Origin of the sequence: Bacteroides sp. 1_1_30 (genome assembly GCF_020982715.1) — a bacterium.
GTDB classification, from domain to species: domain Bacteria; phylum Bacteroidota; class Bacteroidia; order Bacteroidales; family Bacteroidaceae; genus Bacteroides; species Bacteroides xylanisolvens.
Genome location: NZ_JAJKHN010000038.1, coordinates 1 through 57,671 on the forward strand (window position 1 = coordinate 1; position 57,671 = coordinate 57,671).

The window sequence follows — 57,671 nt, forward strand, 5'->3', positions numbered from 1 at the left end:
CTAAATTACTTTACTATAATTCTAAACTTGTTTTTCATTAATCGCAATCTATAATTGCAAGTTGCAATTATATAAATGAAGCTTTTGATTTTATAAATGAAAGCTTTGTTTATAAAAACAAAAGCTTCATTTAGAGATTGCCTTTAATGTTAGTAATCTTTTCTATTAGTGAAAAGGAAGTTTGGCATCAATAGAGAATAAGTTTATATCTAATAGATTGGAATCAGTCTATTAATCAAAATTCGGCAGAAAGATATAGTGAATCGGGTGAAACCTATGTGAAAGCCAGCCCTTCACCCGAAATCCCTTTATTCATCGATGTTTCAGAGTGGTGAAGGAGGTGAATGTCATGTTTAACGAAAGTTGCAGATGTGTGTAAGATAAAACATCTTGCACGCATCTGCAACGGTATCTTGCATAGGTTTATACTGCTATTAATCAAATAGATAAACTCTGGTTAGTGTAAGATGCAAGATAAAATCGAACACTAAAAGGTTCTGTGGAAGTTCCGGAAGTTATCCCAAAAGCTCTTTTACTTTTGCGGAAATGGCACGTCCTTCTGCAAGTCCTGCCAGCTTCTTGGAGGCAACTCCCATGACCTTACCCATGTCTTTACCGCTCGTAGCACCTGTCTCTGCGATGATTTCCTTCAAAGCAGCTTCCAGTTCTTCGGCACTCATCTGTTTCGGCAGGTATTTTTCCATAACGGCTACCTGACTCAATTCTACGTCAGCCAAGTCCTGACGACCCTGTCCGATATAGATTTCAGCAGAATCTTTTCCTTGTTTTACAAGTTTCTGGATAATCTTCAAAGCGGCATCATCTGTCAATATATCGTTAGCTCCCGGAGCTGTCTTAGCTTCGAGGAAGAACTTCTTTATATTTCTCAAAGTTTCGAGGGCTACTTTATCTTTCGCCTTCATTGCGTTTTTAATGTCTTCGCTGACTTGTTCGAATAAATCCATACTATTATAATTATAAATTGAAGATTAAAAATTAGATCTGAAGCCTGATGCTGTGGGACTATAATTTTCGTTCTTAAGCTCTTTGTTTAGAATGTAATTACGCCGTTATCATCCGTAGCTTCTTCTGTTGCCACTTCTTCTTCCAATGCAGCCTTTGTCCGGATTTTAGTAAGAGTCGTCTTATCACGCATGTACGTGGGAGAATCTTCTACCATGGCGATGATATCGTCGTTGTCCAAATCTTCCGTGTTGAAAAGATAGATGTGACGGCGTTTGCGGAAGCTCTTGCTTCCGATATTGCTGGCGCTTTCGCCATATGCCTTGCGGATACGTTCTTTGTTCTTCTCTTTCTCTTCTTCCAGTTGCAGTTGACGTTCTTCCTCTTCCTGGCTGCGTGCAGCATGCAGGCTGTCCATTCCGGGGACGTCTTCTACACCGAATCCGGTTGCCAATACGGTGATCTTTACTTTGGTATCCAGTGAGTTGTCGATGGCAACACCCCAGATCACTTCCACTCCTTCGCGGAATTTGCTCATGAACTCGTGTATCTCGTTCATCTCCTCCATCATCAGTTCGGATGACGGGCAGAAAGAAACGTTCAACATAACCTTCTTGGCATTGAAAATATCGTTGTTGTTGAGCAACGGAGAATGCAGGGCATCGTCGATTGCTTTCGTCACACGATTTTCTCCTTCGCCGAATCCGGTACTCATGATCGCTACTCCGCCATCTTTCAGGATGGTTTTCACATCGGCAAAGTCGAGGTTGACCGTACCACGCATGGTGATAATCTCGGCAATACTCTTGGCAGCGATGGAAAGAGTGTCATCGGCTTTGCCGAAGGCATTCATAAAGGTAAGGTCGGCGTATATTTCGCGCAGGCGTTCGTTGTTGATAACCAATAGGGCATCAACATGCTGGGCGATACGTTCGACGCCGTCCAGTGCCTGGATGATTTTCTTTTCTCCTTCGAAGATAAAGGGGATGGTGACGATACCGACAGTCAGAATATCCATTTCCTTCGCAATGCGGGCGATGACCGGGGCAGCTCCTGTTCCGGTTCCTCCTCCCATTCCGGCGGTGATGAATACCATCTTGGTGCCGTCGTTCAGTTGTGCCTTGATATCTTCTATACTTTCTTCAGCGGCGTCGCGTGCCCGTTCGGGACGGTTGCCGGCTCCAAGCCCTTGCGTGATGCTACGGCCCAGTTGCAGTTTCACCGGGACAGGTGATTCGGCCAATGCCTGGTTGTCCGTGTTGCAAAGAACGAACGTTACATCATGGATGCCTTCCCGGTACATGTGGTTTACAGCATTACCACCACCACCACCTACACCAATCACTTTGATGATCTTCGGTGAATCTGTCGGGAAATCGAATTGTACTATCTCGTCCATAATAATATGATTTCTGATTTATGATTTCTGGTTTCTGAACTCTGATTTTTGAATCTTGATTTATAAGTTATGATTTATGATTTATGATATAGCGCGCAGCCAACTCATAAATCATAATTCATAAATCATAAATCACTTCATATCGTCGTCGGAGAAGATTTCTTTCGTCAACGAGTCGATCTTGCGCTGAATCCAGCTCGGACCGGCTTCTCTTTTCCGTCTTTCCTTCTCTTCCTTTTCCTTTTGCTTGCGAAGTTTTTCCGCTTCTTTAGCAGCTAACTTGGCTTCACGCTCTTCTTCCTCTTTCTTGAGGCGGGCGAGGCGGGCCTGTTCCTTCAGCTCCTGGTCGTCTTCAAATATGTCTGCGGTCCTATGCACTTCCGGCTCCGGTTTGGAGACTGGCGGTACGGGAGCAGCAGCTTGCGGGGCGGTTTCAGTCAGGCAACAGTTTTGGTTCCCTTCAAACAGGAGACCGAACAATGTGTTCTGTGAACCGTCTTTTTTTAGTATATTGTTGGGGGCATGGACCGTATTGCGTGGAAGTTTCGCCATCCGTATCTTTTCTATCTTGCTGCGTTTGCGCAAGGTTTCGTCCAAGTTCTTCAGGTTGGCGGCTCCTCCTGTCAGGATAAGTCCTGCCAGCAGTTTGTCTTCGTAGCCGGATAGCTGAATCTGGTTCCATACGTTGGCAACGATTTCTTCGGCACGGGCTTCGATGATATTATTAAGGTCTGCCACTTTGATGATACGGTTGTCATCCTCCAGTTTGCAGGTAGCTTCTTCCTCTTGTTCGGGATCTTCTTCGTAGAGGGCGTCACCATAGGCTTTTTTCAGGCGTTCGGCTTCTTCCTCCTCCATTTGCAGGGTGGTGATGTCACGCGTGATGCTGTTGCCTCCCAAAGGTAATACGGTGAGGAAGCGGAGAATGTTATTCTTATATACAGAGATGGTAGTCGTATCTGCTCCGAAGTCGATCAGTGCACAACCCGAACGGCGTTCGCTTTCTGTCAGTACGGCATTGGCTGTTACTAGCGGGGCGATCAGTTGGTCGGCAATGTCGATTTTTGCCTGTTGGAAGCAATGCTCCAGATTCTTGCGTACGGAAGCACGGGCAACGATGTTGAGGAAACGTCCTTCGATGTGGCTTCCTACCAGACCTACCGGGTTGGCTTGCAGATTATTGCCCACCTTGTATTCTTGCGGAGCTACGTCCAATATATCCATATCAACCACCGGGATGGCAATGTTCTCATCACCGATAGCGCTTACAAGTTCTTCGGATATGATGGCTTCTTCTTCCAGGTCGCGGCTTACTACATTGCGGACTGTGCGGAGTGATTGTCCGCCGATGCCTACATATACCTTGGCAATTGAGTTTTTCAACTCACCTTCCAGTCTGTTGATGATCGAGGTCAGGCTTTGCGCTGTCTTGTCCAGATTGAAAATAACTCCTTTACGAATAAACGTAGAAGAGTCTTCCTGGGCATACGCTAATACCTGCATACTTCCGTCACTGTTCTTTCTTCCGGCCACACCGGTTATCTTCGATGAACCAAGTTCAATAGCGGCGATAAATTCTGTTGTTGCCATATATATTTATTTACGATTTTACGATTTACAATTTACGATTGAAAAAAGATTGTTCACTCCTCATCTGTCAACTATCAATTATCAACTATCATTTATTATCTATTCTCGTTTGGTGCAGATAATCTGGTTGTTGAATTCGAGATTGATACGCGAATATTTGTTCCAGCCTACCCGGTTGAGTCCTTTCTTGTAGAACTCCTTCAAACGTGCCAGTTTATCTTCAAAGTTTTCCAGTTTTCCGAGATAGACGAGATGGTCTCCCACACGCGGCACCAATTCGATGTTCTGGTCGGGCAACACATGAATCTGTTCTATCTGGGCGTCCCAGAATTTATTATTATGCAAAAATACACCAAACTTATATAAATCCTTCATTGCAAACGACTTTTCTACGTTTCCGGTGACAATTACCCGGTGAGCGACGCATTTTGCATCCGGTGGCATGACGGTTCCTTTGTTGTCAAGGTAGTAATTCTGACCGTTGGAGCTCATCACCCGAAGAATAGGGATACGTTGTGTCACTTCCACGCATACTTTGCCGCTGGGTGTTTTGTAACACTCGGCTTCGTCAATCAACGGATGTTTGCTTAGTTCCCGTTCCAGTGACTTGGTAGAGATGCGCTCCATCTTCTTCCCGATGGGGTAGATCCCTTTGTGCTGAAGGATACCTTTCAGCTCTTCTTTGGTGATGAAGCCGGCGTATGCGGTATCCTTGATAACCAATTCCATGTCACGGCAGGTCTGATCGGCAGGCTTGCGGTTGAATGCGGTGATAGCTACGGCGAGGTAGGCTATAAGCACTAGCATGACGATGGATAGAAGGATTCTCTTTACCATAGTTTTTTTATTAATGAATAATTAAGAATGAAGAATGAAGAATTGCTGCGCATCAATACGCTGGATAGAGATTCTTCATTCTTCATTATTCATTCTTAATTTTTTTGTTTCTAATAGTTCTTTTATTTCAGGGACATAGTTGTCAATGTCTCCAGCCCCCAAAGTGATTAATACTTCAATGTTTTTATCTTTCAGAATGTTCAGTATATCTTCCTTTTTGCACATACTTTTTTCAATGCCCGGACGGAGATTGTCATAAATCAGTTTGCTGGTGACGCCCGGAATTGGTGCTTCACGTGCCGGATAGATGTCTACCAGAATCACTTCGTCGAGTAGCGACAGGCTATCGGCAAAATCTTGATAGAAGTCGCGGGTGCGGGTATAGAGATGCGGTTGGAAGATGGCTGTGATCTTCTTGTCCTTGTAAAGTTCGCGCATAGACAACACGCTCTGTTTGATTTCAGAGGGGTGGTGGGCATAATCACTCAAAAAGACGATACGGTCGTTCTTGATCTTGAAGTCGAACCGGCGGTCTACTCCGCGGAAACTTGCCATGCCTCTTTTTATTTCTTCATCGGTAGCCCCGTTAAGGTGTGCCAATGCCATGGCGGCTACGCCGTTTTCTATGTTGATGCTAACCGGAATTCCCAGTTGAATATCGTTGATACGGGTGTCCGGGGCAACAAAGTCGATGAATATCTCTCCGTTTCCGATGCGGATGTTTTCTGCATGGAAGTCGCCTTCGTCACGTGAGTAAGTATAGACACGAACGCCCGGCTGCACTTTGGGTTGCAGGGAGATGCCTTTGCGGATAATCAGTGCGCCACCCGGTTGGATAAGCGTGGTATAATGCTCGAAACTTTCCAGGTAGGCTTGTTCTGTGCCATAGATGTCCAAGTGGTCGGGGTCGGTAGATGTGATTACGGTCATATAGGGCGACAGCCAGTGGAAAGAACGGTCGAACTCATCTGCTTCAATCACCGTGTAAGGGCTTGTTTGAGAGAGTAGCAGGTTGGTGCCGTAGTTCTTCGAGATTCCTCCGAGAAAAGCGGTACATTCCACGTGCGATTGATGGAGCAAATGGGCTGTCATCGTCGATGTGGTTGTTTTACCGTGAGTGCCTGCGACGCACAGACCTTTGCTCGAATGGGTAATTGTTCCCAATACTTGGGCGCGTTTCTGTATTTCGAATCCGTTGTTGCGGAAATAAACGATTTCTTCATGTTCCTGCGGAACGGCGGGCGTGTATATGACTAACGTGCTTTCCTTGTCTTTGCAGGCTTCGGGAATCAGGTCGACGTTTTCTTCATAATGTATTTGTGCGCCTTCGGCAATCAGGGTTTCAGTCAATGGAGTAGGGGTACGGTCATATCCGGCCACTATCTTTCCTTTGAAGAGGAAGTAGCGTACAAGTGCACTCATACCGATGCCGCCGGCACCTACGAAATAGACTGATTTTATCGTTTCTATATTCATTTCTTCTGTTTTTTATTTTAGTACGGATTACGTCGTTTGATCCCGGAGCTATACCGCTACTTCAACCTGTGTGCAATCCGATAATCTATTTATCTGTTTTTTGCTTCTGTTTATCAGCTCTTTGCTTCCGCCAGTTTGATAACCTCCTGTGCGATGATTCTCGCAGAATCGGGCAAAGCCAGCTTGGCGATATTCTCTGTCAGTTCTTTCAGTTTCTGTTCGTCATTGACGGTGGATAATGCTACATCCATCAAGGTTGTTTCCGCTTCACTGTCTTTGACGTAGATAGCTGCCTGCTTATTCACCAATGCTAAGGCATTCTTAGTCTGATGGTCTTCCGCTACATTGGGAGAAGGCACTAAGATAACAGGTTTATGTAACAGGCAGAACTCTGAAATGGAACCTGCCCCCGCACGGGAAATCACAAGATCGGCTGCTGCGTATGCGGCTGCCATGTCTTTGATGAAATCCGTTACATATAAGTTCGGAAGTGTACCTGCAGCTTTCACGGCTTCTTTCACTTGCGGGTAGTAGTATTTGCCCGTTTGCCAGATGAATTGCACGTCCGTGTTTTCTTTGATGGTTGCCAGTCCGGCTGTCAGCGTATTGTTGATGGTACGTGCACCCAGACTGCCGCCTACAATCAGAATCGTTTTTTTGCCAGGCTGTAAGTTGAAGGAGCGCAATGCTTCTTCTTTAGACGGCATATCCTTTGTCAGGTTTTGGCGGACAGGATTCCCCGTCATAATAATTTTGTCGGCAGGGAAAAACTTTTCCATTCCGTCATAAGCTACACAAATCACTTTTGCTTTCTGTGCCAGGAGCTTATTGGTCACTCCGGCATAAGAGTTTTGTTCCTGGATTAATGTCGGTACTCCCATCATTCCGGCAGTCTTTAGTGTCGGGCCGCTTGCATATCCGCCTACACCTACCGCCACTTGTGGGCGGAAGTCCTTGATAACTTTGCGTGCTTTCCACTGGCTGCGCATCAGTTTAATCAATACAGATACATTTTTCCATAAACGTTTGCGGTCGAATCCGGCAATCGGAAGCCCGATAATACGGTAGCCTGCATCGGGAACCCGTTGCATTTCCATGCGTCCTTCAGCACCTACAAAGAGAATTTCTGCGTCGGGGCGTAGCTCTATTATAGCGTTTGCGATAGAGACGGCAGGAAAGATATGCCCTCCTGTTCCTCCACCACTGATAATAATTCTAAGTTCTTTTTCCATCCTAATTCTTTTTTCTATCCGTTGTTCAACGTTTTTCGTTCACCATTCACCGTTCATCACTTACCGTTTATCAATATCATGCTCATCTTCAAACTTGGCATCGCTGTTCAGAATCTGTGCTGTCGGTTCGGCGGCAGTCTGTGCCTCGGAATTTGCAGCTGCATCTGCCTCTAATTGCAGTTGGATCTGTGCATCGTGCGCTTTTTGTTCTTCCAGATGGGCGGTATATCGGCTTACACTTAATATCATACCGATATAAGCGCAGTTGATTAACGTACTTGTACCTCCTTTGCTGACTAAAGGCAGGGGCTGGCCGGTGACGGGGAATAATCCGACGGCAACCATCATATTCAATATTGCTTGCGATACCAGTAGCAACGCAATGCCCATAACGAGAAAGGCGGGGAAGGTTCGCTCGCATTTCTGGGCGATTCGTCCGGCTCGCATCAGCAGCCATAGATAGAGGAACACCACAAATATTCCTCCGATCAATCCCATTTCTTCAATCACAATCGCAAAGATAAAATCGGAGAATGCTTGACTAAGGAAGTCACGTTGTATCGAGTTTCCCGGACCTTTGCCGACTACGTGGCTGGTAGCAATGGCGATGCGTGCATGCGCTACCTGTGCATCTTTGTCAATATCAAATTTGGCAGCCGGCACTTCCTCCTTCTCAAAGAAGCCGGAAACACGATTCTGCCACGTTTCGAAACGGTGAAGTCCCGGAGTGTTATGCAGCGTTTTAGCGGGAATAGCCATCAGTATACCTACGGCAACACCGCCCACAAGTGCCAATATTCCCAACATTCCGAATAGCTTTTTTGCTGACACCCGGCCGATAAACATCATCATGCATACTACTCCGAAAAGCAGCATTGCTGTCGAAAGGTTTTCCGGTGCGATAAGCAGGAATACCAGTCCGGTGAGGATCATGATATATTTGAAGGCGTTCGGGTTGGCTCCGTATTCGTCTTGCCTTTTGGACAGGATGAATGAGACGGCAATGATAACCGCCATCTTTGCCAATTCCGAAGGCTGGAACTGTAATCCCATAAAGGTCATCCAACGGGCTGCCCCGTTGACACGGTCCCCTGTGATGATACCCATCAGCGTGACAAATGCCAATAGAACCAGGGAAATCGGATACAGAAAGACCGGAAATACCTGGAACCATTTGTAGGGAACATTATGCAGAAACACTACTACCACAGCACCTACCATCAGGATGATGGAGTGTTGTGTAATCGGTCCCCAATGGTCGCCACTTTTGTAAGTCAGTGTCGACGCTGCCGAGAACACCTCGATAATAGAGATGAGGCAGAGACAGAGGAAGATAATCCAGATTACCTTGTCACCTTTGAATATGTTCTTTAATAAATCCAATCTTATAGCAATTAAAAATTAATAATTAGAAATTATAGGGCGCGGACACATTCCTTAAACTGGTCGCCACGGTCTTCATAGCTCTTGAAGAGGTCGAAAGAGGCGCAACAAGGGCTCAATAATACCGTTTCACCTTTCTTTGCCAGTTTGTAGGCTGCTTCTACGGCGTCCTTCATTCCGGTTTGTACGTCTGCTACGGGCAGGCCGAAACGGTCGAAGAATTCGTGAAGTTTTTCGTTATGAAGTCCCAGGTATACCAGTGCCGAACACTTTTCGCGTACCAGGTCTTCAATTTCAGTATAGTCGTTGCCTTTGTCTTTACCACCGAGAATCAATACCGTTTTGGTAGTCATGCTTTGCAGGGCATACCAGCAGGAGTTGACATTCGTTGCTTTAGAGTCGTTGATGAAATCAATTCCGCGGACACGTGCCACCTTTTCCAACCGATGCTCTACTCCCTTGAAGTCGGAGAGGGCTTTACGGATGTTTTCTTTGGCGATGCCGGCAAGGTTTGCCGAGATACCGGCGGCTAAAGAGTTATATAGGTTATGTTGCCCTGTCAGAGCCAGTTCTTCCTGCTCCATGTTGAAGGCAATCGGTTCGGTGATTTTCACTTCGTGGTCTTCTACGTATGCGATCGCTCCGTCTTCTTTTACAGCGGCAAAAGGATACAGGTGAGCTTTCAGACCGTGTTTCGCCAGTTCTTGTCTGATGATCGGGTCGTCATTCCAGAAGATGAAAGCATCGTCCGGGGTTTGGTTTTGGGTGATGCGGAATTTAGCGTCGATGTAATTCTGCATACAGTGGTCGTAGCGATCAAGATGGTCCGGAGTGATGTTCATCAATACGGCGATGTTCGCACGGAAGTTATACATATTATCCAGCTGGAAAGAGCTAAGTTCGATAATATAATAGTCATGGTAATCTTCGGCTACCTGCAAAGCAAGACTTTTGCCGATGTTGCCTGCCAAACCTACGTTCAGACCTGCGCTTTTGAAAATGTGGTAGATCAGGGAAGTCGTTGTAGTCTTTCCGTTAGAACCTGTAATACAGATCATTTTGGCATCAGTATAGCGTCCGGCAAACTCAATCTCGGAGATCACCGGTGTGCCTTGAGCTTTCAGTTTCAGGATGATTGGGGCGTCATTCGGGATACCGGGGCTTTTGATAACCTCGTCGGCATTCAGAATGAGCTCTTCGGTATGGTGTCCTTCTTCCCAGGCAATCTGATGGCTGTCGAGAAGTTCCTTGTATTTGTCCTTGATGGCGGACATGTCCGAAACAAACGTCTCAAATCCTTTTACTTTTGCGAGTACGGCTGCACCTGCGCCGCTTTCGCCAGCTCCTAAAATTACAATTCTTTTCATCTACAATAATGTGCCCTTGTTTTCTAATCGATTGATTTATCTATTAGCTGCGCACATCTTTTAAAAGTTAATAATCGGGTTAATGCTCTCTATATTTTTAATGAAGGCACGGGTGACGCGGATTTCACGGTTTTAAGGGATTATGCAGTTAACACTGCGTTAATCCGTGTAATCCGTGCCTTCATTCTATCTTATTTTTAATGTTATAATTGTTATTGCCGCCAATACAATCGTTACAATCCAGAAACGGACGGTAATCTTTGATTCGTGGAACAGCTGGTCGGGCTTGGTGAATTTCACCGTACATCCCGGCTCGATCAGGCTCATCGAAGTACGGAAATGATCGTGAATCGGTGTGCGCTTGAACAAACGCTGCTTTACCCCTTTCCTCTTTCCTGCCTTATAATAAGCCCGTTGCAGGATTACCGACAGATTTTCTACCAGGAATACACCGCAAAGAATCGGTATCAACAACTCTTTGTGGATGATGATGGCGAACACTGCGATGATACCGCCAATGGTGAGGCTACCTGTATCTCCCATAAATACTTGTGCCGGATAAGCATTGTACCATAAGAAACCGATAAGCGCACCGATGAAAGCACAGATATAGATTACCAGTTCTTCCGAACCCGGAATATACATGATATTCAGATAGCCTGCGAACTCGATATGTGACGATACATACGCCAATATCCCCAGCGTTGCGCCGATAATGGCCGAGTTTCCGGCCGCCATTCCGTCCATACCGTCATTCAGGTTGGCACCGTTTGATACGGCGGTAACCACGATGATTGTGACGATGACGAACAAAATCCATCCGGCTGTTTGCGCATGCTCGCCCATGAAAGCAACCAGATCGGCATAATCAAGGTTATTGCTCTTGAAAAAAGGAATCGTTGTCTGGGTCGATTTCAAATCATTGGTTCCGTGTATCACTTCCATCTCCTGTCCCGGATTATGAACTTCGATATTCTCACGGATCACTACGTCCGGGCTTAGATACAAAGTCATTCCGACAATTAAACCCAAACCGACCTGACCAATAATCTTGAACTTACCATGCAAACCTTCTTTGTCTTTTTTAAAGATCTTGATATAGTCGTCTGCGAAGCCGAGCGATCCCAACCATACGGTGGTTATCAGCATCAGTATCATATATATATTATGCAGTTTACCCAACAACAGACAAGGGATCAGGATGGCTACAATGATGATAACACCTCCCATGCTCGGCACGCCTACTTTGTTGACGCCGAACGGGTCCGTTTTAGCATCACGCTGCGTTTCTGTGATTTGTTTCCTTTTGAGTAGGTTGATGAACTTATCTCCCCAGATACTTGAAATAAGTAACGCGAGGATCACCGCCATCAAAGCACGGAATGAAGTATATCCGAACATTCCCGCTCCTGGAAAATTGAGCTTTTGCAGCCATTCAAATAGATAATATAACATAAATAATTTGCCAATTTATTGATGTGTTGCTATGTCGCTTCTGCCGGATAAATACCGGAGCCAGTCGGCATATTTGCACAATCTATTCATTATTTAAAAATTTCTTTGAGTACTTCTTTATCGTCAAAATGATGTTTTACTCCTTTTATCTCTTGGTAATTCTCGTGTCCTTTTCCGGCAACGAGGATTACATCTCCTTTTTCTGCCAGCATGCAAGCCGTGCGAATCGCTTCTTTACGGTCGGCAATGCTGACCGTTTTCTTCATATCCTCCGCATCCAGTCCGGCAAGCATATCGTTAATGATGTCTTGCGGCTCTTCGAAGCGCGGATTGTCTGAAGTGATGATGACGCGGTCGCTGGCTTTAGCAGCTTCCTTTGCCATGATGGGACGTTTGCCCTTATCACGGTTGCCACCGGCACCCACTACTGTAATCACTTTTCCTTTTCCTTCAAGTACTCCATGTATGGCATTCAATACATTAATAAGAGCATCCGGAGTATGCGCATAATCTACAATCGCTGTAACTCCCTGTGGAGAACGGACCGCATCGAAACGTCCGGCTACCGGATGAAGCGTACTAAGAGCCACAAGCACCTCTTCTTCTTTCTTGCCCAACAGAACGGCTGCCCCGAATACTGCCAGCAAATTGGAAGCATTGAACTTACCGATAAACTGAACTGCCAACTCATGGTTGTTGAAGTCGAGCAACATTCCTTCAAAATGAGACTCCAATACCCGCCCTTTAAAGTCACAAAGGCTTCTTAATGAATAAGTATAGACTTTAGAACGTGTATTCTGTGTCATCACCAGTCCATTCTTATCGTCCAGATTAGTCAGGCTGAATGCGCTTTTCGGCAGATCGTCAAAGAACTTCTTCTTTGCTTTCAGATAATTCTCTACTGTTTTATGATAGTCGAGATGGTCGCGGGTCAGATTGGTAAAGATCCCTCCTGCAAACTTTAATCCACTGATACGTTTCTGTGCAATGGAGTGTGAACTGACTTCCATGAAAACATATTTGCATCCTTCATCCGCCATTCGTCCCAATAGACGGTTCAACGTGATAGGGTCGGGTGTGGTATGTTCTGTTGGAATCGGCTCGTCGTCGATATAATTGCAAACGGTAGAAATCAACCCTACCTTATATCTGAAATAACGGAATGTATTATATAATAAGGTGGCGATTGTTGTTTTTCCGTTCGTTCCGGTAACGCCAACCAGTTCCATCTTGGAAGTGGGGTTGCCGTAGAAAGTAGTAGCAATCTTTCCTACTGCATCTTCACTGTCTTTGACTTGTATATAAGTGATCCCCGCAACAGGTTCTTCCGGCATATCCTCGCAGAGGATAGCAGTCGCTCCTTTCGCTATGGCAGCAGGTATGTAGGCATGGCCGTCCGCTTGCGTGCCGCGCATTGCCATGAACAGTTGGCCGGCTTCCACTAGACGGGAGTCAATATTGACTCCGGTGATTTCTATGTCTGAATCTCCGGCTACCTCTACCGGTTGGATCGCTTTCAGTAACTCCTTTAATAACATCACTCTATTTAATTTTTAATCTTTAATTTTTACTTTAGCGTCAGCGTCACCGTTTGTCCCTTCTTTACGATGGTTCCATTGGCTATCGACTGGCTTTTCACTTTGCCCACTCCGACCAGATTGACTTTCAATCCTTTGCTTTCCAACAAGTATACGGCGTCTTTCGCTCCCATACCTATCACGCTCGGCACAAAGTTCTGCATATTGCTCCGGCTTTCAAGAACCACAGCTTGCGGAGCAACGTGCGTATTCCCCCACACTTCTTTTCCTGAATCGGCAACTTTACCTTGTATATTAATCTCCAGTTCCTCCAATACCCGTTGAGCTTCGCGCATCTCTCCGGCTTTTACATTCGGAATGACTACGGAATTGGTGTCAATCGCATTGGTAAGCGGCAACCGCAAGTCTTTGGCATACACTCTTTCTGCAATCTTGCTGAATACACTACCTGCCATCAAACCTCCCGAAGCCGGCAAGCCCGGTTTCTGGATAGAGACAATCATACTATATTTAGGTGCCTCTGACGGAAAATATCCGCAGAAACTAACCAGGTAATTCGTTCTTCCCGTTTTGTATCCGGCTGCTCCCTGTGAAATCTGCGCCGTTCCCGTTTTGCCTGAAACGTGGAATTGCTTACTCCCTGCAGGCTTAGCAAGTCCTTCACCGACCACTTTCCGAAGTATTTCACGAATCTGTGCCAAAGTCTTATCTGAACAAATCTTAGGATTGATAACCTCTGTCGGATATTCTTTCACGACTTCCCCGTCTTTCACGGCAGCTTTGACAAATTTCGGACGTACACTGACTCCATTGTTGGCTATTCCGTTGTAGAACGTCAGAATATTGATTGGAGGAACCTGTGTCTCGTATCCGATACTCATCCACGGCAAAGTGGTCTTTGCAAAATAACGTTCTTTCGGGCCACGGATATTCGGCTTCCCTTCTCCTGAAATCTGTAGGTGGAGCGGTTGGTCGATGCTCATCCGTTTTAACCCGTCTACGAATTTCTGTGGATTGCTACCATAGAAATGATCTATAATATAAGAGGTACCGACGTTGGACGAAACTCCCAGAATTTCAGTAACAGTCAGCTTCCCATATCCTCCACGGTGCCAGTTGTGGTCTTTCATGACACGTCCGTACATCGGCATCTGTCCGTTGCCGGTGTCTACCACATAGTCCGGAGTGATCTTTCCGTCTTCGAGAGCTACCATAATGGAGGCCGTCTTGAAAGTGGACCCCGGCTCAAGCATATCACTGATGGCATTGTTGCGCATTTCGTAATACTCGCCGTCCTTGCCTTGCATCATGTTGACGATCGCTTTCACTTCTCCGGTAGCTACTTCCATCAATACCACCACGCCTACGCTGGCATTCAGCTCTTTCAGCTTGTCTACCAATGCTTTCTCGCAGATATCCTGCATGCCTACGTCGATGGTACTAATCAAATCGCAACCGTCAACCGGCGGCACATCGACAATGTTCAGATATTTGTTCATCACTTTTTGGCGGTGCGTCAGTCCGTCCCGTCCTTTCAGGATAGTGTCGAAAGCAAGTTCGATACCATTTCTGGCTCCTTTGGCTGTATCTGCATACACATCTCCCAGCGTACGGGCAGCCAGTGAACCGAAAGGTTTCTTGCGCTGATTGTATGCTAATTCTTTAAATCCGCCTTTATACCGGTTCAAACAGAAGACGGGCAGTCTCTTTACCTCTTTATATTGTATATAGGAAATACGTTTCGGATAAATCAGATAATTACGGCTTTTTGCCTGGCGTCCTTTCTTGAGGTGTGCTTTGAATTGGGCTGCACTCTTGTCCGGGAATATCTTGTGAAGTCCGATACAGATGGAATCCATATTGGCATTGAGGATGGAGTCCCGGCGTGCCTGATCTTTCCGTCTGCGTTTTTCGTCCTTCTCACCGGACATAAAGTCCATATAGATTCTGTACTCGGGTAGCGAACTGGCCATCAGTTTACCGTCAGAAGAAATAATGTTTCCACGATTAGGTTTCACCGTCACATTCTCTTTTACGAAACGATCAGCCACATCCTGCCAGTATTGTCGTTCGGCAAACATGGTGATGCCTGCTTTTACAACAATAGCTATTCCTATCAACGCCATCAACAGGATGACGAAGAAGTAACGGGTCATTATGTTCTTTTTATTAACTGCCACAGTATTTGTCTTTTAAAAACTCTCAATTTTCAACTCTCCACTCTCCACTTATTTAATAAGGTAAGGAGGATGGGTTGATGTTTGCAAATCGCTTTCCTTATTTGATATATAATCTTCAATGCGTGACTGGCGGCTCTTCTCCATCAGCTCCGAGCTGCGCGTCAGTGCGTCGTATTTAATGTCTATCAATTCCTTTTTCAGCCGATCTATCTCGATCTGTTGCTGTTGACTGGCATAACGATTGTGAATGTAGAAGATGATGAATACCATGATAAGTACCAGCAACTTCGTTTGACGGCGGAAAAAATCGGTAGCCAGAATGTCTCCACCCAGAATACTCTTCAGCGAGGTGCGGTTTTTCTTCTTGCCCTCTTCTGTTTTCTTATTTACTACTTCTTCTTCCATATCTTTTTATTTCTTTTCTGCAATTCGTAATTTGGCACTTCTCGACCGTGGGTTCCGTTCTATTTCTGCCTCGTCGGGAACGATTACCTTATTATTGACAAGGCGGAAAGGCGTTTGCAGATTTCCGAAGAAGTCGGATTCTGCTTTTCCTTCTACGTTGCCCGTCTTCATGATGTTTTTCACCATGCGGTCTTCCAATGAATGATAAGTGATTACCACCAGTCTGCCGCCCGGCTTTAGTGCTTCCGTGGCTGCCAGCAACATCTCTTTCAGCGCTTCCATCTCTTGGTTTACTTCGATCCGCAGTGCCTGGAACACTTTTGCCAGTTCTTTCTTTTCGCGTTCACGGCCGAAAAGCGGTTTGATGATTTCCAGAAACTCACCGATGGTCCGGATGTACTGCCCGCTTCTGGCTTTAACGATGACAGAAGCCAGTTTGCGGCTATTCTTCAGCTCTCCGTACAGATAGAAGAGGTTTGCAAGACGTTCTTCCTCGTAAGTATTCACGATGTCTGCTGCCGTAATTCCGGCACGCTTGTTCATACGCATATCCAGCGCTCCGTCGAAACGGAAAGAAAAGCCGCGTTCGCTATCATCGAAATGATGGGATGATACGCCGAGGTCGGCCAGGATTGCATCTACCTGCTCGATGTCGTGATAGCGCAGGAAATTTTGCAGGTAACGGAAGTTGCTGCGCACGAAGATGAAGTGAGGATCGTTGACAATGTTCCGTTCAGCGTCCTCGTCCTGGTCGAATCCCAATAAACGCCCGCCTTCTCCGAGTCGTGAAAGTATCTCGCGCGAATGTCCCGCTCCTCCGAATGTAACGTCTACATACGTTCCGTCCGGTTGGATATTCATCCCGTCAACGCTTTCTTTCAGCAATACAGGTACATGGTATGTCAATTCATCTTTCTCCATCTTGTCTATTATCATCGTTCATAATTTCTTCTAATGCTGCACCGAACTCTTCAGGCGACATGAAAGGCTGTTCTGCCCGCTCTTTCGCCCAGATCTCTATCTTATTGTCGATGCCGATAAAACGTATATCTCCATGAATGCTGCAAATCTGCAAATATCGTTTGGGGATTAATATACGTCCGTTGCTGTCAGGTGTCACCACTTCAACGTCGCTCACAAACTGTCTGAAAATGAGTTGGTGTTTGCTGTTCCATTTGTTCAGCCTGCTGCGAAGCTCGTTCAACTCCTCGTTCCACACGCTCTCGGGGTACAGGGTCAAACAGTCCTGAAATACGTCTTTACGCATAATAAGCCTCTCCTCGGAAGCTGCTTGTAGTTGCTTCCTGAAGGTAGCGGGTATGAACACCCTTCCTTTGGCGTCCGCCCTGGCTTCAATATTTCCTAAAAAACGTATCATTACCTTATTATAATAAGCGACCGTAAAAGTATGAAATTCCCCACAATTCCCCACAACTTTCCATAAAAAACTTTCAGAGAAGTTTTCAACAGAATGTTAAATGTCTATTTGCTTGAAAATGATGCGGCTTTGAGAGTAGTCTGCTGGTGGGGGAGTTATGGCAGTAAAACGGGAAAAAATGTCTGTATAGGTGAATTTTAAATAATAGAGTAGTGAAGACTTCTTTTGATGCAATAGGAACTTGTACGACACCCGGGTCTCATCATACCTGACACCCGGGTGTCAGACCCATTGAGACCCGGGTGTTGTAGGTGTTGAGACCCGGGTGTCGTGCAACTAATCTTAGTAATAAAAGAAAAGGCAGAATATACCGGAGTATTTCTGCCTTTTAATCATTATCAAAACTAAAATCTGTATTAAAGAAGTATGTGATCCGAGATCACCAATTTATATAGTTAAGGTCTAGCGGAAGTCTTTCAATTCTTCCTGTAATTTCTGGCGCGTGAAGAAAATACGGCTCTTTACTGTGCCTAGCGGGAGGTTCAGTTTTTCCGCAATCTCACGGTATTTGAATCCTGAAACGTGCATGGCGAACGGAACTCTGTATTCTTTGGGGAGTTTGTTGACTACACGGTGCATCTCTTTCAGGTCGTATGCTCTTTCTGTACTTTCTGAACTTCCGTCCTGTGGTAAATTCAGATGATAAAGATTATCCGTCTGATCGACGAATGTCTGGTCGCGGACTACCTTGCGGTAGTTGTTTATAAATATGTTGCGCATGATGGTATACATCCATCCTTTGAAATTTGTATCAGGGGTATATTTATCTTCATTATCTAATGCTTTTAATGATGTCTCCTGCAACAAATCGTTTGCTTCTTCACGGTCAGTTGTCAGTTTATAAGCGAAGCGTAGTAATTCATCTTGTACTCCTACTAAATCTTTTCTGAAGCTTAAACTTTTCATATGTGTTGCTTTTTAAAGGTGAATATTCGTTTGTTATTTTCGATGTTGCAAGTTTACGTGAATTTCTGAAACCCGATAGGGGGAAATCCGACGTTTTTATGCCCGAAAACTATCCGCGGATAGTTTTTAGGTTGTTTTTGATAGTTTTTGGGTGGTATTTTTTTATCTTCTGAACTTAAATCCTGCATTTTCTACCAAATTATTGCGATTAATAAAAAAGAACCGTTAATTTTGTGCCATCATTTTTATTTGAAAAGAATGACTGATGACTCTTTATTTTTGATTGATGTCGATAAGATACTTCGGACAAAGGCTCCGAAGCATTATAAGTACATCCCTAAATTCGTGGTTTCTTATCTGAAGAAAATTGTTCATCAGGATGAAATTAATGTATTCCTGAATGAGTCGAAGGATAGATTGGGTGTGGACTTTCTGGAGGCATGTATGGGCTTTTTGGATGCGAAAGTGGACGTAAAAGGCATTGAGAATTTGCCTAAGGATGGATTGTATACTTTTGTGTCCAATCATCCGTTAGGCGGACAGGACGGTGTTGCGCTTGGTTATGTGTTGGGAAAGCACTATGACGGGAAAGTGAAATACCTGGTGAATGATTTGTTGATGAATCTACGCGGATTGGCTCCCCTTTGCATACCTATTAATAAAACCGGCAAACAGGCAAAAGACTTCCCGAAAATGGTGGAAGCCGGATTTCAGTCGGATGACCAGCTGATAATGTTCCCTGCCGGACTGTGTTCGCGTCGTCAGAATGGAGTCATTCGTGACCTGGAATGGAAAAAGACATTTGTAGTAAAGAGCATACAAGCAAAACGTGATGTAATACCCGTGCATTTTGGAGGCAGGAATTCTGATTTCTTCTACAACCTGGCAAATATTTGCAAGGCATTGGGTATCAAGTTTAACATCGCTATGTTGTATCTTGCGGATGAAATGTTTAAGAATCGCCACAAAACTTTTACTGTCACTTTTGGCAAACCCATACCCTGGCAGACTTTTGATAAATCGAAAACCCCTGCGCAGTGGGCTGAATATGTAAAGGATATTGTTTATAAACTGTAACTGATAGAACAACTATAACAAGGAATATGGAAGAGATTATTAAACCGGTAAGCAAAGAACTGCTGAAGGCAGAATTGACGGAAGACAAACGCTTACGAATGACGAATAAGAGTAATAATCAGATTTATATTATTACTCATCAGAATGCTCCTAATGTAATGAGAGAGATTGGTCGTTTGCGTGAAATAGCTTTCCGTGCTGCTGGTGGAGGTACAGGCCTGTCAATGGATATTGATGAATACGACACGATGGAACACCCCTACAAGCAGTTGATCGTATGGAATCCGGAAGCGGAAGAAATTCTGGGCGGTTACCGGTATCTGCTTGGTACGGACGTGCGTTTTGATGAAAAAGGCGCGCCAATTCTGGCTACTTCCCACATGTTTCATTTTTCTGATGCTTTTATTAAAGAATACCTGCCGCAGACAATTGAGCTGGGGCGTTCGTTTGTTACGCTTGAATATCAGTCTACCCGTGCCGGAAGCAAAGGATTGTTCGCTTTGGATAATCTGTGGGACGGGTTGGGAGCGTTGACCGTGGTTATGCCGAATGTGAAGTATTTCTTTGGCAAGGTGACCATGTATCCTAGCTACCATCGTCGTGGCCGTGATATGATTCTTCATTTCCTCAAGAAACATTTTTATGATAAAGAGAAACTTGTTACTCCGATTGAGCCTCTGCAACTTGAGACTTCCGAAGAAGAGTTGAACGCATTGTTCTGTAAGAGTACTTTTAAAGAGGACTATAAGATATTGAATTGTGAAATCCGTAAATTGGGCTATAATATTCCTCCGTTGGTAAATGCGTATATGAGCTTAAGCCCTACGATGCGTATGTTCGGAACAGCTGTCAATTACGAGTTCGGTGATGTGGAAGAAACCGGTATTCTGATTGCTGTAGACGAAATTCTTGAAGATAAACGAATTCGACACATCCAGACGTTTATTGAAAGCCATCCGGATGCGTTGAGATTGTCTTCTTGTGAAGGGAAAGAGGTTTTTACTCCTAAAGTGGTTACACCGCAGGCAGACTGTTCCCGTTAATTTTACGATAAAGATCAAGAGCAAAGACATCGGTCATTCCCGATATATAGTCAAGTACCGCCTGTATTCTTTCATAGAGTACAGGCGAATTTATATTGTATTGGCTGGATACCCGGTCGATCAGGAGTTTGGAATAAGCCTTTTCGGGTGAGGTCACGGCGTCTATCATCAATTCGAGTAAGGTACTGATGATGCGGAATCCCGCTAGCTCGATATCCAGTACGTCCCGTGAACGGTAGATTTTATTGATAGATACTTCGACGCTGTGTTTGTAGGCTGCTGCCGGACGTTCGGCTATGCGCTTGATTAGTGGTCCTTCGAACGTGCCGGACAGTATTTCTTGTTCATGATCTAAAAAGACACGGGTACACTCCCGGATCAATAAACCGATGACGGAAGAACGCAGGTAGGCGATTTGCTCGTTGACATCATTGACAATCAGGAATGTTTTCCGGAGATGTTCCTGCCGCTCTTCGCTGAAATAGGTCATTAATAGTTCTTTGGTTTCTTCAGTGGTGAGAATCTTCAGTTTATATGCATCCTCAATATCCATCATCTGGTAGCAAATATCGTCTGCCGCTTCCACTAAATAGACTAGTGGGTGGCGTGCATACTTCAAAGGATGCTCGTTGAGCAAGGTCAGTCCTAATTCAGTTGCTATTTTTTGGAAACTTTCTTCTTCGCTGACGAAGAATCCAAACTTCGATTTGGTTCCTGCAAGGCTCGATGAAAAGGGATATTTTACGATAGAAGCCAGAGTGGTATATGTCAGGACAAATCCGCCTTTGCGACGTCCTTCAAACTGATGTGTCAGTATTCGGAACGCATTTGCATTTCCTTCAAAATGTGTCAAATCTTCCCATTCCATCGGAGAAAGTTGCTCGCCGTTCGGCTGCTTTTCTTTCAGGCGAACTCCTTTCCCTTCAGAGAAAAAAGTAGAAATAGCCTTTTCACCTGAATGACCGAAGGGTGGATTTCCCAAATCGTGTGCCAGGCAAGCGGCCGAGACGATAGAACCGATCTCCGGCAGGAAAGAATCTTGAAGTTCCGGATGACGTTCCAGAAGTGCTTTGGCAACATCGTCCCCGAGTGAACGGCCAACGCTGGCTACTTCGAGACTGTGCGTAAGTCGGTTGTGTACAAAAACGCTGCCCGGAAGAGGGAATACTTGCGTCTTGTTCTGTAATCTGCGGAAAGGAGCCGAAAAAATGAGACGGTCATAATCCCGTTGGAATTCGGATCGGTTTTCCTGTCGTTCTTCATGGAATTCTTCCATCCCGAAACGTTTCGCTGATATTAGTTGTTTCCAATTCATCATTTTATTTACGATTTGACTATTTACTATTTACAATTTAGGGAACGGTACATTATTTAACTGCAAACTTAACTATTTTTCAGTTCAAAATGTGTATTTTCGCCCGTTAAATAGTAAACATGCATTTATGAATATTCAAGTTATCAATAAATCGAAGCATCCGCTTCCGGCTTATGCCACCGAATTGTCCGCAGGAATGGATATCCGTGCTAATCTTTCTGAACCTATCACACTGGAACCGTTACAACGTTGTCTGGTGCCGACAGGATTGTATATCGCTCTGCCGAAGGGATTTGAGGCGCAAGTTCGTCCACGTAGCGGACTGGCGATAAAGAAAGGTATCACAGTACTTAATTCTCCGGGTACGATTGATGCGGATTATCGTGGAGAAGTTTGTGTCATTTTAGTCAATCTCTCGTCCGAGGCTTTTGTTATTGAAGATGGCGAACGTATCGCGCAGATGGTGATAGCAAAGCACGAACAGCCTGTATGGCAGGAAGTGGAGGTGCTGGATGAAACGGAACGCGGAGCCGGTGGCTTCGGACATACCGGAGTATGATGAATGCTTAATCGAAAAAATAGAATGAAGATAAAAATAGGATGGCTGTTCGTGACGGTGTTAGTGCTCACTTCGTGTGGGGGAACCCGCTCTATGCGTACAGCAAAAACAGCAGTGAAGGCAGATGCATCCTTTTCGGTAAAAGAATCATTGCTTCCTGCTGAACAACAGCGTAAATATGACTACTTCTTTTTGGAAGCCATGCGGATGAAAGAAAAGAATGAGTATGATGCGGCATTTGGCTTGTTACAGCATTGCCTGGATATCAATCCGAACGCTTCTTCGGCGCTTTATGAAATATCGCAGTATTATATGTTCCTCCGCCAGGTGCCGCAAGGTCAGGCGGCTTTGGAGCAGGCGGTGGCTTTTGCTCCTGATAATTTCTGGTATAGCCAGGGGCTGGTCAGCCTGTATCAGCAACAGAACGAGTTGGATAAGGCTGTAACGTTGCTTGAGAAAATGGTAACCCGTTTCCCGTCAAAGCAGGAGCCTTTGTTCAGTCTTCTTGATATTTACAGTCGTCAGGAGAAATATAACGATGTCATTTCTACATTGAACCGTTTAGAGAAACGCTTGGGTAAGAATGAGCAGCTTTCTATGGAGAAATTCCGTATTTATCTTCAGATGAAAGATGATAAGAAGGCATTTCAGGAAATAGAAAGTCTGGTACAGGAATATCCGATGGATATGCGTTATCAGGTGATATTGGGAGATGTGTATCTTCAGAATGGAAAAAAGCAGGAAGCATACGATGCATATCAGAAGGTCCTGGCGGTAGAGCCTGACAATCCGATGGCTCTTTTTTCAATGGCTTCTTATTATGAACAGACCGGTCAGAAAGAGTTGTATCAACAGCAGTTGGATACTTTATTGCTGAATAAGAAGGTGACTTCGGATACCAAAATCAGTGTTATGAGACAGGTGATTGTGGAAAACGAACAGTCGTCTGCTAAAGATAGTACTCAAGTGATTGCCTTGTTCGACCGGATGATGAAGCAGGATATAGATGATCCGCAGATTCCGATGCTTTATTCTCAATACCTGTTGTCGAAGAATATGGAACAAGAGGCTGTGCCGGTATTGGAGCAGGTGGTTGATCTGGACCCTACCAATAAGGCTGCCCGTTTGATGCTGGTTAATGCGGCGGTGAAAAAGGAAGACTACAAGCAAATTATCAAAGTCTGTGAACCCGGTATTGAAGCTACTCCGGATGCGTTGGCGCTTTATTATTATCTGGCTATTGCTTATCATCAGGCAGAACAGACGGATAGTGTATTGAGTGTTTGCGGCAGGGCATTGGAACACGTAACTGCTGATACCCAAAAAGAAGTCATTTCGGATTTCTATTCAATTATGGGGGATGTTTATCATACCAAGAAACAGATGGCGGAGGCATACGCTGCTTACGATTCGTCTTTGGTGTACAATCCTTCCAATATTGGCGCATTGAACAATTATGCTTATTATCTGTCTGTGGAACGTCGTGACTTGGACAAGGCGGAGGAGATGAGTTATAAAACGGTGAAAGCCGAACCTAATAATTCGACCTATCTCGATACTTATGCATGGATTCTTTTTGAAAAGGGAAACTATGCCGAAGCCCGTATCTATATTGACAATGCAATGAAGAACGACGGCGAGAAGAGTGATGTGATTGTGGAGCATTGCGGAGATATTTATTTTATGACCGGCGATGTGGAAGGTGCGTTGAAATATTGGAAGAAGGCACTGGAAATGGGTAGCGAGTCGAAAACGTTGAAACAGAAAATAGAGAAGAAGAAATATATTGCGGAATGAAAAGAATCATTTATCTACTGTTGTTGGTGGTAGTGGTGTTGGCCGGCTGTAAGAGTTCGAAGCACTTGGCAACTTCGGAAACTAAGACTTCGACAAAGGCTCCGACATCCAGTTACCTGGCTTCCAAGCTTCAGTTGACTATTCCCGGCAAGAAGGGAAGCATGTCTGTAGGGGGAACCATGAAGATGAAAACTCATGAGCGGGTACAAATCTCCTTATTGATGCCTATTCTGCGTACAGAAGTGGCACGTATAGAAGTTACTCCCGACGAAGTTTTATTGGTAGACAGGATGAATAAACGCTTTGTTCGTGCCACTAAAGCTGAATTGAAAAATGTATTGTCGAAGAATGTGGAGTTTTCCCGTTTGGAAAAGATATTGATGGATGCCTCTCTTCCTGGTGGAAAGACAGAGCTGACAGGAAAAGATATAGGAATTCCTTCATTAGAAAAGGCAAAAGTCCAACTTTATGAGTTCTCCACACAAGAGTTTTCGATAACTCCGACGGAACTGACGTCCAAATACAACCAGATTCCCTTGGAAGAATTAGTAAAAATGCTGGTAGCTTTATTATGATGAAACGTTTCTTTGTTATTCTAATCAGTTGCCTTTGGTTGGCAGTTCCTCTTTTCGCTCAATCGAACAAGTTGATTCGTGAGCTGGAAAGTAAACGCGGTGCGCTGCAAAAACAGATTGCCGAATCGGAATCTATATTGAAGGATACAAAGAAAGATGTGGGAAGCCAGTTGAATAGTCTGGCTGTGTTGACCGGACAGATTGAAGAGCGGAAACGCTATATCATGGCTATCAACAATGATGTGGAGGCTATCCAGCGTGAGTTGGCTTCATTGGAGCGCCAGTTGCACGGGCTGGAGAAGGATTTGAAAGATAAAAAGAAGAAATATGAAGCTTCTGTCCAGTACTTGTATAAGAATAAGTCGATAGAGGAGAAGCTCATGTTTATTTTTTCGGCAAAGAATCTGGGGCAGACTTATCGGCGTATGCGATATGTTCGTGAATATGCCACTTATCAACGTCTGCAAGGGGAAGAAATCCTAAAGAAACAGGAGCAGATACGCAAGAAGAAAGCGGAACGTCAGCAAGTGAAAGCCGCCAAAGAGAACCTGCTGCAAGAACGTGAGAGCGAAAAGGTGAAGTTGGAAGAGCAGGAAAAAGAGAAACGTACGTTAGTGACTAATCTGCAAAAGAAGCAGAAAGGATTGCAGAATGAGATAAATAAAAAACGCAGGGAAGCCAATCTGCTGAATGCCCGCATCGATAAATTAATTGCGGAAGAAATAGAGCGTGCCCGTAAGCGTGCGCAGGAAGAAGCTCGTCGTGAAGCGGCTGCCCGTAAGAAAGAGGAAAGCAAGGAGGGAAAATCTGCTGCAACGGAAACGGCCGCTAAATCGAAACCTCTTGAGGCTTATACCATGAGTAAGGCGGATCGGGAATTATCAGGTAACTTTGCCGCGAATCGCGGGAAATTGCCAATGCCTATATCCGGTGCTTATATTATCACCAGCCGTTACGGACAATATGCCGTAGAGGGGTTGCGCAACGTGAAACTGGATAACAAGGGTATTGATATTCAGGGAAAACCAGGTGCACAGGCGCGTGCCATTTTTGATGGGAAGGTGGCGGCTGTGTTCCAATTGAACGGATTATTTAATGTCCTCATTCGTCATGGCAATTATATTTCTGTTTATTGCAATCTTTCTTCTGCATCCGTCAAAGCCGGTGATACGGTGAAGACGAAGCAATCTATCGGTCAGGTTTTTTCTGACGGCACGGATAATGGACGGACGGTATTGCACTTCCAGTTGCGTAGGGAGAAAGAAAAGTTGAATCCTGAACCTTGGCTGAACCGATAATTGAATAAAAAACACGTAGAATGAAGTTAACTAAAATACTAATATGCTTGCTGATCTTCTGGACCGGAACACTATCCGCGTCTCCTTATTTTTCGTTCAAGAAATATCAGGTAGAAGATGGATTGTCTCATAATACCGTGTGGTGCGCCCTTCAAGATAGTTATGGTTTTATCTGGCTGGGTACGAGTGACGGATTGAACCGTTATGACGGGCGGGGCAATAAAGTGTACCGGAATGTTCTCAACGACAAATTTTCATTAGAAAATAATTTCGTAGAAGCCTTGATAGAGGTGGACAAGAATATTTGGGTTGGAACAAACTCCGGACTTTATATTTATGACCGGGATACCGATCGTTTCTCTTGCTTTGATAAAACGACGCAGTATAATGTGTATATCAGCAGTGAGATAAAAAAGATTATTAAGACGGAAAATGGTCTTATCTGGATTGCGACTTTGGGACAGGGATTTTTTATTTATGATCCGAAAACAGAGGTGCTGACTCAAAATAGTGTTCAGACATCTTTTGTATGGGACCTCTGTCAGAGTGCTGATCGGAAGAGGGTCTATATATCTTCCTTACAGGAAGGACTTTTGTGCTTTGACGAAAACGGCAAGTTTCTCCGGACGTATGAAATTTCATTAGATATAAATGCTTCTGATAGTTATAAAGTAAACTGTATTCAGAATATCGATGGAGAAATCTGGATTGGTGCGGGAAGTAATCTGTTGAGCCGTTTGGATGAACGAACCGAAGCTATAGACAATTACAGTGGTTCGGCGTTTAATTTCGGAGCTGTTCATTGTTTGCTGAAGTATACGGATAAAGAGCTGTTGGTAGGAACGGATAACGGGCTTTATCTATTCGATCAAAATACAAACACATTCCAGCGGGCGGATAATCCCGCCGATCCGAGAAGTTTGAGTGACCAGACTATCAATGGAATGATGTGGGATGCCGAAGGGGCTCTTTGGGTGTTGACCAATTTGGGTGGGATTAACTATATGTCCAAGCAGACTAAACGTTTTGATTATTATTCGCCTGCTTATCTGTCCGGAGTGCCGGGAGCGGGGGAGGTCGTTGCTCCTTTCTGTGAGAATAAAGATGGGAATATCTGGATTGGAACTCAAAGCGGTTTGTATTTCTTCAATACTGCTACTCGGGAGCTTTCTCCTTATGCAATAGGAGGAGCTAAAAATCAAAAGTATGACATCCGTTCTTTAATGCTGGATGGCGACTATTTATGGATCGGTACTTATGCCGGAGGAATACGGGTTATCAATTTACGCACAGGGGCAGTGAAAGCCTATACTCATTCTCGTGGAATTCCCAATACGATTTGTAGCAACGATGTGTTGTGTATTTATAAAGGACGAAAAGGAGAAATTTATGTAGGAACGAGTTGGGGATTGTGTTGTTATGACCCGGTTCGAGATAACTTTATGACCATCACAAGCATCGGTTCAATGGTTTCTGTTGTCGATATCTATGAGGATATGTACAATCATCTCTGGATTGCGACTTCCAATAGTGGTGTGTTTTCTTACAATACAATGAATGCTCATTGGAAACATTATCAGCATGAACGGGAAGATTCGACTACGATCACCAGTAATTCGGTCATTACTTTATTTGAAGATGCGAAAGGAACCATGTGGTTTGGAACGAATGGGGGAGGACTGTGTTCTTTTGATGCTAAAGAGAAAAGATTCATTGAGTTTGATCCGCATAATACTTTATTACCTAACAAGGTTATTTATGCGATTGAGCAAGATCAGGGAGGTGATTTCTGGGTATCCAGTAATGCCGGAATCTTTAAGATTAATCCTGTTACCAAAGATCATTTCCGCCAGTTCACGATTAATGACGGCTTGCAAGGGAATCAGTTTATAGCTCGATCTTCATTGAAATCATCCGAAGGAAAATTGTATTTTGGTGGGATCAACGGCTTTAATGTATTTCAGCCGGAACAGTTTGTAGATAACAAATATATTCCTCCGGTTTATGTGACCGATATCCGGTTGCCTTATCAAACCGATGAGCAGGAGGTGAAGAAACTGCTTCAGTTGGATAAACCGCTTTATATGGCTGATAAGGTGACTTTATCTTATGAAAACAATAGTTTCTCCATCCGTTTTGTCGCTCTTAGTTTTGAAGATCCGGGGAAGAACCGGTATTCTTACATACTTCGGGGAGTGGACAAGGAGTGGATTCTGAATACTGATAATAATATGGCTTCTTACACCAATTTACCTCCCGGTGAGTATCTGTTCGAAGTCAGAGGCTCTAATAATGATCGCCAGTGGAATGAGAATACTATCACTTTAAAGGTGGTGATTACTCCTCCCTGGTGGCGTAGTACCTTTGCTTACTTCGTTTATGTCCTCATGCTGTTGGGATGGATCGGTTGGATGGCTTGGCGATGGAATCTCCGTGTTAAACGCAAATATAAGCGGCGGATGGAAAAATATCAGATTACCAAGGAACAGGAAGTTTACAAGTCGAAGATTAGCTTTTTCATCAATCTGGTGCATGAAATACGTACTCCGCTTAGTTTGATACGGCTTCCTTTGGAAAAATTATTGGAGAAAGAACGTGAAGGAAAAGATCTCAAGTATTTGTCTGTGATAGATAAGAATGTAAATTATCTGCTGGGGATTACTAATGAATTGCTTGATTTTCAGAAAATGGAGAGTGGTACGCTGCATCTGAATTTGAAAAAGAGTGATATTAAAGAACTTGTCAGTGACGTTTATAATCAGTTTACAAGCCCTGCTGAATTAAAAGGTATTGATTTGCAACTGACTGTGCCTGAACAAGAGCTGGTGTCTACGGTGGATAGGGACAAATTAAGTAAGATTCTTGTCAATCTGATGGGAAATGCCATCAAATATGCGCATGCGCATATTGACTTGAAGCTGCTTGTCACTGATGGGGGATATGAGATACAAGTGAACGATGATGGTCCCGGAATACCAAATGAACAGAAACAAAAGATATTTGAGGCTTTCTATCAACTGCCTGACGATAAGGTGGCCACAGCAGTAGGCACTGGCATCGGATTGGCTTTTGCGAAATCTTTGGCAGAAGCTCATCAGGGAGATTTGCGTCTGGAAGATAATGTTGGAGGTGGTTCTTCGTTTATGCTGTCTCTTCCGTTCAAAGAGTGGGAGACGGAAAAAACGAGCGATATTGTAGAAATATCCCCGGAGCATGCAGATGCTTCTGAAACGATCTCTTCGGAGTATGCTGGAAAGAAGTTCACAGTTCTGTTGGTTGAGGATAATGTTGATTTGCTGAATCTGACTCGTGAGTCATTGGCGGAATGGTTCCGTGTGTTGAGGGCTTCCAACGGTCGTGAAGCTCTTGAAGTGCTTGCGAAGGAAAATGTGGATGTGATAGTGAGTGACGTAATGATGCCGGAGATGGATGGGCTGGAACTTTGCAGCAAGGTGAAGTCTGAAATCTCTTATTCACATATTCCGGTTATTTTGTTGACGGCGAAAACCACTTTGGAGTCTAAAGTCGAAGGACTTGAATGTGGAGCGGATGTATATGTTGAGAAACCATTCTCTGTTAAACAGCTCCGTATGCAGATCGAGAATCTGTTGAAGTTGAGGCAGTCTTTCCATAAATTGATGGTGAGCTTGGCAGGAGATACGGTTGCTGTTTCGACAACGGATTTTGCGATGTCTCAAAAAGACTGTGAATTTATAGCGAAGATACAGGGAGTAATAGCCGAACAGTTGGCGGATGAGAACTTCTCGATAGATACCCTGTCTGAACAGATGAATATGAGCCGTTCTAATTTTTATCGGAAGATAAAGGCTTTGTCCGGAATGTCGCCTAATGATTATTTGAAGACACTTCGTATGAATAGAGCTGCTGAACTGATAATGGGCGGTACCCGTATTTCAGAAGTGGCAGTGCAGGTAGGATTTACTTCTTCTTCTTATTTTGCGAAATGTTTTAAAGCGCAATATGGTGTACTGCCTAAGGAATATACAGGTCAGCCTCCGATTTCAGGTGAGGCTTGATAAAGAAGGGATAAAAGCATATAAAAAAACTCCTGTCGTGCAATATCATTGGATATTTTCCGACAGGAGTCAAATATAAAATAATTAATCGAGTACTCTTTCTAATTAATTGAGTTGGCTTTATTTCTTTTTCTGTCCCGGGTAAGGTTCTACCATGCAACGTTTAGCCCATGCTTCGTAAGCCTTTGTCATTTCAGCTACTTTTTCAGGGTATTGTGCTGCCAGATTATGCATTTCGCTCCGGTCCTCATTCAGGTTGTATAATTCCCATTTAGCGTTTTCTCCCGGACGAACCAGTTTCCAACCGTCATTAGAGAGGAATGCACGTTCATTGTAATGTTCGAATCCAAGATAGTCATGTCCTTCACGATGTCCGGTCTTGAAGATAGGAACCAGACTCTTGCCTTCCAATGGAATGATGTCATTTCCTTTGTATTTGGTAGGATAAGTGGCGCCTGCCATATCGATACAAGTAGCCATGATGTCCATTACATGTCCGATTTCGGGAGTCGTTTTGCCGACATTCTTCTTGATACCTTTTGGCCAGTGGGCAATCATCGGAGTACAGATTCCTCCTTCATAAGATTTGGCTTTCCAAAAACGGAACGGTGTGTTGGCTACGTTTGCCCAGCGTGCTCCCAATGAAGCGTATGTGGTTTCCGGGCCAGGCAGCACTTCTTTGTTATGAGGATAAACCATTTTCTCCCCTTTACGTGTCATATCAGGACGGTCATTTTCTCCTGGAGAGTAGTTCTGACAATCTTCATTGCTGCATCCATTGTCGGAAAGGAATAAAATCAGTGTATTTTCAAGTTGTCCTGTCTTTTCCAGGGCGTCGATAACTTGTCCTATCCCCTGATCCATACGGTCGATCATGGCAGCATGAACAGCCATAGCACGAGCATCCCATTCAGCATGTGGGTTATCTTCCCATTTATCTTTGAACTGTCTATCAGACAGGAAATTATCCATGTTAGGGAATATACCAAGCTGTTTCTGACGTTCGTAACGGGCGTTACGGATAGCTTCCCAGCCAACTTTATAGGTATCCTTATATTTTTCAATATCTTCCGGCAGTGCATGCAATGGCCAGTGTGGTGCTGTGTAAGCCAGGTACATAAAGAATGGTTTATCGTCTTTGGCATACTCTTTCACTTCTTTCACTGCACGGTCTGAAAGCGCCTGTGTGATGTAATATCCGTCGGGTACTTCTTTCACGGGTACTTCACCTTCTACCAGACTGAATGGGTCAAAATAGTCTACTACTCCGTAGATAGTACCATAGTGGGTATCAAATCCGCGATTTACCGGATAATGACAAAGATCAGAATAGGTTTCGTGATATACGTGATGTGCGAGCCATTCGCGTTGATCTTTGCGTAGTGGAGTTTCTGCGATGTGCCATTTACCTACCATGCTGGTAGCATATCCTGATTCTTTCAATACCTCTGCGATGGTAACGGCATTGCGTGAGAGTGTTCCCCGGTAACCCGGCAGGTGGTCATCGAAGGTCATACGTCCGATTCCTGCCTGATGTTGATAAAGTCCTGTCAACAGGGAAGCACGCGTCGGACAACTCCGGCTGGTGTTATAGAAATGATTGAAACGTACTCCTTGTTTTGCCAGTTTGTCCAGATTAGGTGTGTGGATTTCACTACCGTAGCATCCCAGGTCAGAATAGCCTAGGTCATCTGCAAGAATTACCAGGATATTGGGTCTTTGATCGGACTTTTTTCCTTTGGCCTCTGCTGCAGAATGTCCAGCAACCATCAAGGCGGTTGGTAATAGTAAAAATTTAGAATTCATAAGTTTAATGTTGGTTTATAATTTGTTTTTCACTGTATTACTCTTTTCCTTTGTCTTTGTTTTCCTCAAACCATTTACATACTTTCTTGCTCAACTTGGCAACCAAATCAGGATGCTCATTTGCGATATTATTCTTTTCGAACTTATCCTTTTCCATATCATATAATTGCGCATCGCTTCCGTCACCGTTTACTAATAATTTCCATTTTCCACTGCGTATAGCTAAATGGGGGCTTCTGTCATAAGGGTTCCCTGGAAAGCCAAAATGTTTGTTTCGTCCGAAGTCCCACATTAAATCGGTCTTGCGTTTGGCTTCCGATTTACCGAGAAGAACTTTTGAATAGTTCTGTCCATCGCCTTTGTAACCTTTTTCTGTTTTGATTCCGGCTACTGAACAGAGAGTCGGATATAAATCTACAGCACATAACACAGACTCGTTATTTACCTGTCCGGCTTTAATTTTCTTGGGGTATCTGATGATGAAAGGCATACGAATACCACCTTCATAAAGACTATTTTTAGTTCCTCTCAAATAAGCGGAACGTACAGACTTAAAGCTGGGTGCAGGGCCATTGTCGCTAGTGAAAATAATGATTGTGTTTTCCGCCAGCCCCATATCATCCAGTGCTTTGATAAAACGTCCAAGCTGTTTGTCCATTTCAGCAAGGACGGGAGCAAATGCTTCTTGTGTTTCCCAGCTTTTTCTTTCCTTTTGTTTGAATTCCGGTACCCAAGGGGTATGCATATCATCCGGCCATAGATTCAGGAAAAAAGGTTCGCCTTTATGCTTTTTTACAAACTCAATGCTCTTATCTACAAAGTATTCCGTTCGTCTCCAGCGTTTCACGCTGTCTTTATCCGACCAGATCCATTTGGTAGCAGTGATTGCTGGTTCCGGGTCCGGGCTTTCGTAGGTTGATATGTATTCGTCAAAACCGTAATTCTTAATAGAAGGAGCGTTATGTACGTCGCGTCCGCCTCCCATGTGCCATTTTCCGATGTGTCCTGTTGAGTAACCTGCATTTTGGAAAGCACGTGCCATGGAGGGTAACTTATCATCAAGGAAATTACGTTGTTCGCATCTCTTATTAGCAGCTTTGTCGTTCAGGAAAGTGTTGATTCCCACTTCAAGAGGAAAGAGACCTGTGGTCAATCCACAGCGAGACGGAGAACTAACCGGCGCAGAAGAATAATACTGGTTGAATAATAACCCGTCTTGTGCTAGCCTGTCAATATTAGGTGTAGGAGCGAATTTGCCTCCATAACAACCTATGTCACCGATACCCATATCATCGATATAGATAATTACTACATTAGGTTTTGTTTCTGCTTGTGTGTTAGCAATGGGGAGTAAGGCTCCCAGCCAGGGTAAATGTTTTTTCAGATTCATAATTATTGTGATTTAATTAACTTTAGTTTTTCATGATGACTTTTCGCAAAAGTAGGGAAGATATCAGAGAAGGAAGGAAAAATACTAATCAATAAAGGAAAAAAAATGGTAGAATGATAGATTTCTTCTTTCTTCTATTGAGAAAACACGAATAGAGAAGCTCGTAGAAACCGAAAACTTCTCTATTCTTCTAATTATTCTATGATACGATCATTGGAGAAAGTATCTTGAATGGGAGCTTTACTTCGCCACGGTTTTAGTCAGTAATTGTACCCATGAGTATTTAGTGTTTTCTACCCAATTATCCGGTGAGACTTCGATAGTACCAGTTTTTGCTGTTATTTTTTGTATGCAAATCAATCCTTTCTTTCCATTGGCAGTTTTGAACAGGTAAACTTTATCTGCCTGAATAGCTAAGACTTCGGAGGTTGGATCTGCCAGATTTTCTATCGGAGTTGCATCTACCTGGGAGATTGCATTAAATTCTGCTTGTGATAAAGAGGTTTCAGCAAATAATGTGTGTTGTAAACCATTAATTGTCATCAAGCCATAATCACTTCTTTTAGCAGGTGAAACAAGAGCAGGTACAGCTTCGCTTCCTGAAGGCAAGATAATATCTCCGAGTGAGAAATCGACTTCGTTTGCATATTTCATGGCATCAGCAGCCATATAGGTGCGTCCAAGAAGCCATGTTGCATAGTAACAACCATAATAAGCCGAAGCTGTCTCTACTATTTCTCCATCTTTTCCATAATCCGGATCGGAGAATAAAACGGAAGGAGTAATCTCTACCAATAACTTACGTTGGTAAGTATTACCGTCGGTACCTAAAACGACTACTGTAATACAGGCATTCTCTTTTAAAGAAGTAAACTTGTAAGTTGTCTCGTAATTAGCGGTTCCGTCTTCAAATGACCGGGCAGTTTCTTCTATCAGGCTCCCTTGTATTCCAGTCTTGGAGTCTGCCTGATAAATTTCAAAACTCATGATTTCTCCCTGTACTTTGACGGTTGCCGTGTATTCTGCAACTCCTTTCTCTAATGATACTCTATTGTTTTGATCGACACCTGTAAATTCAATCTTGACAGGTGCTTCATAATCAACTTCATATTTATCTGCACAACCGAATAATCCAAATAAACTGATTGACAGAATTAATGCAATTATACTATTTGTTTTCATGACTTTATTTTTTTAAGTAAACATTCTATTTAGATTAGTATCCTGGATTCTGATAGATATTCGGGCAGTTATTAACTTCACTCTGTGGTATTGGGGCCAAGTTCATACGCTCGTTATAATTTCGTGTATCTAAAGTTACCCGCTGATATCCACCGTTAATTTTCTTTATTCCGACAGCCGGTAATCTCATAACATCTTTTGCTATCAGCCATCTTCTTATATCAAAGAATCGATGATCTTCAAAACAAAGCTCTACACGGCGTTCTTTGCGTATGCGTTCCCGAAGGGTCGCCTGATTATAATCAGTGGCCAGTAAGTCTGTCGTGATACCGGCACGGCGGCGTATCCTGTTAAGCTGGGCTATTGCTTTTTCTCTGGCTGTATTTGTGTCTTCGGCCTCATTCTCGGCTTCTGCATAATCGAGCAGGATTTCTGCATATCTCATCATTGGAAAGTCCATGTAAGTGGTACCACCTTTTCGATGATCGATACGGTCATCCAGGAACTTTGTCAGGAAGTATCCGCTTCCCCATCTATATGATTTTGACAGGTCTATTGTAGCTGGCTTACCGTTGACTAAAGGCCAGGTAGCACCATCACATAGAATACTCTGTGCCAAACGGGGATCCCTGTTAGCATAAGGAGAATTTTCATTGTAACCGGAGTTCGGGTTAATAATAGCTTTCGTATTTGATTCATAACCGAGGATGGGTTGTGAACCGTCAAGCATATCATAGCAATCTACCAGCCATTGATTGGGACAAGTCACTAACTCTTTGTTTACGTTCCAAGGGTCAAAAGCAGGCATTGTTCCGTAGAGGTCGTTTGTTGGTGCACGAAGAAATGCCATAATCGTTTCACCATTGGTACGGGTATTAAATAATCGCGTGTAGCTTTTTTCCGGAGTAGTTGGATCTTCATATAAACGATAAAAGTCTCCTCCATCAGCATATTCAATCATATCATAAGCTGCATCTGCTGCTTCCTTCCAAGTTACTCCGGAAGCTTTATGCAAGGGACTTGCTGCATAAAGCAACGTACGTGCCAAGTATCCTAAAGCCGCTCCTCGGGTCGCTCTGCCGTAATCTGGTGCATCGTATTTATCGGGTAATACTCCCGGTTCTGAAAGTTCTTTGAATTCATTAGCAATCCAACGGACTGTAGTTTCTAACGATTCACGCTTGATCTCATCATAAAGCAATGGGTCGAGTTCTTTGTCTCCGATTACTAATGCTCCATAAAAGCGAAATAGTTCATGATGATACAGTGCACGTAAAAAACGTACTTGGTTTTTCAGGGCTATTTTTTCTGAATCTTCCAGTGGTGAACGGTCTACGTTATTTAGAAATGTGTTTGCAGAGCGGATAGCTTTATAGTAGAATGTCCATGGATGGGCATCGCCAATCAAACCTTTGGAAACATCAATTCCCCCTTTTATAAATTTTTCAAGTTCGGATATGACTGCACCTCCGGCACGGGTTGTATTTCCGGCTCCATCGTCCGTTGCATTGTCAAGCATACAAGGCGACTTTCCTATATTTCCTAAGAATCCGAAGCTTCCCTGCCGATCTCTTCCCATGCGCATACGTGCATACAAGTCGTATGCAACTTTGCGGGTCAATGTAATGTCCGAATAAACCTTCTCTGTATCTGTAAGATCCAGCTCGGTTTCTTTCATCAGGCTATCTGCACTACAACTGGTAAGCAGGATAGCCGTTATAAAGGATATAAATAGTTTTCTCATAAATTACTTGTTTCAAACATTAGAAATTCAGGTTGATACCAAAATTTATTACTTTTTGTTGTGGATAGAATTGCCCGTTACTATTGTTCGGTGATTCAGGGTCTACCTTCTTTACATTATCCCATGTAAGGAGATTATAGGCATTAGTATATACTCTGAGTGAACGTATTCCGATTTTTTTCAAAAGTTTGCGGGGAATAGTGTAACCTAACTGAATATTTTTCAAACGCAAGTATTTGGAGTCTTTCAACCAATAATCCGATTTATAATAATTGGGATGTGTGGCAGTGGCTGCTTTGGTGAAACGTGGATATGTCGCAGTTGCAGCTGTTTCCGGTGTCCATCTTCCGATATGCTCTTCGTAATAGTTACCCCAAGAATTATCCCATGCGATATCTCCTTGCAGATAAATGGATGAACGGGTAGCACCCTGAAGTAATACACTGAAATCAAATCCTTTCCAGTTCAAACCGGCGGTAAGGGAAAAAGTCATCTCGGGCACCGGATTATAGCCGATAGGAGCCTGATCGTTGGAGTCAATCACTCCATCATGATTCAAATCCTTATACTTAATATCCCCTGGTCGGCTTACTTGTCCGAATTGAACGGGGGAACTTGCTACATCTTCATAAGAACTAAAGAATCCGTCGGAAATATAGCCGATGAACTGTCCGATAGGATTGCCGGTCTGTGACATATAGGAATAGGGTTTCACTGACTCACTTTTCTCCACAATCTTATTATGGGCATATCCGTAAATCGCTTTTACGGAATATCCAAAATCTCCTTTTTGATCTTGATAGCCTATTTCCAGATCGTATCCTTGATTTGTTACGACACCATAGTTTATAGGAGCCAGTCCGTTTGAACCGGCTGCTTGAGAATATCTTTCCGGCTCACATAGGATGTTACTACGACGTTCTTTAAAAAAGTCGATATTGGCGGATATTTTGTCTTTCAACCATTTTGTCTCAATTCCTAAGTTGTATTTCCGTGCAATTTCCCAAGTGATATTTTCATTGGCACTTTTTCCTTGAATCAGACCTGTAATTGCAGGATTCTGAGTTTCTCCAAAAGTATAACCTAGTCCATTATCATATCCTGAACGATAGTAGTAAGAGAAACTTCCCAGCTTGTCATTTCCAACTTCACCATAAGAGAAGCGTAGTTTTGTAAAACTTAAGATTGGGTTTTCTTTAAAGAAAGGTTCATTAGTGAGTACCCATCCCATTGATGCAGCAGGGAAAAGCTGATAGCGGTGTCCTTCTGCAAAACGGTTTGAACCGTTATAGCCGGCGTTGATTTCGAATAGATAACGATTCTCATAATCATAGTTAACACGTCCTACTAAAGCCTGATAGATATGGGGCACGTAAGAATAACGTCCACCGGGAGTGGAGGTGTAACTCATATTGTAAAGAACTAATCCGGATATGTTATGTCCTGAGAAGGATTGTTTATAACGAACTGCTGCTTCAGCATATTTGCGATGTGTAGCTGCTGTTTTATTAGTGGCTTTTGTAGGCAGCACCATTTCAAGTCCCTGTTTATAAGTTTCGGCTATCGGGTTATATTGATAAATGTTTGGACGTTGTTGTATGCTGCGGTTATTGTTCCAGCCGGCATCATAAGAGAACTTTCCATCGATGCTTAATCCTTTCAATAGTTTTCTTAGGTTATATTTGAAAACGAAATCTGTCTCGAGTTTATTGCTAAAATTGAGGAAAAATCCTGAATAGCATAATGTTACGAGTGGATTCTGTCTCCATATACCATCGGCAGCGGCATAAGTACCGTTTGCATTCAAGATTGGGAAAGCTTGGGGAGAATTACGGTAGAACATACCAAATAGTCGTAGTGCTTCATCTCCGTTGGCATCATAACCGTATGGGCGGTTCTGACTCCCGAAACGATAAGCAAGATTCACGGATACTTTGAAATCTTCAGTCAGGTTGATATCAATATTCGAACGGGTAGTGAGCCTGTTGTACCTATATTCTGAATCATACCCTTCTTTGTATAAGCCTTTAGCTACATCGGGCGAGGCTGCTAAAAGAGCTTGTATCGTTTCATGTTCTTTAATTTTGTCTACATCTGTCTCAAATATACCAGTCTGCGTGAAATATCCCACAGAGACAAAGTAACGTACTGTCTTGTTTCCACCGGATAAGTTGACGTTGTATTTTTGTTGGAAACCGTTCTTCGTAAACATATCTACAAAGTCGTTGTCCGGGTGTGTAAACGGACTTTTCTGGGTACGATAGAGATAGTTATCATACTCTGACAGGAAAATTCCACGGGTATTGCCGGTATCAGATGGGTCAAAGCCATCATTGATGGCACCCTCACGCATGAATCTTGAAACGGACTCTGCATTTTGTGTTTGGGATATACGATTGAAGGAAGTAATACCGAATTCAGATGAGAAGGATATTCGAGTCTCTCCCTCACGACCTCTCCGGGTAGTTACCAATATTACACCATTTGCTCCTCGTACACCGTATACGGCTGTTGCAGAAGCATCCTTTAACACGGAGATAGTTTCTATATCATCAGGGTCGATTTGTGCCATAGGCCGTTCTACCCCGTCAATCAGTACTAAAGGGCTAGAATCGTTCAATGAAGCGCGACCACGAATAAACATTGTAGCCTGATCACCGCCGGGACGTCCGCTCTCTTGCCGGGTTACCAGTCCTGGGATGCGGCCACCTAAAGCGTTTGTGACACTTGATACAGGCATGCTTTTCAAGTCTTCAGTTCCGACATTAGAAATTGAACCGGTCAGAGATACTTTTTTCTGTGTTCCATATCCCACCACAACAACTTCATCTAATTGTGCAATGTCTTCTTCCAAGGTGACATTGATAAAAGGATGATTCTTTTTTATGGCAATAGATTGTTCTATAAAGCCGATCATTGAGATAAGAAGTGTTTGCTCTGCTTCGTTGGACAATGTAAGAGTAAATTTGCCATCCAAACCAGTCACTATTCCATTATTAGTCCCTTTCTGAAGGATAGTAGCGCCAATCATCTCCATTCCTTGGGCATCTTTAACAATTCCGCTAACTTTGGTTTGGGCACAGACATGCCAGATGGAGCAGGTTAAGCATATGAATAATATTATTATCTTTTTCATGTTTTCTATCTATTAAATAGTTTTGATGCCCGTTACCAACCTGGATTCTGTTGGATGGAAGGGCTTTCCTTGATTACTTTCAGAGGAATAGGATGATAATACATGTAATCTTTAAAATTGCGTGCTTCATCTACTGTAATGCGTGTATAATGAAGCCCGGAAGCATTTTCTTCTACTTTCATTCCGATAATAGGTTCTTTAAGTTGATTGCCATCCATCCAACGTCGCAAATCGAAGTAACGATGTTCTTCAAAACAGAGTTCGATACGGCGTTCTTGCTTCACTTTTTCCATAAAGTTGTTATCTGTCACCCCATTAAGAAATTTATCATTTGTTCCGAATCCGGCTCTGGTACGTATTTTTTGTACAGCTTCTATTGCTGTCAAACCATAGCCTTCTGGATCCGCACTCATGCCGTAAGCGTGATGCATGGCTTCTGCGTAGGAAAGTAGGATATCAGATAAGCGAATCATCGGGAATAAGTGGAAAACGGTACCCACATTGGCCTGTCCGAAGTTCAGTGTTTTGTCCAGGAATTTAGCTAAATAATATCCTGTATTGGTCGAACGGTTCTTCACTTGGTTGAGTCCGTCTATGGTTGTGTTATCACTAATTCGCGTATAAATGGTATTCTTTCCATAAACCGAACCGTCATATCCGATAATTGCTGCCAAACGCGGGTCTCTGTTAGTATACATGCTTGCACCGTCAGAAGAATGGGTATAATCGCTTCCATCTTTCATGGTAAATGCATCGATCAATTGCTGTGAAGGTACTGTACCTCCTCCCTGATCTTTTGAGATTGTAGGGGGATAATGCCTGTTTTCCAGACCATTGTCCTTAGCAGCCGTATAGAATAGGATATATTCCGGATTAGGATTGGCATTGATAAAGATCTTGTCGTACGTTTTAGCAGCAGTAAGAGCTATCAAACTATATTTTTTACTTCCATCCGGAGATATTGTTCCGTCTGCATTTAGATTGATTACATCTGCACAAGCTTTGGCTGCAAGTTTCCAACGTTCCGTCACATCCGAGCCGTCAGTATAGCCTAGTAGTGGATCGTTATTATCCGTTCTGTTGTAGAGTGGGCTTGCGGCATAGAGTAATGTCTTGGCTTTAATAGCAAGTGCCATTCCTTTAGTCATACGGCCATAAGAACCATTCCCACCTTCCGGATCAACTTTCAATACAGCGGCAGCACTCTCACATAACTGTACGATGTGATTGACGCAGTCTTTGAAAGAGTCTCTTGCCTTTGTCTGCAGTTCAGGATCGTCGACTTCGTAAATACGATCGACAATAGGAAAGCCTCCGTAGTGTCTTAACAGGTTAAACTCAAATAAGGCTTGTAAACATTCAGTTTCCGCACAATAGGTATCTTTAAATGTCTGGATGTCTTCTTCTGTCTTATTTTGTAACACCAAGTCAGCCTCACGCAAATATTTGCGGGCAAAAATGGCCTGTTGAATTCCCTTGTATGACTTATTCCAACATTCTTCAATCGGATTTGAAGAAGTGACATACCCACGAGACAACTTATGAATATCCGAATCTATGATTGTACTTATTCCATCATTGGTGGCTGCATCTAAAAAGGCATTTCCTACGTGGTTGAAGCCTTCGGGAATATATGCATACACCTGATTAATCGGTTTCAGATAGTTCTGTTCATTCGTAAAAATATCATCAGGCTGGGCCCAGTCATAGGGCATGTCATCCAGATAATCACAACCGGAAAATGTTAGTGTTGCGCTTATTGCCAAATAAATTATCGATTTTTTCATGCTATCAGAATTTTAAGGAACAACCTATACTCATGTTTCTCGTCAAAGGAGCTGCCAGTGAAGGAGCTTCAGGATCAACCCATTTATATTTTGTCCAGGTAATCAGATTCGTTCCACTAAGGAAAAGCCTCAATCCCTTAAGATGGATTTTCTGTATCATTTTTGTAGGAAAGTCATAGGCAACTTCCAGTGTTTTTAATCTTAAGAAATCAGCATCTTTCACATTTAATGTACTTATCTGCCTGTTATTAAGATTGGCATTGTCCAGTGTTGTTAAACGTGGGAATGTTGCATTCTGGTGTTCGGGTGTCCAGTAATCAAGTTGATGTTCAAATATGGTTCCGTTATCTGTGAAAGGATTCATCACAATGTCCGAATATTGATGAGAGACTTTTGCGGCTCCCTGAAATAATGCGGTGATCGAAAATCCTTTGTAGCCGACTCCTAAGTTAATACCATACATGATTCTGGGAATGTCTCCGTAACCGATAGGTACCATATCGTTTACATCAATCTGTCCGTCTTTGTTTATATCTTCATAACGTACATCACCTGGTTGGACATCAGAGAATGTTTGTACAGGAGAGGCTGCTATTTCTTCCCAAGAATTGAAAAAGCCTTTTGCAATGTATCCTCGATTTTCTCCTAAAGGCCGTCCCTGATTCTTCAACCATTCGTATGGCTGATCTACTTCACCGTTTGCAATCAGTTCATTCGTAGAATAAGAGAATGTACCACCTATGAAATAGCTCCAGTCTGCAATATTTGAATTCCACATGGCAGATAAGTCTACTCCATGGCTATTGATTTTGCCTATATTCTGCTTAAATTCCTTTACATTGCCGACAAGAGAACTGATTTTGTTATTTACTACATACATATCATGACGGTTGTCTTTAAAAAATTCTGCTGTAACAGATAACCGGTCTGAAAATAGTCGGGTATCTATTCCGATATTCAGAATTCTAGCTTTCTCCCAAGTCAATCCGGGATTTGGAAGTATATCCTGAATGTATCCTCCAAGCTTTGTTCCCATGTTTACCCCTGTGATATAGACTTCGTTTTGCGGCCACATACGTCCCCTGTAATAAAAGGCATCTACGCCGGATGAGTTGCCGACTTGTCCATAAGATGCTTTTAGCTTCAGGTAGGGCACTATTTTTTTTGCATCTTTCCAGAAAGATTCGTTAGAAACAGTCCATCCGGCAGATATTGTAGGGAAGAAACCGAATTTGTGTCCCGGACCAAATTTGTGAGATCCCTGATAAGCTCCGATAACATCGATGCCATATCTTTTATCATAATTATAGCCGAACCAACTATTTACGCTTTGGAAGCGGGTTGGCAATACCATTTCATCATTGCTTTCATATTGTTCATAGAAAGCTAAAGCCGAAACTCCATGTTTTCCAAAGGTACGGTTATAATCTAATTGAGCCACGATACCGGTCCGGCGGAAAGAACTGGTATTATCTACCTTGTTTATCATCGAATCATCCTCGCGGGTCCGGCGGAGAACATTCTCATTCGTCGCATCCTTTTCGTAATATGCGAAAGTTATCGTACGTCTGATAGAAGAAATTGTGCGTGAATCCATGGATAGAGCAACAGAAGCTTTTAATCCCTCTGTTATGAAGGAAAGATCCTGTGAGAGTTTTGTACGGAAAGAACCATACAATTGTTTGTCCTGGAAGTAGCCGGAGCGATTTAGCATTGCCCATGGATTTTCACGGAATGCATTTCCTGCTACAATTTTCCCATCTTCTGCATTGATAACATTGCCGTATTGATCTGTATATCCTTGGTCATTGTACCATTCTGGGAAGATTCCTTGCGGTAATGTGACTAGATTTTTATAGATGTTTTCGGCTCCGCTGCCAGGTCCATTCTGACTTTGATACCAGCCATACAGATTTACATCCAGTTGGGTAGTGCGAGTTACGGCAAAATCGATATTGGAACGGATATTAAACCGTTCGGCAGAGTGATTGGTATTATAATCATGTGAATCATCTGTATTGAAGTAGCCATTGTTACGAGTATACATTGCATTCACGAAATATGTACTTTTTTCTGTTCCTCCTTGGATATTAAGATTATAGCGTTGGCTCCATCGGATATCCTTTAAATATTTATCAGCCCAATCTACATTGGGATATAATATGGAATTAGGATCATTCTTAGCATAATTCATTATATCATAGTTCGAATACAGGGGATCCATATTGTCATTATGGCGGGCTATGTTGTGCTGTCTTGCATAATCGGCTGCGTTTAATGAATTTAATTCTTTAAGTGGTTGTTGAGCTATAATTTGAGCTGTCAATTCAACCTGCGGTTTTCCCTTTGCTCCCTTACGAGTTGTAACCAGAATAGCTCCACTGCCTGCACGCATTCCATATAAGGCTGTTGCTGCAGCATCTTTCAATACGGTAATTGATTCTACTTCGTGTGATGACAAAACAGCAAAATCCCGTTCCTGTCCATCAACCAGTACTAATACATCGGGCGAATTACTCCTTTGCCCTCTTATCCAGAATGAATTTTGTTCATTCACTAATCCACCACCTTGCACTTGTCGGGCAAAATAACCAGGTACCAGTCCGGCTAATACTGCCGAAAGATTTGTAACAGGTAGATTGCGTAACTGTTTACCCGAGATGGTGTAGGCTGAACCGTTATAATCTCCCGTAGGGAGTACACGATATCCTAAATCCAAGGGTACATCTTCTTTGTTTTGGACATTTTGTGCCTGGCATATCAAATAGCCAGGAAGTAGTCCAACCAACAACATTTCTTTTAAGAACTTCATATGTACAATTTTTAAGTTAACGTCATAGTAATTTTATTGATTATTTTGAATTTTATCCATTAATACCTTCATCCAGTATCCTCCGATTACCGAACGTGCTCTAAAGCCTACCCATCGTCCATTGTCGGTGTGGTGCCAGTCACTGATAGGTACACGAGAGGCTGTTTCATTGATATATTTATAGACTGGATCAGAGAATCGTTGGAAAGTATCTTTATCTGAAGACATAGCTGCCGTCCACATGATCCAGTCGGATTTTGTGTATTCTTTACGAGAGTCCAGAGGGAGCCCATAAAGATTCTGTTTTGTCAAATAATAGTTAATCTCTTTTCTGATAACATTATTAGGGAATAAATTCAGGTTCCACAACTTATCCCAAACCATGTTATATTTTTGACTCCAGGTATCTTTACGGTCAAAAGCTAGACGGTAATGATCTCCCTCATTCGCCATTTCTTCCCATTTTACCGCCATTTTCTTGGCTATAGCCGCATATTTTTCAGCTACATCATTCAATCCGAGCATCCGAGCCATTTCACTGTATCCGGCTACTCCCATGATAGCTTTCACGGAAAGATTGGCATTATGAGCCCAATGTCCGGCGAAGTCATCCGTGCAAAGTTGGTTTTCCGGGTCCTGTCCAGACTAAGTTTTTTTAGTTATTTAGTTTATTATCAGATATGTATAGCTAACATGTCTTGTTTCTGTGTTGTAATTAGTTGGTTTTTCGAGTGTTTTTGTAGTCTATAAAAATGATTTATTTCTAGGATTTGGGGTATCCCAGATTGTTTCAACAAATTCTAATTCTAGAATAAAATATCAACAGTTCATGCATGATAAAGAAATAATATATCCCCAAATGTAGTTTCAGGGATCAAATAAGATGGAATAAAGACATGATATATTAGTGGCGGTTTAAAACAGATTAAAATGATTCCATCCATTCACTTGACCGACAGATGTTTTTATATCCCTATCTCCATTATAAATCGCGAAACATTGTTCCGTTGGAGTATTGGATAGTTTAGCCCATTTTGAAATACCTTTAAAGAAATCCGGTGAATAAGTTGCTCCTGATTTGATTTCATAGGCATACTGTTTTCCGCCAACCATTCTTAATAAGTCAACCTCATTGCCAGTGCTATCACGCCAAAATGATAATCCCGGTTCGACACCTCTATTATAGGATTCTTTTACAAATTCATTGATGACAAGATTTTCAAACAATCCTCCACGTAAAAAATGAGTAGTTATTTGTTCTGCATTTTGTATGTCAAGTAAAGAACAGGCTAGCCCAGTATCATAAAAATATAACTTAGGAGTTTTTACCAATCGTTTGGCATAATTATTATAATCTGGTTTCAGTAAATAACAGATATAACTTGCTTCTAATATAGATAACCAGTTAGTAGCTGCTGTGACAGAAATTCCACATTCATTTGCTAATGATGAAAGATTTAATAATTGCCCTATGCGACCTGCACATAATTTGAGGAATTTAATAAATTTACTTAGATCCCCAATATTACGTAATAATCTCACATCTCTTTCTACATATGTTTGTATATAGAAAGGATAATAATCATCCGGATTTATAGTTTTGTCATAAATGCGTGGATAAGCTCCCTTAAAAATTTCTTCATTTACACTGGATGGCAATATTTCTCCTTTTTCCATTTCATAATGCGAAAACGGTAGTAGCTTGAGTACTGCCGTACGTCCAGCTAATGATTGATTCACACTTTCCATTAATAAGAAGTTATGAGATCCGGCCAGCATATACATACCTTCTTTATTCTCTTTATCGGTATGCGTTTGGATATAAGAGAAAAGTGACGGAACTCTTTGAACTTCATCGATAATTGTTTTATCCGGGTAGGTGGAAAGAAATCCTCTCGGATCATCTGTAGCAAATAGTCTCATATCAGGATCTTCCAAAGACACATACTCATAGTCCTGAAAGGAATTCCTCAATAATGTTGATTTTCCAGATTGTCTAGGTCCTGTCAATGTAACAATCGGATATTTATTTGCCATTTCAATTAGCTTGGATTTCAGTATTCGTTCTATCATTGCTGCTCTTATTTTACTGTTTGCAAATTTAATCTTTAAAAGTGAATTTGCAAAACTTCTCTGTTTTTTAATTTAAAGTTCTCTATTTATATTAGATCTTTTATAATCATATCTGCAGCATATTATAAGTAATTATAATTTAAGCAGCCTGTCATTGAGCTGGATTTAAACAATGGCAAGCTGCTTATTATTTATCTTATATTCAATAATATACCTTCTATCTGTTCTACGGAGCGTATCAAAGCTATTTTAGCATCAAAGAATTTCTTAAAAACAAGAACTTACATTCAACAACTGATTCGCATGAATAATTAAGGTTGCATTGCTTCATTTTAAACAGTGATGCTTATGACTAATTATTTTCTAGTGCTGTATTCAATCGGAGAACACCTTCCAAAAGAGAAGCTCCACTTGCTTGTGCGCCCATAGAAGCAATATTTCCAGTAAATATGGATCCCCAATAATAGTTACAATACATTTCCGGATAAGTTCCACGAATCAAGTTTGCGCTCAACGTTTCTGCATTTTTTCGCAGGAAAAGAATCAGATTCTGCCTAAGTGTACTATTAGCAGCTTCATCCAATGCCAAATTGACTATATAAGGAATCAAAACAGCTTTAAAGATGCTTTGGTCCATAGACGGACCTTCATTACGCAAAATGCCATTAGTTAAGCACCTATTACTGGTTGTGACATAGCTAATTACTTTTTCTGCACATGTCAGATAATATTTTTCATTTGTAATATGATACAATTGCCTACTTGCTTCTCCATACGTACCTTGCGTATAGGTTAAAGGAGGTTCCTCTATTCTACCATCTCCCAATGTTAAGTAATTATTGTCGTAGGCAAATTTATGAAGTATTTTAGCATCTGATAAATACTTATCTTCATTGTATTTTTTATACAATTTGGCAGCCATCAAAGCACCGGGAGCATTGGTACATATATTCCGGCTTCGCCCATTAGAATTATTTTCATTATTCCAAGGAAGTCCAGTTCCTTTATCATCTGTCCATTTTCGTGTAATAATGTAAGCGTCATACAACCTCTTGGCTGTATCGGCAAACTTATTATCGTCTAACACTTCTGACATTCGTAACAAAGTCAGACCAATCCAACACATATCATCAGTATATGGATTTGAAAAGCCTGTAGGATCGTTGTTGTCGTGATGATAATTATTTCCATGATTTTGAAACCATCTTTCAAAATATTCTTTATATGTCGCAGCCAATATAGGATTATTATCTTTGATACGTTCATAAGAATACAATACCACATCAATAGCATGAGCCTGTTGCCAATAAATATAAGTATTAGCCGAATTTCCAGATATATTTTGGGGTGATACCCAAAACGTTCCTTTCGTTTTATCCATAAACTGTTCAATAAGCACATACGTACAACTATCTGCCAAAGGCACTCCCTTATTCGATGGAATAGCAGTAATGGTGACTCTTTCTGATTTTCTTCCGTAGTTATCCACCACAACAACAGATATGAAATAAGGCTCTGCGGATGTCAACCGGAGTACATACCCTTCTCCTTTCTGGATCGTATTCACTCTTTTTTCGTCATTGGAACCTTTCTGTTTATAATAGATTTCTACCCCTAGCATATTGGTCACAGTAATCGGATTCGTCCATGTTAGATAAAGTTCATTGGGATTTTGTGTAATCTTAGCCTTCAAATTCGTCACTGGTGCAATTGTTATTTGCGAAGTATCGGTGTTACCTTCTATTGTATTGGCATCCTGTTCATTTGTTTCTCCACAGCCAATACATGAAAATATAAAAATTAAAAACAATACATATTTATTCATTGCGATTAGTAATAAACGATTGAAATGCTGTGGATATTTACAAATATCCACAGCATTTACAATCCCCATTTATAGTTTATTTATTTTTCGGTCAACCTTTAGTTTCCTTCTTCCCATTCGATAGCTTGGTCCTCATCCGGAATTTGAGTATTGATTTGACGTTCTAATGTCAACGAACCCATTACATGAAATTCAGTTTCGACACCGGGAATCGTTGTATAGTCTTTGAACGTATAGTTGATATTATTGATAATAATGGTTCGGTGCATTAAGTAGGGACGGATAGCGTCCATTGACTCCGTGATACTGTAAGAAGCAGTGATCTCATTATTAAAATCATCTTTACCGAGCGCAAACTGCATTTTATTATTTGGATCTGCCGGAGAAAGCGTTACTGTTCCATTATTGTTGAATTTTGCTTTAATCCGATACCCTTTCCTGTCTTGACGAGTTTCATCAAATAAACCTGCATAGAAGAATAACGTTTCATCGTCAACTACATACATCATGACATAATTCTTCACGTATGGTGCATCTGTTTCTGAACCATTCAAATATGTTTTGTAATTTACAGCACTATAATTTCCTGAATAATCATTGAATGGCATCACACGAAGCAATGCCTTCCGATAGTGCTTTCGATAGTTTGGGGTATAGTTTCCATCAGGTGATTCTTCGATAGTCAATGGTAATACCCATTTGTCTGATAAGTCGATGCCCTCCATTGAAAAGTCGATAGGCATTAATGCTACATCTTGCCCGGCATTGATCTGCACCGTTTCTGAATGAGAGTAGAATTTTTTTGGCAATACTTGATAGTACAAGTCGGTACGATTATTGAAGCGTTCTTGGTTTAGTACTTTTAAGGTATCTGTATCCAAACCAACATGTACTGTAATGTTACGTTCATTGGTGGTAGATCCGCTCACAATGATTGGTAACTGAAATGTCGTCTTTTCATTACCAGATCTATAGCGTACATTGATTCGAGACACACCATCACTGTTAATGGGAGCTTTAAATGATATATAATGTGTAAACTGTTCATTTTCCCATTCATCATTGCACGAACTACATAAGCCGGCTATGGGTAACAGATATAATAAGATATTTTTCAGTTTCATATTCTAGTTTTTTTAGATTAATCATTGTAGGTCCATCCCGGGTTTTGGGTCAGAAGTTTATTTCGTTTCAGTTCACTGTGCTTGATGGGCCAAAAATACATTTTCGGTGAGAAAGTAGCAGAAAGATTTGATATAGGAACCGGTGTGTGGAACAGGTCTTTATTGGCATTACTCATAAATGTATAACAACCGTAAACAGGCATTGCTTCCTCTACTTCCGCATCTTTCCAGCGTCGAAGATCATAGTAGCGTTTTCCTTCAGCAAAGAGCTCAATCTGACGTTCGCGTTTTAGTTTGATGCGAAATTTAATCGGGTTACTATATGTATCTGCATCATAATCGGGCACCCCGGCACGCATGCGTATTGGTTTTATACCTGTACGCATATCTTCTACGTTGCGGCTGATTGTGTAAGTGATGGAGCCATCCCAAGAAGGAACTTCATAACTAGCAGTCAATTCATTCAAAGCTTCTGCATACATCAGCAGGATATCAGCATATCGAATAGCTGGTTCATCTTTATCTTTTACCTTGGCTGCATCGCTATTATAATAGGTATCATCAGGATGCACATATTTAGCTACCCCAATGCCGGTGCGCAACCAGAACATACTATTTGCATAACCATTTCCATCTCCGCGATAATAGAATACTTGTTGATCTTGATTCTGAACTTCTGGTTCATTACCTAGATGCCAGTACATACCATTATAAGCAATGGACGCATAGAAACGTGGTTCACGTTCAGCATATTGCAAAGATACTCCATTTGGAAGCGGTTTGTGATCTGTATTATTTGTTGTATAACCAGTTGCGCGAGGGCGAGTATCTATGCGTCCTTGATAAGCTGGAGTACCTGCATATTCAGAGTTCATTCCCGGACAGTCAGTGCCATCGCTCATATAATAGGCATCTACCTGTTTCATGGTGGCGCCGTGCGTATTCCATCCTTTAGCTACAGTGGGCAATTGATGAATGACCATATCTTTGATGCGTTCACCGGAAATATTTTTTCCACGAGTAAAAATCAATTCAGGATTGTCCATAGCAGTTACCTGTCCGTTGAATAGAGAACGATAAGATTCGAACGGATCAATATTCTGCCAACCTTCTGGAAAATTTTTATAACTATATTCCGGGTGAATCGGAGGAGCGATGGTAGCAGGAAAAGCAATAGAATGAGTCGACCGGAAATCGGCTGTATAAATATGGTAAACGCCTAGTCCCATCACATCTTTGCAAGCAGCTGCTGCTTTAGCCCATTTACTGTTGTCGTATACAGGATTTAATAAACGTTTCCCGTCACGGTTGGTCATTTGCTGTGCATACGCATCATCGTTGCCATTCATTAGCGGACTTGCAGCATAAAGCATTGCCAAAGCACGGGTAGCTAAGGCGGCACCGCGAGTAGGACGGGTAATGGAAAGCTGGTCTCTTTTCAAAGGTAAACCCTGTGCTGCCAAGACCATCTCTTTAGCGATATAATCTACACATTCATCGTATGTATTGCGGGGAAGTTCCAAATCTTCGTATGACTGATTGTAATCAAAACCCTCATCCGGAACCAGTGGAATAGGACCATACTTCCGGAGTAACAACCAATAGTAATAGGCACGAACAAAGCGGGCTTGTGCTTTGAGGTCAATGATTTCCTCCGCACTATGCTCAATGCTCATATCTGCATACTGGATGAAAATAGAAGCCTGTCGAATACCATTATAACAACGGTTCCAAGTATCTTGGAAAGTGTTTTCATCGTATGCTCCTTCACGGAATTTATTATAAGATAAAGCACCGCCTTTGGTTGCATCCACTGTAACATCATCATCGCCATAATACATGCAATCATCAAACACAAAAGGTGTATTACGTTTACTTGCAACATCACAACATTGTCCCAACAAATAGGTATACGCCTGTGCCAACCATTGTTCTGTTTTTTTATAGTCGGTAAAAACTTTATCAATTGTTTCTCTATCCTCAAAAATGTAATCAGAATCCAAATAATCGGAACAAGAAGTGGAACTGATCGCAAAAATTGCGACTAATAGTATATATATTTTTTTCATATCATTAATCATTTATAAGTTAACGCTCAAACCTAACGTTACGGATTTGGACAATGGATATTTCTCTCCATTATTGCTACCCATTTCCGGGTCCCAGAGTTTGAAACTAGACCATGTAAGTAAATTGGTTCCAGTCAAGAAAATACGTACATTATTAAAATGTATTTTGTTAACCAGTGCTTTGGGAAGTGTGTAGCCGATATCAACCGTTTTCAAACGTACGTAGGAACCGTCACGCAACCAGTAAGTAGAGTTGCGGTAGTTATTAGTATAAGCATAAATCGTTGTATTTCCATTTCCTTGGTCCGTGTAACTTAGGCGGGGGAAAGTAGCATTGGGATCCTCGTTGGCTGCAATACCTAATTTCTCGGCAGTATCCGCATCTACCCAGCGATTATCCAAAGTTCCTTTAATAATATTACCCCATTGCCCTTCGCTGAAAGCTCTGATACATTTCCCGGACAAGAAAAACTGCGACTTGCCCGCGCCTTGAAAATGCAAATTGACATCAAGTCCTTTCCATTTAACAGAAAGCCCAAGACCATAAATCAGATTCGGACGATTAGTAGCTCCTACTGCTACAATATCGTTGTCATCCACTACACCATCACCATTTACATCTTTGTATTTAATATCACCGGGCATTACAGGACCATACTTTTGAGTAGGACTATTGCGAATATCATCGTAATCCTTGAACAGTCCTAATGCAATCAATCCTTTATTCTGGTTCACTCGATAGCCCTTTTGCATTTGATAGGGATATACATTGTTAGCTTCGTCTCTTTCAATAATCTCATTTTTGCTGTAAGTCATATTACCACGTACTGTCAAACTTACCTGATTGAACCTCTGTTTGAAAGAGAAATTGCCATCGAATCCCTTGGAATTTACTTTACCGACATTTGCAAAAGGACTCTTTCCTTGCAGGCCAATCATGCCAGGCAAATACTGGCGTTGCATGAAAATTCCGCTACGGCTTTCATCAAAGTAATCAACTGTCAATTTGAATTTGTCATCAAACAAAGCCAAATCTACTCCCAAATCTTTCTTCGTTGCCACCTCCCAAGTAACTTGGTCGGAAGCTAGTTCTGTGTAAGTTAATCCTGTGAATCCATAAGAACTACCGTAGTTTGCCCAATCATAACTATTGCCTTCGCCAATTGCGTACAGATAAGGGAAACGTACATCTGCATTGTTATGACGAATCTTATCATTACCTACTTTACCATAAGAGAAACGCACTTTGAACATACCCATCCATTTCCAATTCTTTTTGATAAATGATTCTTCTGCAATGTTCCATGCTAAAGAGTATGCTGGGAAGAAACCGAAGCGATGTCCTTTTGCGAAATTCTCCGAACCATTATAGCCGAAGTTGAAATCTACGAAATATCGATAGTTCCAGTTATACGCAATTCGCCCTGCCAATCCTTGATTACGTCTGTTGACACCATTTTTCAGATCATCACCTAAGTCTTGTGTTTTGATGTACGAGTCCTGTGTGTATTTCAACGTAGCATTGAGATGATGTGCCTTAAAACCGCGTTCCCAATTAAGCATCATATCTAAAAATTCACGACGGTTACCGCTAGAACCACTTTCTTGATGCATATTGCTACTGTCCGAAATTTTCTTGAATACCAAATTTCCATTTTCATCGCGTGAACGTTCGGCACTCCATTGCTCAGGCCATTTACGACGATTGATGTGATTGTTATTATAGGTATCATAGCCGAAGCGTCCAACAAATTTCAGACCTTTGGTGATAAACTTCAAATTCTGTTCCAACGTAATATTTGTCTGAATCACATTTTCCCAGTTTTCATTGAATCCAGTCTGTGTAGCTGCTACCCATGGGTTTGTTTTGTTGCCTGTACCTACTGCCGGAACACGACCGTTGGAATAAAGTAAAGGAGTACGAATGGCGGTATAGCCAAAAAGTTCACCCCATACATCTGCATCACCCAGTCCCGGACTGTTTCTCTTAGATAACCAACCGGATACACCTAACTTTAATAGTGTAGTTTTCGTGATATCAATATCTGTATTCAGACGATAGTTGTAACGACGATAGTTTGCATTAGTGTTGTAATCGTCTTTCAACGCTTTATCAGTGTTGTACATGCCTTCTTCATCAAGGTAACTAATAGAGGCGTAATACCGTGCAGTAGAACCACCACCGCTTAAATTCAGGTTAACGCGGTGTTGCCATGAGCCTTTCCTCAACAATAAATCCATCCAATCCACATTCGGATAGAGATCTGGGTCTAATCCGTTTTTTAGAATCTCCAGTTCCTCCGGTTGATATACAGGTTCATAATTGCGTGTAATTCGTGACTCATTCAATAGGTTTGCATACGAAATCCCGTCTTCAAATTCAGGTGTAATAGTGCGCATGTTGTAGGTGGTTTGTGCCTTTATGTCGATCTTGATTTTCCCGGATTTACCATGTTTAGTGTTAATCAATACAACGCCATTAGCTCCTTTAGAACCGTATATTGCAGTAGCGGAAGCATCTTTCAAGATAGAAAAGTCTTGAATATCCTCAATGTTGATTTCATCCATGCTACGTTCGAACCCATCTACTAAAATATAAGCACCGGTTCCAGCCCCAAATGTGGAAATACCGCGAATCCAGAATTCTGAAACATTTTGTCCTGGTTGACCGGAAGTCTGGCGGGCTAATACACCTGCAACGTTACCTGCCAAAGCATTAACAACACTAGACGACGGATTAGCCATCAGATGTTCCATGTCTACTGTAGTGATGGCACCGGTTTGTACCAATTTACGTTGTGCACCGGTACCTGTGATTACAACCTCATCAATAGTAGTAGCTACATCTTCTTCCATTTTTATATTGACCGAACGCTGTTCCTTAATCAATACTTCTTGTGTCTTATATCCAATATATGAGAAGACCAGTCGGTTATAAGGTTCTACTTTAATGGTATATTTCCCGTTGATATCAGTAATGGCTCCTAATCCGGGAACATCCTTGACGATAATATTCACACCAATAAGCGGTTCCTTATTACTGTCAGAAACAATACCCGATACAGTAACAGTTTTCTGAGCCATTGTGTCGGTTACTACACATAGCAACAGTATACATAAAATTGTTATTTTTTTCATTTTTATACGGTGTTTATTCATTAATATCTTCTTCAGGCACATCTTCTTCAAGGCCAATCTTTCTGATTCGATAGTTGTTGGCGTCTCCCACATATATCGTATTATCACGCTCATCCCACGCAATTCCTTTAGGCCGGTTAAAACGTGCATCTTCTCGTAAGCGGCCATTTGCATACCCCCATGGGTTTGAATTCAAACTAGCGCTACCACGTCCGGCATAGGTAGTCACTTGACCCAAAGGAGACAAGATACGAATGGCATGATTATGCCTGTCTGTCAAATAGAAGTCATATTCATCCGAATTTCCGGCATATTCTGGGTTCTTTACAAATACACCAGAGTAGGGATTACCGAATCGAGCCTGATTACCGACCCCATCCTGATAAACATAAGTGTCTTTGTTACTATTAACACCTGCAATGACATAGGGAGCGGTAAAGGTTTCCCCATTGAAATCTGAGCGAAGAATATAATTGCGATTGATGACCATGAAATAAGCATATTTACCAGTTGGATGAATCATAATATTGAACTCCCATTCTTTGTCTTGCACTTTTAATATTGTCTGAGCGGCATCATCTGCTGTACCAGGTCTGACAGGGGTTGTTCTCTTTCCTGTTGCAAATTCCTCTATAACATATTTCTTTACCCGATAAAGCAGACTGTTCTGGTAATTGGAGAAGTAGAGGTCGCCAGTAGTAGGATGTATTGCAGCAGCTTGGCATCCTTGGTTCTGTGCGATCACCCTTCCATTGCCCCACGTGAACCCACACGGCTTCGTTCCTCCTTCAATTCGATCGAACATCATAACAGCCGTACTATTAACATTTCCTTGCGCTAATCCTACAATCATGTGATATTTTCCATTGTCATCTTTATAGAAATCAATGGTTCGGCAACGCTGTGAGCCTACAAATGAGTTCTTGGGAATCATTGTATAGACCTGCTTGTTTGTGAAGTCAAAACAACGAATACCTTGTCCTACACCTTCAGCGTCCCCTGCGTCTTCTGCATCATATAGCAAATTATGGTCCTCCGGGTCCCAAGTCATAAAACAGGGATTCGTAATGGAGCCACAATCATTAAACGGACCATCTTTTGCTGAATTGGAACCTTGCTCACTAGTTGCACCACACAAGGAACTTACCACCACTTGGCGTTGATATTCAAACTTAATTTCGGCTACCTCGGCTGAATAGATTTCTTCTCCTTGTTTGATAGTTACCTGGATTTCACCCGAATAAGCCTTCGTTGGTACAATACAATATATGACAGTTGATTGTACGTTGACCACAGGCGCCTTCTGTCCGCCGATAGTGACTTCTATCAGAGACGGGTCATTGCCGAAGTTTTCTCCATAAATAAGAACCTTCTGACCTGCAGCACCATTAGTCGGACTGATTTCCTTGACACTAATAGGAAGCTGCGGATTAAAGGGACTGCCACCACTTCCTTGAGCCGGAGTGACTTCTTTTCCATTATCGCAACTCTGTAATAGAAAAGTGGTCAATGTAAACATTCCCCATAAAATGCCCAAACAGGCTTTCATTACTTTTTGTTTCATAATAAATTAGATTAAATATGTTAATAAAATCGCATAAGCAATAAGTATTACTTGTTTTTCTGTATAGGATATTTATTTCTGAAAGTAGGGTGCCACTTCCAAGATGGAAGGTGCGTTACTCTTGACGGAAGGCCATCCATCGTTACTCCAAATCAGTTTATCCATTAAAACATATCTTCCGTTTTCGGCTTCTTTCTTCTTGTAACCGTGGTAGATGATCCAGTCAGTTCCTACATCATCCTGAATCAGAATGGAGTTATGTCCAGGTCCTGCCCAAGTTTCATTGCCACTCATAATGATTTCACAATAATCATACAACATATCCCTTCCTGTCTTATCTAAATAAGGTCCAAGCACATTCTTTGAACGCCCTACCACAGTTTGATATGTACTGGTTGCTCCATTACAACAAGTTCCTATGGAAGCAAACAAGTAATAATATTCTCCACGTTTGTATATGTTGGTCCCTTCAAAACGATTTCCACAAATACGCTTCTTCAGGACTGGGGTTCCATCCGTTTTTTTCTTTATTTCCAGGCCATTATCCGTGAGTTCTGTAGCATAGATACCCCGAAAACTTCCCCAAAACATATATTTTTTGCCATTGTCTTCATAAAAGAACTGGTCAATGGAATTTTGTACCCCAATCACTTTCGAGTCGATCAAACACCCTTTGTCTATAAATGGTCCTAGAGGAGAGTCTGACACAGCAACTCCTACATTACTTCTCCACTCATCTCCCCATATAGCCCATGAATAATAAAGTACATAATGATTATTGAAATAACGTATCTCTGGTGCCCAAATATTGTGGTCGCCACCCCAAGTGGGGCGAGTAGCATCCGTGAAAGCTGTACCCTTATACTCCCAATTCACCAAATTTTTGGAACGATAAATAGGAACATTTCGAGTATTCTCTGTTCCATAGAGATAGAAATAACCATCTTGGGCACGAATTACTGTAGGATCTGGTGCGCTAAAAGCAATAATCGGATTGCAATAACCACGCACTAATGTCAATATCCGGACAGACTTATCTATTAACACTGTTTCGCTATCGGCATTCGTTAGACACAGAGGAAGTAGATAGTACGTAGGATGTAGTTTAGTTGATTGAATAGTTAATTTCGTAGAAGCTTGATTATTCCCTGCAGAATAAGTCAATCCACCAAGAGTATACGAGTCATCAGGTAGCAACTCATAAGATGTTCCATGAGCTGCATTATAATCATTTACCAACTGTACAGCCTCTGGTGCAACACTTAACGTACAATGAAATGTACTCTGGTTTGTGCCACTAAAATCATAATAAGATTTAATGTCTACTTCTACTTTTTCTTGGTTTAATAGTATTTCTCCGCTAATACTCTCCAACTTGACAATAGCTGCTTGGACATCTATCGTAAGAAGTAAATTTCTTTTGTTTTCTTGAGCGCTAACCGATGCACTTTCTAACCGAAGAGGGAGTACATAATTAGTTTTTTCCCTCTTCCATCTTGAGAAGATTTCAGAGGAATGAAATTGAATTTCTATACTTTTTTGTTTCTCATTCGCTTTCAGTGTTAACATTTCCTCTAGCTGATAAAGATCTTCTGGAAGCAGTTGAAAGTTTGTTCCATTGTTAGAATTATAAGCTTTCAATTCACTGTCACTCCAAGTTTTCAATCGAACAGATATCTCTCCATTCAAAAGGGTACTCTTGCAAACAAGCACATTGTATGAAACGAAATTCTGGTCGGGCACTAGATTCAAATTCTGGAATCCATTCTGTTGTAAATACACAGATACATTAGTCTCATCTCCTTCTTTTCCATTCGACTCTTCATTATTATCGCTTGTCGAACAGGAAAACCAGAATAGTGTGCTCAATAGCATTACTAGATTCCATCGAAGAATTGATACAGTAGATAAGTTACACATAATATCACTCCCTAATAGAAAATTACTTGCTACCACTCAATTTATTCATTAACACTTGCATCCAGTATCCTCCAATCACGGAACGTGCTCTGAAGCCAACCCACTTACCACTATCAGTATGATGCCAGTCACTGATAGGTACACGAGATACTGTCTCGTTAATATATTTATAAACAGGATCAGAGAATTTCTGGAAAGTTTCCTTGTCTGATGACATAGCTGCCGTCCACA

Annotated in this window: 38 protein-coding genes and 1 pseudogene (1 of these 39 running past the window's edge); 7 read left to right on the forward strand and 32 right to left on the reverse strand. The window is 42.2% G+C overall.

The features are described 5' to 3' along the window. Nucleotides 1-515 precede the first annotated feature (515 nt). From LPH68_RS12820 to LPH68_RS12890, 15 genes are all read right to left on the reverse strand, one after another. Nucleotides 516-965, reverse strand: a complete 450-nt coding sequence (locus tag LPH68_RS12820) for a GatB/YqeY domain-containing protein (RefSeq protein ID WP_118407912.1) — start codon at nucleotides 963-965, stop codon at nucleotides 516-518. 86 nt (nucleotides 966-1,051) lie between these two features. After that, nucleotides 1,052-2,362 carry a cell division protein FtsZ gene (gene ftsZ, locus LPH68_RS12825; RefSeq protein WP_230296951.1) on the reverse strand — a complete coding sequence of 437 codons (1,311 nt, stop codon included), beginning with the start codon at nucleotides 2,360-2,362 and terminating at the stop codon, nucleotides 1,052-1,054. Between the two features lie 132 nt (nucleotides 2,363-2,494). Next, the gene (ftsA, locus tag LPH68_RS12830) at nucleotides 2,495-3,952 is read right to left on the reverse strand and encodes a cell division protein FtsA (RefSeq protein ID WP_004315397.1); all 1,458 of its coding nucleotides are present in this window, start codon (nucleotides 3,950-3,952) and stop codon (nucleotides 2,495-2,497) included. Nucleotides 3,953-4,051: 99 nt separating this feature from the next. Further along, nucleotides 4,052-4,789 carry a cell division protein FtsQ/DivIB gene (locus LPH68_RS12835; protein ID WP_004315396.1) on the reverse strand — a complete coding sequence of 246 codons (738 nt, stop codon included), beginning with the start codon at nucleotides 4,787-4,789 and terminating at the stop codon, nucleotides 4,052-4,054. Nucleotides 4,790-4,864: 75 nt separating this feature from the next. After that, nucleotides 4,865-6,265, reverse strand: a complete 1,401-nt coding sequence (gene murC, locus LPH68_RS12840) for a UDP-N-acetylmuramate--L-alanine ligase (protein ID WP_151923343.1) — start codon at nucleotides 6,263-6,265, stop codon at nucleotides 4,865-4,867. A gap of 113 nt (nucleotides 6,266-6,378) precedes the next feature. After that, a complete protein-coding gene (gene murG, locus LPH68_RS12845) occupies nucleotides 6,379-7,497 on the reverse strand; it encodes an undecaprenyldiphospho-muramoylpentapeptide beta-N-acetylglucosaminyltransferase (RefSeq protein WP_087317658.1) in 1,119 nt (372 codons plus the stop codon). A gap of 60 nt (nucleotides 7,498-7,557) precedes the next feature. Next, a complete protein-coding gene (locus tag LPH68_RS12850; RefSeq protein WP_004315392.1) occupies nucleotides 7,558-8,880 on the reverse strand; it encodes an FtsW/RodA/SpoVE family cell cycle protein in 1,323 nt (440 codons plus the stop codon). A 32-nt stretch (nucleotides 8,881-8,912) separates the two neighbouring features. Next, nucleotides 8,913-10,247 (reverse strand): UDP-N-acetylmuramoyl-L-alanine--D-glutamate ligase, encoded by a 1,335-nt coding sequence (gene murD / locus LPH68_RS12855; RefSeq protein WP_004298208.1) that lies wholly within the window; start codon nucleotides 10,245-10,247, stop codon nucleotides 8,913-8,915. A gap of 186 nt (nucleotides 10,248-10,433) precedes the next feature. Further along, nucleotides 10,434-11,702, reverse strand: a complete 1,269-nt coding sequence (locus LPH68_RS12860; RefSeq protein WP_015532165.1) for a phospho-N-acetylmuramoyl-pentapeptide-transferase — start codon at nucleotides 11,700-11,702, stop codon at nucleotides 10,434-10,436. Between the two features lie 89 nt (nucleotides 11,703-11,791). Further along, entirely contained in the window at nucleotides 11,792-13,240 is a 1,449-nt protein-coding gene (locus LPH68_RS12865; protein ID WP_008776047.1) for a UDP-N-acetylmuramoyl-L-alanyl-D-glutamate--2,6-diaminopimelate ligase, read from the reverse strand. Nucleotides 13,241-13,269: 29 nt separating this feature from the next. Continuing rightward, nucleotides 13,270-15,396, reverse strand: a complete 2,127-nt coding sequence (locus LPH68_RS12870) for a penicillin-binding protein (protein ID WP_118219518.1) — start codon at nucleotides 15,394-15,396, stop codon at nucleotides 13,270-13,272. Nucleotides 15,397-15,468: 72 nt separating this feature from the next. Beyond that, entirely contained in the window at nucleotides 15,469-15,825 is a 357-nt protein-coding gene (locus tag LPH68_RS12875) for an FtsL-like putative cell division protein (protein WP_004315383.1), read from the reverse strand. 6 nt (nucleotides 15,826-15,831) lie between these two features. Then, nucleotides 15,832-16,746: a 16S rRNA (cytosine(1402)-N(4))-methyltransferase RsmH gene (rsmH, locus tag LPH68_RS12880; RefSeq protein WP_074706970.1), complete on the reverse strand. Its 915-nt coding sequence runs from the start codon at nucleotides 16,744-16,746 to the stop codon at nucleotides 15,832-15,834. Further along, a complete protein-coding gene (gene mraZ / locus LPH68_RS12885; RefSeq protein WP_004315379.1) occupies nucleotides 16,733-17,203 on the reverse strand; it encodes a division/cell wall cluster transcriptional repressor MraZ in 471 nt (156 codons plus the stop codon). The genes rsmH and mraZ overlap by 14 nt, the downstream gene beginning before the upstream one ends. A 462-nt stretch (nucleotides 17,204-17,665) precedes the next feature. Beyond that, a complete protein-coding gene (locus LPH68_RS12890) occupies nucleotides 17,666-18,169 on the reverse strand; it encodes an RNA polymerase sigma factor (RefSeq protein ID WP_004315377.1) in 504 nt (167 codons plus the stop codon). Between the two features lie 258 nt (nucleotides 18,170-18,427). On the opposite strand from LPH68_RS12890, the gene LPH68_RS12895 reads away from it, so the two are divergent. Further along, a complete protein-coding gene (locus tag LPH68_RS12895) occupies nucleotides 18,428-19,246 on the forward strand; it encodes a 1-acyl-sn-glycerol-3-phosphate acyltransferase (RefSeq protein WP_008642784.1) in 819 nt (272 codons plus the stop codon). A gap of 26 nt (nucleotides 19,247-19,272) precedes the next feature. Next, nucleotides 19,273-20,289, forward strand: coding sequence for a GNAT family N-acetyltransferase (locus LPH68_RS12900; RefSeq protein ID WP_008024133.1), 1,017 nt, complete (start codon nucleotides 19,273-19,275; stop codon nucleotides 20,287-20,289). Here LPH68_RS12900 and LPH68_RS12905 read toward each other — a convergent pair. Beyond that, on the reverse strand, nucleotides 20,261-21,607 hold the full coding sequence (locus tag LPH68_RS12905) for a deoxyguanosinetriphosphate triphosphohydrolase (protein WP_032811965.1): 1,347 nt from the start codon (nucleotides 21,605-21,607) through the stop codon (nucleotides 20,261-20,263). The two genes, LPH68_RS12900 and LPH68_RS12905, sit on opposite strands and share 29 nt — an antisense overlap. A 124-nt stretch (nucleotides 21,608-21,731) precedes the next feature. Between LPH68_RS12905 and dut the strand changes: the two genes are divergently transcribed. From dut to LPH68_RS12930, 5 genes are read left to right on the forward strand one after another with little or no spacing between them, the layout of a single operon-like run. Beyond that, on the forward strand, nucleotides 21,732-22,163 hold the full coding sequence (dut, locus tag LPH68_RS12910) for a dUTP diphosphatase (RefSeq protein WP_004309527.1): 432 nt from the start codon (nucleotides 21,732-21,734) through the stop codon (nucleotides 22,161-22,163). A gap of 24 nt (nucleotides 22,164-22,187) precedes the next feature. Beyond that, complete coding sequence (locus LPH68_RS12915) at nucleotides 22,188-23,960, forward strand: tetratricopeptide repeat protein (RefSeq protein WP_118219522.1); 1,773 nt, start codon at nucleotides 22,188-22,190, stop codon at nucleotides 23,958-23,960. After that, entirely contained in the window at nucleotides 23,957-24,535 is a 579-nt protein-coding gene (locus LPH68_RS12920; RefSeq protein ID WP_004298193.1) for a DUF4292 domain-containing protein, read from the forward strand. Before LPH68_RS12915 ends, LPH68_RS12920 begins: the two co-directional genes overlap by 4 nt. Beyond that, the gene (locus tag LPH68_RS12925) at nucleotides 24,532-25,833 is read left to right on the forward strand and encodes a murein hydrolase activator EnvC (protein ID WP_004309528.1); all 1,302 of its coding nucleotides are present in this window, start codon (nucleotides 24,532-24,534) and stop codon (nucleotides 25,831-25,833) included. The genes LPH68_RS12920 and LPH68_RS12925 overlap by 4 nt, the downstream gene beginning before the upstream one ends. A 20-nt stretch (nucleotides 25,834-25,853) precedes the next feature. Continuing rightward, nucleotides 25,854-29,870, forward strand: a complete 4,017-nt coding sequence (locus LPH68_RS12930) for a two-component regulator propeller domain-containing protein (RefSeq protein WP_151923341.1) — start codon at nucleotides 25,854-25,856, stop codon at nucleotides 29,868-29,870. Between the two features lie 120 nt (nucleotides 29,871-29,990). Here the strand turns inward: LPH68_RS12930 and LPH68_RS12935 are convergent, their stop codons facing one another. The 16 genes and pseudogenes from LPH68_RS12935 to LPH68_RS13010 all read right to left on the reverse strand — a co-directional run. Continuing rightward, nucleotides 29,991-31,676 (reverse strand): arylsulfatase, encoded by a 1,686-nt coding sequence (locus tag LPH68_RS12935; protein ID WP_004322447.1) that lies wholly within the window; start codon nucleotides 31,674-31,676, stop codon nucleotides 29,991-29,993. A gap of 37 nt (nucleotides 31,677-31,713) precedes the next feature. Continuing rightward, nucleotides 31,714-33,066 carry a sulfatase gene (locus LPH68_RS12940; protein ID WP_008024143.1) on the reverse strand — a complete coding sequence of 451 codons (1,353 nt, stop codon included), beginning with the start codon at nucleotides 33,064-33,066 and terminating at the stop codon, nucleotides 31,714-31,716. A gap of 240 nt (nucleotides 33,067-33,306) precedes the next feature. Next, the gene (locus tag LPH68_RS12945; RefSeq protein ID WP_049701656.1) at nucleotides 33,307-34,248 is read right to left on the reverse strand and encodes a hypothetical protein; all 942 of its coding nucleotides are present in this window, start codon (nucleotides 34,246-34,248) and stop codon (nucleotides 33,307-33,309) included. 34 nt (nucleotides 34,249-34,282) lie between these two features. Then, nucleotides 34,283-35,992 carry a RagB/SusD family nutrient uptake outer membrane protein gene (locus tag LPH68_RS12950; protein ID WP_151922296.1) on the reverse strand — a complete coding sequence of 570 codons (1,710 nt, stop codon included), beginning with the start codon at nucleotides 35,990-35,992 and terminating at the stop codon, nucleotides 34,283-34,285. A gap of 19 nt (nucleotides 35,993-36,011) precedes the next feature. Next, complete coding sequence (locus tag LPH68_RS12955; protein ID WP_151923340.1) at nucleotides 36,012-39,128, reverse strand: TonB-dependent receptor; 3,117 nt, start codon at nucleotides 39,126-39,128, stop codon at nucleotides 36,012-36,014. Nucleotides 39,129-39,160: 32 nt separating this feature from the next. Then, nucleotides 39,161-40,915 carry a RagB/SusD family nutrient uptake outer membrane protein gene (locus LPH68_RS12960; RefSeq protein WP_151923339.1) on the reverse strand — a complete coding sequence of 585 codons (1,755 nt, stop codon included), beginning with the start codon at nucleotides 40,913-40,915 and terminating at the stop codon, nucleotides 39,161-39,163. A gap of 4 nt (nucleotides 40,916-40,919) precedes the next feature. Further along, entirely contained in the window at nucleotides 40,920-43,727 is a 2,808-nt protein-coding gene (locus LPH68_RS12965) for a TonB-dependent receptor (RefSeq protein WP_151923338.1), read from the reverse strand. Between the two features lie 33 nt (nucleotides 43,728-43,760). After that, nucleotides 43,761-44,369: pseudogene (locus LPH68_RS12970) on the reverse strand (DUF1793 domain-containing protein); the annotation flags it as partial. Between the two features lie 273 nt (nucleotides 44,370-44,642). Continuing rightward, nucleotides 44,643-45,800 (reverse strand): ATP-binding protein, encoded by a 1,158-nt coding sequence (locus tag LPH68_RS12975; RefSeq protein WP_008024160.1) that lies wholly within the window; start codon nucleotides 45,798-45,800, stop codon nucleotides 44,643-44,645. A gap of 352 nt (nucleotides 45,801-46,152) precedes the next feature. Continuing rightward, complete coding sequence (locus LPH68_RS12980; protein WP_151923337.1) at nucleotides 46,153-47,694, reverse strand: glycoside hydrolase family 76 protein; 1,542 nt, start codon at nucleotides 47,692-47,694, stop codon at nucleotides 46,153-46,155. Nucleotides 47,695-47,723: 29 nt separating this feature from the next. Beyond that, nucleotides 47,724-48,749, reverse strand: a complete 1,026-nt coding sequence (locus LPH68_RS12985) for a DUF4973 domain-containing protein (protein ID WP_008024164.1) — start codon at nucleotides 48,747-48,749, stop codon at nucleotides 47,724-47,726. Between the two features lie 17 nt (nucleotides 48,750-48,766). Further along, a complete protein-coding gene (locus LPH68_RS12990) occupies nucleotides 48,767-50,818 on the reverse strand; it encodes a RagB/SusD family nutrient uptake outer membrane protein (RefSeq protein WP_008024166.1) in 2,052 nt (683 codons plus the stop codon). Nucleotides 50,819-50,830: 12 nt separating this feature from the next. Further along, complete coding sequence (locus tag LPH68_RS12995; protein ID WP_087322913.1) at nucleotides 50,831-53,956, reverse strand: TonB-dependent receptor; 3,126 nt, start codon at nucleotides 53,954-53,956, stop codon at nucleotides 50,831-50,833. A gap of 13 nt (nucleotides 53,957-53,969) precedes the next feature. After that, nucleotides 53,970-55,520, reverse strand: coding sequence for an IPT/TIG domain-containing protein (locus tag LPH68_RS13000; RefSeq protein ID WP_117685132.1), 1,551 nt, complete (start codon nucleotides 55,518-55,520; stop codon nucleotides 53,970-53,972). A gap of 72 nt (nucleotides 55,521-55,592) precedes the next feature. Then, nucleotides 55,593-57,440, reverse strand: a complete 1,848-nt coding sequence (locus LPH68_RS13005) for a family 43 glycosylhydrolase (RefSeq protein WP_225451421.1) — start codon at nucleotides 57,438-57,440, stop codon at nucleotides 55,593-55,595. A gap of 22 nt (nucleotides 57,441-57,462) precedes the next feature. Continuing rightward, nucleotides 57,463-57,671, reverse strand: the 3' portion of a protein-coding gene (locus LPH68_RS13010) for a glutaminase family protein (protein ID WP_087322898.1). 2,314 nt of this gene lie beyond the right edge of the window; the window shows 209 of its 2,523 coding nt (coding positions 2,315-2,523); its start codon lies off the right edge, out of view — the gene reads right to left on this strand; it ends in the stop codon at nucleotides 57,463-57,465.

Excerpts from the sequence above, each read along its gene's own strand:
- LPH68_RS12820 (WP_118407912.1), bottom strand. The coding sequence starts at position 965 with ATGGATTTATTCGAACAAGTCAGCGAAGACATTAAAAACGCAATGAAG.
- ftsZ (WP_230296951.1), bottom strand. The coding sequence starts at position 2,362 with ATGGACGAGATAGTACAATTCGATTTCCCGACAGATTCACCGAAGATC.
- ftsA (WP_004315397.1), bottom strand. The coding sequence starts at position 3,952 with ATGGCAACAACAGAATTTATCGCCGCTATTGAACTTGGTTCATCGAAG.
- LPH68_RS12835 (WP_004315396.1), bottom strand. The coding sequence starts at position 4,789 with ATGGTAAAGAGAATCCTTCTATCCATCGTCATGCTAGTGCTTATAGCC.
- murC (WP_151923343.1), bottom strand. The coding sequence starts at position 6,265 with ATGAATATAGAAACGATAAAATCAGTCTATTTCGTAGGTGCCGGCGGC.
- murG (WP_087317658.1), bottom strand. The coding sequence starts at position 7,497 with ATGGAAAAAGAACTTAGAATTATTATCAGTGGTGGAGGAACAGGAGGG.
- murD (WP_004298208.1), bottom strand. The coding sequence starts at position 10,247 with ATGAAAAGAATTGTAATTTTAGGAGCTGGCGAAAGCGGCGCAGGTGCA.
- LPH68_RS12860 (WP_015532165.1), bottom strand. The coding sequence starts at position 11,702 with ATGTTATATTATCTATTTGAATGGCTGCAAAAGCTCAATTTTCCAGGA.
- LPH68_RS12865 (WP_008776047.1), bottom strand. The coding sequence starts at position 13,240 with ATGTTATTAAAGGAGTTACTGAAAGCGATCCAACCGGTAGAGGTAGCC.
- LPH68_RS12870 (WP_118219518.1), bottom strand. The coding sequence starts at position 15,396 with ATGACCCGTTACTTCTTCGTCATCCTGTTGATGGCGTTGATAGGAATA.
- LPH68_RS12875 (WP_004315383.1), bottom strand. The coding sequence starts at position 15,825 with ATGGAAGAAGAAGTAGTAAATAAGAAAACAGAAGAGGGCAAGAAGAAA.
- rsmH (WP_074706970.1), bottom strand. The coding sequence starts at position 16,746 with ATGGAGAAAGATGAATTGACATACCATGTACCTGTATTGCTGAAAGAA.
- mraZ (WP_004315379.1), bottom strand. The coding sequence starts at position 17,203 with ATGATACGTTTTTTAGGAAATATTGAAGCCAGGGCGGACGCCAAAGGA.
- LPH68_RS12890 (WP_004315377.1), bottom strand. The coding sequence starts at position 18,169 with ATGAAAAGTTTAAGCTTCAGAAAAGATTTAGTAGGAGTACAAGATGAA.
- LPH68_RS12895 (WP_008642784.1), top strand. The coding sequence starts at position 18,428 with ATGACTGATGACTCTTTATTTTTGATTGATGTCGATAAGATACTTCGG.
- LPH68_RS12900 (WP_008024133.1), top strand. The coding sequence starts at position 19,273 with ATGGAAGAGATTATTAAACCGGTAAGCAAAGAACTGCTGAAGGCAGAA.
- LPH68_RS12905 (WP_032811965.1), bottom strand. The coding sequence starts at position 21,607 with ATGATGAATTGGAAACAACTAATATCAGCGAAACGTTTCGGGATGGAA.
- dut (WP_004309527.1), top strand. The coding sequence starts at position 21,732 with ATGAATATTCAAGTTATCAATAAATCGAAGCATCCGCTTCCGGCTTAT.
- LPH68_RS12915 (WP_118219522.1), top strand. The coding sequence starts at position 22,188 with ATGAAGATAAAAATAGGATGGCTGTTCGTGACGGTGTTAGTGCTCACT.
- LPH68_RS12920 (WP_004298193.1), top strand. The coding sequence starts at position 23,957 with ATGAAAAGAATCATTTATCTACTGTTGTTGGTGGTAGTGGTGTTGGCC.
- LPH68_RS12925 (WP_004309528.1), top strand. The coding sequence starts at position 24,532 with ATGATGAAACGTTTCTTTGTTATTCTAATCAGTTGCCTTTGGTTGGCA.
- LPH68_RS12930 (WP_151923341.1), top strand. The coding sequence starts at position 25,854 with ATGAAGTTAACTAAAATACTAATATGCTTGCTGATCTTCTGGACCGGA.
- LPH68_RS12935 (WP_004322447.1), bottom strand. The coding sequence starts at position 31,676 with ATGAATTCTAAATTTTTACTATTACCAACCGCCTTGATGGTTGCTGGA.
- LPH68_RS12940 (WP_008024143.1), bottom strand. The coding sequence starts at position 33,066 with ATGAATCTGAAAAAACATTTACCCTGGCTGGGAGCCTTACTCCCCATT.
- LPH68_RS12945 (WP_049701656.1), bottom strand. The coding sequence starts at position 34,248 with ATGAAAACAAATAGTATAATTGCATTAATTCTGTCAATCAGTTTATTT.
- LPH68_RS12950 (WP_151922296.1), bottom strand. The coding sequence starts at position 35,992 with ATGAGAAAACTATTTATATCCTTTATAACGGCTATCCTGCTTACCAGT.
- LPH68_RS12955 (WP_151923340.1), bottom strand. The coding sequence starts at position 39,128 with ATGAAAAAGATAATAATATTATTCATATGCTTAACCTGCTCCATCTGG.
- LPH68_RS12960 (WP_151923339.1), bottom strand. The coding sequence starts at position 40,915 with ATGAAAAAATCGATAATTTATTTGGCAATAAGCGCAACACTAACATTT.
- LPH68_RS12965 (WP_151923338.1), bottom strand. The coding sequence starts at position 43,727 with ATGAAGTTCTTAAAAGAAATGTTGTTGGTTGGACTACTTCCTGGCTAT.
- LPH68_RS12975 (WP_008024160.1), bottom strand. The coding sequence starts at position 45,800 with ATGATAGAACGAATACTGAAATCCAAGCTAATTGAAATGGCAAATAAA.
- LPH68_RS12980 (WP_151923337.1), bottom strand. The coding sequence starts at position 47,694 with ATGGGGATTGTAAATGCTGTGGATATTTGTAAATATCCACAGCATTTC.
- LPH68_RS12985 (WP_008024164.1), bottom strand. The coding sequence starts at position 48,749 with ATGAAACTGAAAAATATCTTATTATATCTGTTACCCATAGCCGGCTTA.
- LPH68_RS12990 (WP_008024166.1), bottom strand. The coding sequence starts at position 50,818 with ATGAAAAAAATATATATACTATTAGTCGCAATTTTTGCGATCAGTTCC.
- LPH68_RS12995 (WP_087322913.1), bottom strand. The coding sequence starts at position 53,956 with ATGAAAAAAATAACAATTTTATGTATACTGTTGCTATGTGTAGTAACC.
- LPH68_RS13000 (WP_117685132.1), bottom strand. The coding sequence starts at position 55,520 with ATGAAACAAAAAGTAATGAAAGCCTGTTTGGGCATTTTATGGGGAATG.
- LPH68_RS13005 (WP_225451421.1), bottom strand. The coding sequence starts at position 57,440 with ATGTGTAACTTATCTACTGTATCAATTCTTCGATGGAATCTAGTAATG.